A 57,083-nucleotide genomic window follows, 5' to 3' on the forward strand; every position below is an offset into this window, starting at 1 on the left:
CCAGGTAGGCGCCGCGCACGTTCAGGCTCTGCCCCTGCCCACCGCGCAGCAGCAGCAATGAGACGAGGTTGGCGGCGGCGCCGACGACCGCGACGAGCAGCATCACCCCGGTGGAGACCTCGGGCGGGTCGTTCCACCGCTGCAGCGCCTCCACGATGACCCAGATCGCCAGCACGGCCAGCAGGACCGCGTTGGCCAAAGCCGCCAGGATCTCGGCGCGCATCAATCCGAAGGTGCGGGCCGCGGTGGCCGGGCGGGCGGCCAGCGACGCCGCGACGAGAGCGATCGCCACACCGCTGGCGTCGGTGAACATGTGCCCGGCATCGGCCAGCAGCGCCAGGGACCCCGAGGCGAGCCCGCCGACGACCTGGATCCCGACGACCGACAAGGTGATGACGAGCACGGCGAGCATCCGACGTCGATGCTGACCGGTGGCCGTGGCGGCCGCGCCATGGTTGTGTCCGGCGCTCATGGCACGTCTCCTCTCGTGGACGACGTGGTCGCCGGATCAGTTCCCGCTCGGGGATACCGACCCATGCCGGGGACGAAGCGGCCCACGGTGCCGGCGTACCCGAGGTAGCTCGCGCCGTGCACCGCACGCAGGTAAGGCTCCTCGACGCACCGCACCTGCAGCTGGACCGCCAGCACGAGGGCCACCAGCGCCGCGACGGTCAGGACCGTCGGAATCACCAGCGCGATCCCGGCCAGGGCGACGACCATTGCGCTGAACACCGGGTTGCGCACCCGCGAGAACCACCCGTCGGTGACCAACGCGGTCCGCTCGGCAGGGTCGACACCTATCCGCCAGGACGACCCCAGCGCGCCCTGCGCTGCCAGCACCAGGACGAAGCCCACCAGTGCCAGCAAGGCGCCCACGACGACGCGCGCCACAGCGGTCGACTCGCGAGCGGGCAGTACTCCTGCCGCAGCCAGAGCAGGACCGAGTGCTCCGGCAACGAGCGCCACCACGAAAAGCACGCCACCCCACCAGCCCGCCGAACCGACCGGCCCGCTGATGCCCCGGAAGCCGGCGCTGCCGGTTCGTCGACGGTGCACGTAGCTGCGCCAGCCAAAGGTCGCGGCGCACCCGATGGCGTAGAGCACCAGGGCGACCAGGCCTGCGTCCTCAGTCGTCATCGTCGTCCTCCACGAGCTCGCCCTCCCAGGCCTCCCTACCCTCATGCACGGCGAAGGCGGCGATGACGAAGCCGGCGACGGGGTCCAGCCATGCCGCGCCTGTCAGCGCGTACAGCCCGACCCCGGCCAGCGTCGAGATCGACAGCAGCACGCAGATCCGCGTCTCGGCGGCGTCGGCCAGGATCAGGTTGTCGCCGAGTGCGCGGCCCACCCGGGTCTTGGCGGCAGCCAGCACCGGCATCACGACGATGGACGCCGCCAGCAACACCAGCGCGACCACGGAGGTGTCCGGCTCCTCCCCACCGACCAGGGCCCGGATGCCTTCGACGGTGACGTAGGCGGCGAGCAGGAAGAACGTGATGGCGACGGCCCGCAGCACGCGCCGCTCTTTCGCTTCGTCGGCGTGCCCGTGACGCAGCCGAGCGGCGAGGCGCAACCCGACCAGGACTGCGGCGATCGACTCGATGCCGGAGTCGATGCCGAAGCCGATGACGGACACCAGCCCGGCCAAGACCCCCACGGTGATCGCGACAGCGCCCTCGAGGACGTTGTAGGCGACGGTGAACTGCGCCAGTCGCAGTCCTCGCCGGGTGAGGGCTTCGGTCTGGACGGCAGTCAACGACGACGCAGATCCGCTCACCGCTGCCGCCCCTCGACGGATGCCGCGCCGTACGTAGGGCACAGCGTGACCGCGTCCCCAGTCACCGACAACAGCTGCTCAGCAGCACCGAGCAGCGCCAGAACCTGCTCAGGATGGTTCAACGAAAACAGCGAGGCCCGCCCCTGCGGCCGAGAGCTGACTAGGCCGCAATCGCGCAGGCAGGCCAAGTGCTTAGAGACCGTGCTCTGAGCCAGACCCAAGTGGGCCGTCAGGTCCACCACACGGTGCTCCCCCAGCGCCAGATGCCGGACGATCACCAGCCGGGAAGGATCCGAGAACCCGTGGAACAAGCAGGCCGCAGCCGTCAGCGCCGCCGCTTCGACCTCGCCACTCACGTCGGTCGTACTCGCCTGAGCCCCCGCCAGCATCGCCATGCGCCGATGTTAACGGCTAATGCGCATCCGACACCAGCCTCTGGCTGTAAGACCACCAGAACGTCTAGCATCGACGCAACCAACGGCTTCCTCTTTAGGTCAGGCCAGCCCCCTCGGAACAGACACGACGCTGCCCCCAGAATCGCGAGTTGAAGCGGGCAGTTCGCCCGAACTACCCGACGCGCTGGATGATCTCGAAGCCTTCGGCGGCCGTGCGATCCAGGGTCGCGGTGCGGTCGTCGGCCCGGACGTCGAGCAGCGGCCCGGGAGGTGAGCTTCCCGCAGTGAACCCAGTGGCCGCTGACCTCGCCTTGAAGGAGTAGGTACCGTGGCCCGCAGCGCGCGTCGTTGTGGCGCTCGCGATGGCCTCGTCGGCACAGCCCCGATCGTGGCCCTGAGCCGCTTGAACGAAAGTCCTTATCTGGAACTGTCGGCGGCGAGCTTATATCCATCGTTGGTGTCAGGCAATGAAAGGGCGCGGGTGAACTCGTGGCGGCAGAAGATGCAATCGCGGCTAGGGGAAGCGGGGGTGGCACGGTCGCCTAAGCGGAGCGCACCGACGATCGATCGTCGTCTCCCAGCCCGGGCCGGTTGATTACCAGATGGGCAAGTTGGGCTGGAGGCGGTCCTGCGCTCGGTCCGCCGTCGCGCAGCCAGGTCGCCAGCGTACCCGTCGCGCCGTCACCGGCGAGACGCTCGAACCAGACCGGCGTGGTGCCCGCCCGGCGGCTGCCAGGTGCCGGCCTGACCACCACGACGTCGCCGCGGTTGCACTCGTCGAGGCACTCCACCAACGTCAGCCGGGCAAGGTCTTCCCTGGCGAGACGGCGTAGCCGCTCCATGTCTCGTGTCGGGTTCAGTGGAGGCTCGGAACTGACGCTTCGACGGTCGTCGTAGCGGTGTTGTGACGGTAGTAGGTGTCCTCGAGTTCGGCGGGTGGGATCAGTCCGATCTCGCCGTGCAGGCGTCGGTGGTTGAACCAGTCGATGTACTCCGCGACGGCGATCTCGAGGTCGTCGATGCTCTTCCACGGTCCCTTGTTGCGGACCAGCTCGGCCTTGAACAGCGAGTTGAACGCCTCGGCCAGGGCGTTGTCGTAGGAGTCGCCGGTCGACCCGACCGACGCGACCGCGCCGGCCTCGGCCAGGCGCTGGGTGTAGCGCACCGCGACGTACTGGACGCCCTTGTCGCTGTGGTGCGTCAGGCCGGTGACGTCGCGTCCTTCGCGCTGGCGGGTCCAGATGCCCATGTCCAGGGCGTCCAGCGCCAGATCGGTGCGCAGGCTCTTCGACAGCTGCCACCCGACCACCCGCCGGGAGTAGACGTCGGTCACGAAGGCGGCGTACACCCACCCGGTGAACGTGCGGCAGTACGTGATGTCGGCGACCCACAGCTGATTCGGGGCGGTCGCGGTGAAGTTGCGGTCGACCAGGTCCGGACGGCTGTCCGGGCCCGCACCCGGGATCGTGGTGCGAGGACCCTTCGCGCGGCTGATCCCGCGCAGCCCGGCCGCGCGCATCAACCGGTGCACGGTGCAGCGCGCGACGCGGTGCCCTTGCCGGCGCAGTTCGGCGTGGACCTTGGTGATGCCGTAGACCCCGTAGTTCGCCGCGTGGACCTCCTCGATCACCCGCGTGGTCGCGGCGTCGCTCACCGACCTGACCGACGGTGGCCGCGACCGGTGGGCGTAGTACGTGCTCGGGGCGACCTGCAGGTCCGTGCAGATCGGCTCGACCCCGAACTGGTCCTTGTGGGCGTCGATGTACTCGATGATCACCGCTGTGGGCGGTCGAGCTCCGCCGCGAAGAAAGCCGACGCAGACCTCAGGATCGCGTTGGACCGGCGCAGCTCACGGTTCTCCCGCTCCAGCTCGGCCAACCGCTGGGCGTCCGACGTCGTCGTCCCGGGCCGGTCACCGGCGTCCACCTCCGCCTGAGTCACCCAGTTCCGCAGCGTCTCGGGGTTGATCCCGAGCTGCTCACCGACCCTGGCCAACGCGCCCTTGCGGGTCGCCGGGTCACGCCGCAGATCGACCGCCATCCGGATCGCCCGCTCCCGAAGCTCGTCCGGGTACTTCCTCGGTGCTGCCATGACTCTCATCCTCTCGGGGAATGAGAGCCTCCATCAGACCCGACACGAGACACCATCTGCCCGCCCGGCAGAGGATCGCTGTCACCAAAGGTCTCGCCGACGCACAAGGAGCACGCGGTCAGCCCGGGGACACGGCTCACAGGCGTGGCGGTTGGATCGGCGGGCACGGTCCGACAGTACGTGTCACCCGCTCGCTGGCTCCAACTCGTGCGCGGGTGCATGGGCGACGGGAACGGCCGGTGCTTCAGAGGGGCGACCTAGGCACACCTGCTCCTGGACGAGTGCCTACAGAGGGAGTCGTCGTCTCTGGTGGGCCGTGCATCTACGTTTAGGTCTGGTCAAGGTTCGATGAAGGGCCGGAGCCGGGCTCTGCCTAGCGGTAGTTCGGGAGTCAGGGCGGACAAGATGATGCCTGTGACCGCACCGACCTCCTCCCCCGCCCGCCGCGCTGTCGTCGTTGACGATGAGGAGGCGCTGGCGCGTCTCGTCGCTGGGTATCTCGAGCGCGAGGGGTACTTGACGACCGTGTGCCACGACGGCGCTCGGGCTGTCGATGTGCTCCGCGAGGTCGACCCTGACCTGGTCGTGCTCGATCTGGGTCTGCCAGGACTGGATGGGGTGGAGGTGTGCCGGCAGCTGCGCGCGTTCTCGGACTGCTACGTCGTGATGCTCACCGCCCGCACGGAGGAGGTCGATACCTTGGTCGGCTTGTCCGTCGGCGCGGACGACTACATGACCAAGCCGTTTAGTCCGCGTGAGCTCATGGCTCGAGTTGCTGCCCTGATGCGACGTCCGCGCCGCGCGGCGAGCGCCGTCCTAGCGGCCAGCGACGTCCTGGAGATTGGGGACCTGCGCATCGACGTCGAGGCCCGGGAGGTGCACCGCGCCGGGCAGGTGGTGCCGCTGACTCGCACCGAGTTCGACGTGTTGGCGGCCATGGCGGCCAAGCCGGGGCGGGTGTTCGACCGCCGCGCCCTCATCGACACCGTGTGGGGCGCCGGGTGGGTCGGAGATGAGCACCTCGTCGACGTCCACGTGCTGCACGTGCGCCAGAAGCTGGGCGACACAGCTGATGCCCAGCGTTACGTCCGTACGGTGCGCGGAGTCGGGTACCGCATCGGAACCGGCACATGACCGCCGCAACGCGCCGCCCGGCGCTGGCGAGGCACGGACTCGCCGCTCGCCTTCTCGCAGCCCTGGTGATCGTGCTGGCAACCGCCGCGATCACCGCGGGGTTGGTGGCGTCCGCCCTGGGGCCAGGGCTGTTTCACGACCACATGCTCCGCGCGGGTTTGCAGGACCATGACGCTGCTGTTCTCCACGCCGAGCAGGCGTTCCGTGACGCCAGCACCGTTTCCTTCGCCCTGGCTCTCGGCGCCGCAGCCCTCGCCGCCGCCGCGGTCAGCGTGGTGCTGACCCGCCGCATCGGCCGGTCTCTGGCGGCGGTGTCCACGGCCGCAGCACGCGTGGGAGCCGGTGCGTACGAGTCCCGCGTCCCGGACCCGGGTCTGGGAGCAGAGTTCGACAACCTCGCCCGCTCCTTCAACGCCATGGCCGACCGGCTGCACGAGGCCGACCGTCTTCGGGCACGGTTGCTGGCCGACGTTGCGCACGAGGTGCGGACCCCGGTGGCAACGATCGCGGGCTACTTGGAGGCCGTCGAGGATGGCCTCCAGCCGCTGGACGCGACCACCATCGCCGTCCTTCGCGAGCAAGCGGCGCGACTAACCCGACTAGCGCAGGACCTGTCCGCCGTCACGCGTGCAGAAGCCGGGGACCTGACTCTGGATTTGGAGCCTGTACCTGCCGACGCCCTGCTCGGCGCCGTCGCTGCTGCGGCCGGTGAACGCGCTGCAGCCGCGGGCGTCGACCTCGAGCTCAAGATCGCGGACGGGCTACGGCCGCTTGTGGTGGACCGCACGCGGATCGCCCAGGTGCTGGACAACCTGGTAGCGAACGCGATCCGACACACCGGCGCCGGCGGCACGATCGTGCTGTCTGCCGACCGCGGTCCGGGTGAGCAGGTCGTGCTGGCAGTAGCGGACACCGGCGAGGGCATCGCGTCCGAGCACCTGCCGCACATCTTCGAACGGTTCTACCGTGCCGACACCGCACGCGATCGCGGCCGAGGTGGGTCGGGGATCGGCCTGGCGATCAGCAAGGCTCTGACAGAAGCGCACGGCGGCACCATCACCGCGGCCAGCGCCGGCCCCGGCAAGGGCGCGACTTTCACCCTGACCCTGCCGGGCGCCTGATCCGCACGACCGCTCGGCGCACCCGCGAGGCCAGGTCACCGCTGACGCGACTCGGCGGGCCGGTGTGCCGGTGGACGCCGGGCGTCAGCGACACCGTCGCGAGCCTCATCGCCCTCGCCGCTCGCCAGGGCCGCGCCACGTCCCACACCGACGGGCGGCAGGGGCGGCGCGACGTCGGCGCTGGCCGCGCCCTCTCAGGCCGGCGGCCCTGCGTGGTGGTCCTGCTGCCGTGGCAGTCGCAGCCGCTTGAGCAGCAGCGCGTTGACGGTGACGATGACGGTCGAGCCGGACATCGACAAGGCGGCGATCTCCGGCCGCAGCATGAGGCCCCAGGCAGAGAAGAACACGCCAGCAGCGATCGGCAGGGCGATGGCGTTGTACCCGATGGCCCAGGCCAGGTTCTGGTGCTCCTTGCGCATGGTCCCTCGACCGATGCGCATGGCGATCGGGACGTCGAGCGGGTCCGACCGCATCAGCACGACGTCTGCGGTCTCGATGGCGACGTCGGTTCCGGCGCCGATCGCGATGCCGACATCCGCCTGCGCGAGAGCCGGGGCGTCATTGACGCCGTCACCGACCATCGCGACCTTCCTGCCCATCTGCTGCAGCCGGGCCACGTGCGTCGCCTTGTCCTGCGGCAGGACCTCCGCGATGACCCCATCGATCCCGAGCTGGCCCGCGATGCGGCGGGCTGTGGCCTCATTGTCGCCCGTCAGCATGACGACCCGGACGCCGGCCTCGTGCAGTGATGTCACGGCGGCGCCGGCGCTCTCCCGGACGGCATCCGCCAGGGCGATGACGCCGACGGCGCGGCGGTCGACGGCGACCAGGACCACGGTGCGGCCAGAGGCCGACAGCGCCTCCCGTCGCTCGTCCAGCTCCCCCAGGCGGATCTGCTCGCTGTCCATCAAGCGGCGGTTGCCGACCAGCACGCGATGGTGCCCCACCGAGGCCGATGCACCGTGCCCGGGCTTGTTCACGAAGTCGGTCGCAGCGAGCGTGGGCAGCCCCTTCTGCCGGGCGTAGCGGTCGACGGCCCGTGCCAGCGGGTGCTCGGACTCGCGCTCGACAGCCGCAGCCAGAGCCAACATCTCCTGTTCCTCCATGCCGGCGGCGACCACGTCGGTGACCTCCGGCTCCCCCTTGGTCAAGGTTCCCGTCTTGTCCAGGACCACCGTGTCGATGCGCGCGGTGGCCTCGAGCGCCGTCGCGTTCTTGAACAGGACACCTCGACGAGCACCCAGGCCCGTGCCCACCATGATGGCCGTCGGCGTCGCCAGGCCGAGGGCGTCGGGGCAGGTCACCACGACCACAGTGATGGCGAACAGCATGGCTTGTGCCAGCCCTGCCCCGGCCAGCGTCCAGGCCGCGAATGTCACGGCGCCGCCGGCGAGGGCGACGAAGACGAGCCAGGACGCAGCGCGGTCCGCCAGGCGCTGGCCGGGCGCCTTGGAGTTCTGGGCCTGCTGCACCAGCTGCACGATCTGGGCCAGCGCTGTGTCGGCGCCGACCCGAGTGGCCCGGGCGCGCAAGGCGCCGGTGGTGTTGATGGACGCGCCGATGAGGTTCGCGCCGGGCCCCTTGGCCACGGGTAGCGACTCGCCCGTGACCATCGACTCGTCGACCTCTGACTCACCTTGCTCGACCACCGCGTCGGTGGGCACCTTCGCACCGGGACGGATGAGGAGCAGGTCGCCCACCTGGACCTGGGAGGTCGGGACCTCGACCGGGTGCCCGTCACGGATCACCAGCGCCTGGGATGGCGCCAGTTCGAGCAATGTGCGCACCGCGTCGTTGGCGCCACCGCGCGCCCGCATCTCCAGCCAGTGGCCCAGGAGCACGAAGGTGGTCAGCACGCTGGCGGCCTCATAGAAGACCTCGCCGCCGCCGGTCAGGGTCACCACCACGCTGTAGAGCCAGCCGGCGCCGACGGCCACCGCGACGAGCACCATCATGTCCAGCGTGCGTGCGCGGAGAGCTCGAGCGGCACCGTCGAAGAAGATCCACGCCGAGTAGAAGACGACCGGGATCGACAGCAGCAGCGAGAACACATCGTCGCGCAGCCCGAACGGGGCCGGAGCGTCGAAGCCGAGCACCTCGCGGCCGATGGGTGACCACAGCAGGATCGCGACGGACAGCAGCGCCGCCACGACGAGGCGGTTGCGCATGTCGCGGGCCATGTCCGCCATGGACCCGCCCCCGTGGTGACCGCCGTGTCCCATCGCGTCGTGAGCAGCGGGCGCCGCGTCATGCTCGGCGACGTGGTGGGACGTCCGGGGCGGCATCGCTGTGGGAACGGCGCCTGCCATGACGGTCTCCTCCGACGGGCCGTGACGTTGAGAGGGTGCTGCGTGAAGTGCGTTGCTCACCGCCGCGTGTGCAGGATCGCCGTGCCGGTCCACGCCGGCGGGCGCGACCTGTGCGACCGCGGTCCTCGGTTCGGCGAGGGGGTGGCACAGGTGCTCAGGCACGGACTGCCCGGAGCAGTGGAAGCCGCACTCTCTCACCCAGTCGCGTAGCTGGGCCAGGGTCGTCTGGTCTGGGTCGTACATGACGGTCGCGGTCTGCGACGCGGCGCTGGGCTCGACGGAGACGACCCCGGGACGTCGAAGCAGCGCCCGCTCCACGATGCGCTCCGAGGTGGCCCAGTGCAGTCCTGCCACATTGAGCACTGCTGAACTGAGTTGCTTCACGATCCGCTCCCTCGTAGAAGACGCCGCCACGTCGCCGTCCCTCGATACCCCCGGGGGGTATCAAGCCGCACAACTCCAGCGTGGTCGCGAGGCTTCCCAGGCGCCATGAAGGTTCGATGAAGGCGTCGGCCGGGGACTCGGTGCTCGCGCTGGTCATAGGGCTGCGCAGGACGGACGCGGCAACAAGCCGCGCGGCGGCGGGTCGCGCCGGTACCCCTTGGGGGTATAGGGATGACGGCGAAGAAGGACGCATCGGCGTCCCTTGATGCCAGAGGAGCAGCGATGAGCACCGCGACGTATGCCGTCACCGGGATGACCTGCGGCCACTGCGTAGCTTCCGTGACCGAGGAGGTGGGCAAGATCGGTGGTGTCAGCGCGGTGGACGTGGATCTGATCAAGGGCGGGATCTCTCAGGTCACCGTCGTCAGCGAGGCACCCGTACCGGAGTCAGTGGTGAGGACCGCTGTGGGTGAGGCCGGCTACGAGGTGGTGGACGCCACGGCGTGATCAGTGCGAGCGGGTCGGCGCGTGGCAGGGCTTCGCCGTGCCGGTGGTGTTCGGTCTGGTACCGCTGGCACGGATGTCCCTGCCGAAGGGGCGATGAGGACGCCCTGATGCGGGCGCCGAACGCCTCGGCGGTAGGGAACCTCAAGCGGTACAGGACTGCTGTCGATAGGCATAGGGCGTCGAGCCCGCTCGAGGGTGGTACCAGGAGCAAGTTGTCCTCGGACCGCGCGTCCCGCGTCCCGCGTCTCGCGGTCGTGGCGGCTGGTTCGCCGCGCGGATCTGGGGAGGACGAAGAGAAATGGACAGCATCTCGCGCATCGGGCAGCGGATGGCGGAGATCCAGACCCTGATCGGCGGTCCGCTCGGCTATGCCTCGGCCTCCGTCGGTGGGGCGGCCTCATCGTCGCCGTCCGGCGCCGCCGGCAGCGCGGGTGCGGCCTCCACGGGGACAGGTTTCGCTGACGCCCTGGACCAGGCCGTCCGGTCGTCGTCGTCCACCTCGGCCTTGCGCAACGCCCAAGGGGTCCCGGCGGATCTGGCGAAGTTCGGGAACGGCAACGTCCCGACCAGCGCGCTGCAGGAGGTCGGGGACACCGGGCACCGGTTGTGGGCGCCGGCAGGGGAGGCCCTCGAGGAGCTCCTGGCGACTGCCGCTCGAGATGGTGTCAGCATCGGCATCACCGATTCCTACCGCTCCTACGCAGCGCAGGTCGACCTGGTCAAGCGCAAGGGCTTGTACTCCCAGGGCGGCTTGGCGGCCGCACCGGGAACGAGCCCGCACGGTTGGGCGGTGGCGGTCGACCTGGACCTCGACGCACGTGCGCACACCTGGATGCGTGCGAACGCCGACCGTTTCGGCTTCGTGGCGGACACCCCCCGCGAGCCGTGGCACTGGGTCTTCAAGGCCTGACCGCAGGCCCTCGCTCCTTTCGCGACCGGCGCCCGGCCGGCGACCGCGCACAGTGGCGTCGGACATCGACTTACGCGCCGCCCCCGGTCCCGGTCGAGCTGCTGGCAGCGCGGATGTGTCCTGGGAGCCGCTCCTGGCGACGCGCGCGAGGCGGATGCGGCTCCCGTCCTCCGCTGAGCGCTTCGACGCGCCCACCACGCCAGGACGATGAAGGTTGGATCAAGAAGGGTGCGTCAACTCCTCGATCCGCTCGCGGCCGCCGATGCTGAGGTACCGCACCGGCACGACGGCTTCCGCCGTGCCCGTTGAGAGCAGGTGGACTCGTGAGCGCCAAGCCCCGGCCCGGGCATGACGGCCCTGCTCGGCAGCGCGCACGCCGCCTTGAGGTGCCCCGCGGCCCTCAGCAGGTGAAGGCGTGGTTGGAGTCCGATCCCGACCTGGAGGAGATGCAGGAACGCTTCCCCGCGGAGTGGGCGACCGTCCGCGCCAAGCTTCGGGAGTTGGCGTCCCGGGAGGACGACGAGGCCATCGCCGCCTACGTCCAGAGCGTCGCCCGGGCCGCTGCAGGCACCCGTGGCCCGGGACGAAGCGACGCTTCTGCGCAGGTCTCGTCGGAGGTGCGGCGACGGATGCTGGCAGCCGCCCTGCGGCAGATGTCCCTGTCGAGGGCCACGGGGGTGAGCCAGGGCACGGTCCGGTTCAACCTCGTGAACGGGTGGGTGGCCCAGCGGTTGCTGTTCCGGCGTGGACTGGAACGCAAGCCGGTGTCGGTGCCGTGGTTCCGGCTCGTGTGGCCGCTGCTGCCTCAGCGGCGGTACCTGATGCCGCTGGTGACCCCTCAGGGGATCTACTGCTTCTACAGCAGCGCACTGATCCGTCGCCTGGTCCGGTTGATCGATGGGCGCACATGTGTCGAGATCGCCGCGGGCGACGGGACCTTGTCCCGGTTCTTGCGGGCTGCTGGAGTGCCGGTGCATGCCACGGACGATCACAGCTGGTCACGCACCATCGACTTCCCCGAGGACGTCGAACGCCTCGATGCGCAGGCGGCCCTCGCCCGCTACCGCCCCGCCGTGGTCCTGTGCTCCTGGCCGCCGGCGGACAACGGCTTCGAACGCTATGTCTTCGGGACCGAGAGCGTGCAGACGTACATCGTCATCGGGACCCGCCATCGGTTCGGGTCCGGAGACTTCGCGGGCTACCTGGCGCAGCATGCGTTCGAGATGCGTGAGGAACCGACGCTGAGCCGTCTGGTGCTCCCGCCCGAGCTCGACCCGGCCGTCTACGTCTTCGAGCGCCGGCCAGGATGACCACGGCGACCGACCTCGAAGACGCCCCGCGGGCAGCGGCCCCACGGCTGACCCTCGTCGCCCTGCTGCAGCGCCGCGGGGGCACGCGACGAGGACCACGGCACCATGCGCTGCGAGCTGGTGCACGCGCCGTGCTGTTCCGGGCAACGCTGGCGGGCGCGGCAGGCCTGGCGATCGGCGCCGCCTTCCCAGGACGGTCGTGGTGGCCGCTGGCCAGCATCGGCGTGGCTCTGCTGCTGGCTGCGGTGCACGGCTGCCGACCGACGTGGGCAGCATCGACCGCACTCCTGGCGGGGTCGGTGTTCTTCCTGCCGCATCTGTGGTGGGCGGTCGTGGCCTCGGGCTCGGTCCTGGGCTGGATCGTGCTCGCCCTCGCGCAGGCGTCCTCGTGGGCGGTGTTCGCCGTGTCCTGGGTCGTGGTGGCGCGCCTTCGCCCCGTGCGGACGCACCCGGGCGCACAGCCCTGGGTTGCAGCGGTGCTGTGGGTGGCTTTCGAACAGCTGCGCGCACAGTGGCCGCTGGGCGGCTTTCCCTGGGCTCTCCTGGCCTACTCGCAGAGCGAGAGCCCTCTGCTACGGCTCGCCCCGTGGGGCGGCTCGGCACTGGTGAGCGCAATGGTCGTCGTGCTGGGGGGCTACCTCTACCTGTGCGGCTGGTCGTTGCGCCGCCGTGCTTTACCTGCCGCCACCCGCAGCCTGGTCGCGGTCCTCGCCCTGTCCGCTGCTGCCGCGCTGACGCCGCACCCCACGCTCGTCGACGCCGGCACCATGCTGGTCGGCGTCGTGCAGGGCAACGTCCCGGGCCCTGAGCTGAGCGGGGAGCGACGTGCCCGGCAGGTGCTCGAGAACCACGTGCAAGGAACACGAGCCCTCGCCGAGGAGAGCTCGGCGGCCGAGCTGGACCTCGTCCTCTGGCCCGAGAGCTCCACCGACATCGACCCTCGCCGCGATGCTGCGGCGGCACGGCGCGTGCAAGCAGCGGCTCTGGCCGTCCAGGCGCCGATCGCAGTGGGCACCCAGCGTTACGTCGCAGACGGCCGTTACAACGAGTACGTGCTGTGGTCCGCCCAGGAAGGGGCTTCGCCACAGGTCTATGCCAAGCAGCGCCCCGTGCCGTTCGGGGAGTACATCCCGGCCCGCGCGTGGATCCGGCGGCTGACAGCCGCAGTGGACCAGGTCACCGTGGACATGCTGCCCGGCGAAGGCACCGCCACGCTCGAGGTGCCCGTGCCCCGCCTCGCACGAGCGGTGCCGCTGGCCGTGGGCATCTGCTTCGAGGTCGCCTTCGACGAGCCGCTGCGAGATGCGGTGCGCGACGGCGGAGAGTTGATCGTCATCCCGACCAACAACGCCTCATTCGGGTACACCCAGGAAGCCTCGCAGCAGCTGGCCATGGGACGCTTCCAAGCTGCTCAGCACGGACGTGCCCTCGTGCAGGTCTCCACCGTGGGGCACAGCGCGGTGATCTCCCCTGAGGGCGACCTGCTGTGGAGCAGCGGGCTGTTCACCAGCGATCGCACCGTCATGCAGGTCCCCCTGCGCACGGGGCTCACCCTGGCGGACCGCCTTGGGGCGCTACCCGGTCGCACCGCCGTCGGTGCAGCTGTCGCTCTGCTGGCGGTCGGTGTGCTGACAGGCGGTCCCCCGCGCCGACAGCGCCGCACGCTGCGAGGGTGCACCTGGTCCACCCGTGCGCGCGCCGAAGGTGCCGGCGCCGTGCACAGTGCCCCAACGGAAGGGCTTGCCCGCTGATCATGCGCGATCCTGCTGCTCCTCTCATCCTCGCCGTTCGGTCTCGACGTCTGCGGCCAGCGCTGATAGCGGTCGTGCTTGCCGCAGGTGTGCTCGTTCCCGTCCTGCCTGTGCAGGCCGTGGGCGAGGACCCCGACGGTCTGCGCGAGCAGGACCAGGCGGCCGAGCAGCGGCAGGCCCAGGTGCGCGAATCGATCGAGGACCTGAGTGCCGACCTGGCTCAGGTCGTGCTCGAGCTGGAGAACACGCGCGCGCAGGTACCTGCCGCTGAAGCTGCCCTGCAGCGGTCTCGCCAGGCCGAGGACCTGGCGGTGCGGGAAGCCGACATGGTCGGGCGACAGCTGCAGGATGCCCGCGACGAGCAGGCCGTCATCAGCGAGAAGGTGCGCGTCGGACAGGAAGCGGCCGAACAGGCGCGCACCTCCTTGGCCGAGCTGGCTCGACGGGCCTACCGCGGGGAGGCCACGGCCAGCGAGCTCGCGGCCGTGATGCAACCCGCGCGGCTGAGCGGCCAGGCGCGTGACACGGCCCTGCTGTCCGCGGCGCAACGCGCCCAGTCCCGGGTCTTCGCCCGCCTGCAGGAGCAGGCGAGCGCGGGGCGATCCGCCCAGTTCCGGCTCGAGAGCGTGCAGGAGCGGGTCGCCCAGCTCAAGGCAGAGGCTGACCAACGCGCCCAAGAGGCAGCTGCAGCCCGTCAGGAGGCAGTGCTGCAACGCGACCGGCTGGACGAGCTGCTTGCCTCGCAGAGTGAGCAGGAGGCTGTGATGGCCTCGAAGGTGACGCAGGCAGAGTCGGAGGAAGCGCGGATCCAGGCCGAGCGGGATGCGATCGCACGCGAGCTCGAAGCGATCGCGGAGCAGCAGCGCAACGCCGCTGCTGCCGCAGCAGCAGCAGCTGCAGCAGCAGAGGCCGCCGCGGCGGCGGCCGGACCCCCACAGGCAGCGCCGGCACCCATGCCGGCACCCGCGCCAGCAGCTCCGCCGGCCGCTCCGCCCGCAGCTCCGCTCGCGGGGGCCGGTGCTGGCGCGATGTTCGGCAATCCGACGGCCACGACGCCCATGTACGTCACCAGTGAGTACGGCAACCGGCTGCACCCGATCCTGAAGATCATGCGGCTGCATGCTGGTATCGATCTGCGCGCGTACTGCGGCACCCCGATCTACGCGGCTCGGGACGGTCTGGTGCGCTGGGCGCAATGGCGCAACGGCTTTGGGAACCAGGTGATGCTCGACCACGGCTTGGTGGAGGGAAGGCTGCTAGCCACCAGCTACAACCATCTGACCAGCTGGGTCGTAGGTGGTGGGCAGCAGGTGCGCAAGGGTCAGCTCGTCGGCTACTCCGGCAACACGGGGCTATCGGGCGCCTGCCACCTGCACTTCGAGGTCTACCGCGACGGCACGACCGTCAACCCCCGACCGCTGCTGGGAATGTGACAGCCCGAGCCGGTGAGGCCCGCGAGCACGATGAGAGAAGGGCGGTGTTCCCGAGCCGGCCAGGGCTCGAGAACACCGCCCGAGGGCGACAGCCTGAGAGGCTCAGGCCATGGCATCCAGCATCTGCTGCATCTCGTCGATCTCGGCGGTCTGCGCCTCGACGATGTCCTGAGCGAGCTGGATGGCCTCGGGGTCGCTACCGTCCTCGATCTCCTGCTGCGCCATGTCGATCGCGCCCGTGTGGTGCGCGATCATGAGCTCCAGGAAGCGACGGTCGAACTCAGCGCCGGACAGCGACTCCAGCTCCGTCATCGCCTCGTCCATGCTCATGCCGTCCATCTCCATGCCGCTGTGGTCCATGCCCTCCATCGACATGTCGGCGGAGGTCTCCTCGCCCCAGGCCTCCAGCCAGCCGGTCATGAGGTCGATCTCGGGGCCCTGGGCGTCGGCGATCCGCTGCCCCAGCTCCTGGATCTCGCTGGTGCTGCCCTTCTCCACGGCCAGGTTCGCCATGTCCAGCGCGCCGTTGTGGTGCTCGATCATCATCTGCGCGAAGCCGGTGTCGGCCTCGTTGTGCACGTCGGCCACCGCCGACTGGCTGCTGGCGGGAGCTGAGGCGGCCGTCGTGCTCCCGCTGCCCTGCTCTGAGCTGGAACAGGCTGCCAGCGTCAGGGCCAGGGCGGCAGCGGTGGTGCCGGCCATCGCCCGGCGCATTCGGGTCTGCATGTCGTCTCCTTCGTGCGATCAGTTGCGCGGCGGGTCCTGTGGCGCCGCTTGCCGTGCCGGGCGGTGCGGTGGGCGGTGGTCCTCGTGTCCGGGCCATGCGCGCCCGTGGGCACGCACCGAGCCGTCGACACCGCGCCCAGCGCACCCCACGCCTGTCGTGCCGCGCCCGACAGGACACTCCGCTCGCGGTGAGCGCCAGTGTGGCGCCCGTCCATACCAACACGGCAGCTGGGAAGGAACGTGGCTCAGAAGTCCCGCTCGCCATGAAATTTCCATGAAGACGCGCCCAGGAGGACCGTCAGGGGCAGGTGGTCCTGCTCAGCACCGGAAGGCTGGTGTGCCCCGCGCCCCCTCAGGCGCACGGGTGGGAGCGGAAGGGGCGGCGTGAGCGCGTCACAGAGCAAGAGACTCCAACGAGCGGCGCTGCGGGCTGCCCGCCTGGCCGAGGCGCAGGCGCAGCAGCGCCGCGAACAGCAGCGCCGCGGCCGGGTCCTGGTGCAGATCCTGGCGTTGGGCATCGTCGGGCTGCTCGTGCCCACCGCCGTCGTCCTGGTGATCGCGTTCCGCCAGAAGGCCGCTGTGGAGGCGGCCGCCGGATCGCCGATCGCAGGCGAGCAGGTGATGAAGATCGCGGACACCGCGCACACCTCTGCGTCGGTGGACTACGACCTCGAGAGCGCCGCGACACCCCCAGCCGGCACCCTCCCCCCCACTGGGGGCGACCACGACCCGGCCTGGCAGTCCTGCGGGATCTACGACACACCGGTCCGCACGGAGAACGCCGTGCACTCCTTGGAGCACGGCGCGGTATGGATCGCCTACAACCCCTCGCTACCGGAAGGACAGGTCGAGGACCTGGCGGACGTCGCCGACGCGCACCCCTACGCACTGCTCTCACCGATCCCAGACCTGGCGGCGCCGGTGGTGCTCTCCGCATGGGGAGTACAGCTCCAGCTGCCCTCGAGTGCGGATCCTCGCGTGGAGCCCTTTCTGACCCGCTACCTGCAGGGTCCGCAGAGCCCCGAGCTGGGCGCCGCGTGCAGCGGGGGGGTCAGCCAGTGAAGGGGAGCGTGTCGGGGACTGCTTGCCCTCCTTCCTCCGTTCCTGTCAGAAGAGGTCCCTGATGCGTCCGTCGCGACGGCGGGACCACACACCCCGCGACGACCAGTCACCGACGGTGGAGGCGCCAGGCTCACCGCGCTCATCCCCGACGTCAAACGCTGCTGAAGCCGCGCCGGCACCGGCCTCCCCCGGACGACTGCTCGCCATCGATGCCGCGCGAGGTCTGGCCCTCGTCGGGATGGTCGTCGTCAACGTCGGGCCCTTGTCCGTGGAGGGCCTCTGGCAACGGCTGTACCTGCTGCCCTACGGCCGGGCTTCCGTGCTCTTCGTCGTCATCGCTGGGATCGGCATGGCCTTCTTCGTCCGCGCGCGCCGCACCCCCAATGGCCGATGGCGAGCGTTGATCTGGCGCGCAGCCGTCCTGCTGATCGGAGGGTTGCTGCTGCAACGCACCACGGAGGACGTCGGGGTGATCCTGCCCGTGTACGGGGTCCTGTTCATCTCCGTGCTGGTGCTGCAGTTCCTGCCCCCGCCGGTCTTGCTGGGCGCCGCTGCCGTGCTCGCCGTCGTCGGCCCGGTCCTGTTCATCAGTCACGGCCTCGACGACGTCGGGCAGCATCTGGGCCCCCCGGCCCGGCTGGGTGACCCGTGGCCGGAGATCGCGCACGCGCTGCTGCTGTCCGGCCGCTACCCGCTGGTGACCTGGGCTGTGCCGTTCCTGGTCGGCATGTGGGCCGGGCACCTCGACCACACCCGGGTTACGACGGTCCGTCGCCTGATCGCGTGGGGCGGTGCGCTGGCGGTGCTCGCCCAAGGAGCCAGCCAGCTGAGCCGCGCTCTGCTCGGCGAACGAGCCGACCAGGGGTACTGGCGGCTGCTGACCGGTACGGCCCACGGTCAGATGCCCCTGTGGCTCATCGGCAGCGTCGGCGGTGCGCTGTTCACCGTCGCAGTGCTGCTGCGCTGGTGGCCTCTGGTAGGACGCTGGGCGCGCCCGCTGGTCATGGCAGGGCAAATGGCCCTGACCCTCTACGTGCTGCACGTGCTGGTCCTGGCGATGCTGCGTCCGCCTGAAGACATCACCATCGCCACCGGTGCGCTCCTGAGCGCTGCACTCGTCACCGGCTGCCTCGTCGTGGCAGTCCTGTGGCGCGCGACAGCGAGCATCGGGCCGTTGGAGTGGGTGCTGCGGGCGTCCTTCCTCACCGGCGCCGCGAGGACGAGGGTCCCGGCTGCTCCTGTCCCCCTTCCCGAAGCACAGATCAAGGACCAGCACCCGTGAACAGCACCTCGCCCTCCCCTGTTCGGTCGGCGACCCCGCGTCGGTGGGCCAGCAAGGCCGTAGCCGTCGCCGTCGGCCTGACCGTGGTCCTCACTGGATGCACGGACGACCCGGCGCCGACGGCCAGCTCACCCCGAGCACCTTCGGCGGGCACCGCCAGCTCTCCCCCAGCGCCGTCGCCGTCGCCGTCGCCGTCGACGTCCTTGGGCGCCTTCGGGGTCAACTCCGGCCATCCCTCGGCCACACGTGCCGGCATGCAGATCCTGGAAGCCGGTGGCAACGCCGTCGATGCAGCGATCGCAACCGCCTTCGCAGATTCGGTCATGCAGCCGGCGTCATCGGGGATCGGCGGTGGCGGGGCCGCACTGGTCGTCGCCGACGGGCAAGCGCGGAGCTACGACTACCGCGAGGTGGTCAACGCTGCAGGCGTGGTGCCGCCGAGCGGGACCGGCATCCCTGGGTTCGTCGCCGGTCTGGACGAGCTGCACCGTGAGTACGCCACGCTGCCGTGGGCCGCTCTCCTGCAGCCCGCGATCGATCTGGCACGCACGGGCGCGCCGGTCTCGAGGTACCTGGCGCGCACGATCAACAGCTCCTTGGGTCAGCGCGTCACCGGTGCTCTCCCGCAGTTCCGCAACGCCGACGGGGCACCGCTGCAGGAGGGCGACCTTCTCGTACAGCAAGAGCTGGCCACGACGATGGCCGCTCTAGCAGAGCAAGGTCCTCGGAGCTTCTACACCGGAGAACTGGCGCAGACCGTGGTGGGGGTCGAGGGCGTCGATGCGTCCAGCCTGGCCGCCTACACCGTGCAGGCCTCTGAGCCGCCACGCGGGCGAGTCGGCGACTACACGATGATATCGGCATCCCCTGCCCTTCCAGGGGCGGCCATCATCCAGATGGTGCAGATCGCGGAGGCCGCCGGCATCGGGAGGGTTCCCGCGGGATCTGCCGAATTCGTCGACCTGCAGTCGCGCGCGTGGCAGGTCGCGGAGCGCTCCGTGCAGAGCCAGTTCGGCGACCCCGCCTTCGTGCAGGTCCCCACCGAGGCCCTCACCGATCCTGCTGCCAATGCTGCTCTAGCCCGGGATCTGCCGCCCGCGGTGTTCCAGGAGACCGGGCAGTCCTACGACGGGGCGCCGAACACGACTCACATCTCGGTCGTGGATGCCAACGGCATGGCTGTCTCCATGACGAACACGATCACCAACTACTGGGGCTCTGGTCAGTACGTGGCCGGGTTCTTCATGAACGACCAACTCGAGCGTTTCCAGGACATCGGTGCCCAGGGAGCGAACAACCCACCGCTGCCGGGACGACGGTCGGTCACCTGGAGCAGCCCGTCCATGCTGCTCGATGACCGTGGCCGTCCGGCGCTCGTGATCGGCACCCCTGGGGGTCGCCAGATCCCCAACACCACCGCACAGGTGATCATGTTGTGGGCGTTGCAGCGCGTGAGCCTGGACGAAGCGGTGCGCACCGACCGATTCATCCTCGCGGACGGCGTCCTGCGGCTGGAATCAGAACGGCTCCGTACCGAGATGACGGCCCTCGGCTATCCCGTACGAGTGCATCCCGCCGATGCGCGTGCGGACTGGGGCTCGATCCAAGCCCTCCAGGTGAACTGGGACGAGCGCACGGTCTCTGGAGTCGCGGACGACCGCCGGTCGGCGGGAGTGGAGACCGCAGCCGAGGCGCCGCGGCAACCGGCCGGGTAGGCGCGAGCCCGCCCCGCCGACGGACCCGGTTGTGCGACCACTTCGGAGAGGCCCATTCACGGTCCGGCGCGGGAGGGCGCTACTGGGTGACGTAGGTGGTGAAGTACACGTCCACCACTTCGCCCTCGTACGCCTCCTTCAGCTGCGTGGCCAACTCGGCCTTGAGCGCCTCGCGTCCCTCGGCCGAGCCCGCCTCCGCCAGGCTCCGCATCGAGAACAGGCCGATGGCCCTGTCCAACGCCTTCGCGGGCTCGAGGTCCTCGGCCACCTCGGCGGACAGCTGGAGCCCCAGGCCCAACCGCAAGTAGTGACCGTCCGCGAGATTGATGCTGATCGGATCCACGGCCTGAACGATCCCCAGCTCGACTTCTGGCTCGACCTGCTCGGTCGCCTGGGTGGCGGGCGTTTGAGAAGAGCCAGGGCCCAGCACGAACCAGTACGCCGCCCCCGCGCCCAGGACCAGCACCGCCACCAGTACCAGCACCAGCGGCCGGCGCCCCTTGCCCTTCGCCTTGCTGACGGGCGTGGCCGCCTCGGCCGGCTCAGGACTCGATCGCTGACCGATCTTGGCCTTGCTCGGATTTTCCACGATGCGCTGGTCCGACATCAACTGACCTCTCTCATAAACGACGCGAACATTGATGGTGGTCTCTCGGTCCTCGGCGTCACAGCGCCCCCACAGAAGGCATTGATCCGCCACGTCACTTACCAGGTCCCGCCACCGTCGATGCAACAGCGCGCCAGAACCCACCGAAGACGAAACGGGAGGCGACACGCGCGCCTCCGTCGACTACGAGGTGAAGGTCAGCCCCGAGTCCGCCGACAGCAGCACCCGCCCGTCCGCGACGACGACGACCTGCACCTGACCGTCCGGCATGAGCCAAGAGGCCAGGGCTTCTGGTGCCGGGGCTGCCTCGCCGGCTTCAGCCCAGCTGGTGCCGGCATCGCGGCTGAGGTAGATCACCCCGTCCGGCCCAACTCCCACGACAAGCTGAGCAGTGGTGAAGTGCACCAGCTGGAGCAACGGGGCGTCGGGGTCCTGCTGCCAACTGAGCCCGGAATCCGTCGCGCGCGCAAGCCCTTGCGAGCTGGTGGCGAGCAGAACCTGGCCGTCGTTCGCGCCTGCCATGGCGAAGATCGGCACAGGCGGCTTCGTCGACGTCCACGTCGTTCCGCCGTCCGGGCTGCTGAGCAGGTCCGCTCCGTCGTAGCCATGAATGCCCGTGCTGGTGACCGCCAGCGCGTGGAAGTCACTGGCTCCAGTGCGAGCCAGAGGTGTCCACGTCCGTCCACCATCCGTGGACTCCAGCAGGCCCACCGGGTCCGGTAGGTCCTGGCCGGGCCCTGGATGACCGGAGGCGTAGAAGTGGTCCGGCCCGGCGACGACGAAGCCCATGAGGTCCATCGCCGGTCCCACCCTCGACGGCCCATCCTCGGTGTAGCGCAGCAGACCTTCGTGAGTGGCGACGTACAGGGTTGAGTCAGCAGGGTTGAAGCCCGCACCGTGAACGTGAGCGCCGAGCTCACCCGACCGGGCCGTCTCTGAAGGCGCAGCGCCGGTCGCCGGTCGTACACCAGGCCCCGAGCAGCCGACGAGCACGATCAGAGCGCCGGCGATCCCCAAGCCGAGGACGGACCGGCGCCAGGACGAGATCGCGGCAATCACATCGTGATTCTCGGCCGCTCAGCGCCCCGCCTGAGCCCGGAGGTGGCGCAACGGCAGGTCTTCATCAGACCTTCATGACACCCGAAGTTCGTCGGACGTGCATACGCAGGACGAGCGCGCTGAGGGCTGGCAGGGTGATCGTCTGTCGAGCGATGGACCACCGACACGGGGTCGGACGGGATCGAACTCAGGCGCAGCGTGGCTGTGCGGGACCCGGGTCGGTCCCGCACAGCCACGCTCTAGCCCACTCGAATGAAGGTGGGATTTGCCTGCCAGATCTCCCGAATCTGGATGGTCTTGCCCGGCACGGGAGCGTCCACCTGCAGGTTCCCGCCAGCGAAGATTGCGATGTGCCCCGGTGTCCAGATCAGGTCGCCGGGCTGTGCCTGCTCACGCGGGACCACCGTTCCCGCGCCGCGCTGAGCCGACGAGGTCCGCGGCAGCGAGACACCGATCTGCGCGTAGACGTAGGAGGTGAAGCCGGAGCAGTCGAAGCCCGCCGGAGTGGTCCCACCCCACACGTAGGGGACGCCGACCAACCCTGCGGCGATCTCGACGACGGCGCTGCCGTTGGCGCTGGCGGGGGCCGGCGCCCCTACCGCCTCGGTGACGGTCGGCTCTTCTGGCGCCGGTACATCCTCGGCCGCGGCCTCAGGAGCCGGCTCCTCCGCGGACGAAGGCTCCAGGGTCTCCTGCAGCTCGGGCTCGGGCTCGGGCTCCTCGACCACTGGCTCGGGCGGCGGCGGCGGCGGAGTCACAGCCGTGACCGCGGGAGCGTCGAAGGTCCACGTCGCCTCCGCTGGCGCGGTCACGAGCGGGGCGGCCGCCATGACCTGGCGCGCGGAGACGACGAGCGCCGTGGTGTCCACGGCGCCGTACATCTCGGTACCGGCCCCGGAGGGAGCGGCAGCGGCAGGCGCGGCCAGGATCGAGACCGTCAGACCGCAGGAAGCCGCGACTGCACCGGCGCGCTGCCCCACTCGCGGCAACCGGTCCAGCACCACCACGGTCATGGGCGACAGGGGGGTGGTCGGTGGACCTTCGAGACGGTGACGGGCAGCGCAGGGCTGTGCCATGAGGAACTCTCCCGGCGCCTGTGAGGTGAGCTGTCGGGTTCGGGCGAGAGCTGCCCGGCCGGCGTCCACGCCGGCTTCACCCCAAGGACACCGAATGGTGCCCGCGAACGGTGGTTCCCCCACTCCTGCCAGATCGGTTCGTGGTGACTGGGGCGATGGCAGGACTCGGCGTCCGCCCGCAGCCACCCGGCGGTCACCGGGCGAGCCGAGAGTAGAGGAACGCCTGCCCTCGTCAGGTACGCGCGGCCGCACCGCTGCGGCGCTTGGAGGGATGCGGCCCCTGTTTCCGCTGCTAGTGGCCATCCTGGAGACCGTCCTGCGCGCACACCTTCATCAAAACTTCATGAAGCGATGGACGGCACGCGAAGGAGCGGCACCGGTCGTGTCGTCGGACGTGCCGAGGGTGATGCTCGCTCACGCGCCTTCGCGACACAGTCGGCGTGCGCCCAGCTGCTGCACATCATGCGCGTTGGCCACGTGCGGATCAGAGCTGTCGCTCGTCAGGGAACATGCCGTCTGGTGGGGCGGTGTACGGCAGTGGGTCGCCGCGGTTGTTGGTGTGCTGGTCGCCGTTAGAGCCGGCGAAGGGTCCGTCGGGGCTGAGCAGGATGGCCATGTGGTAGTCGGCGTGGTCGCGGTACCAGTGGCTCATGCCGACCCCGGGGTCTTGGCGTAGGGCCTCCCAGGAGCGCCACATGACGGTCAGCCGGTTGACGGCTTCGTCGTAGTTCCACCAGTCGGCGGCCCAGCGCAGGCGGTGGCCGACGGGTCGGCGGTAGACGTACCGCAGCCACTCGCGCACAAACTCGTCGACCGACCCGTACACCGGCAGCGCCGAATCGGCGCGCTTGGTTCGGACCGCCCGCAGCGCCGAGTGGTCGACGACCCCCTCGGCCAGGGTGACGTCGTCGAGGTCCAGGTCCTCGTCGAGCGCGTCGTCGTAGGGCTCGTACGCGGGCTGGCTCACCGCACGGCATCCGCACGCTCGAGCGCGTGGGACTCGGCCGTGGCGGCCTGCGCCGCGGCCAGGGTCGTCTCCGGCTGCGGGTCGTGCCGGGCGATCGAGGCCTTCACGGCTTCCGCGTGACGGCCGGTGGACCACGGTTGGGTGGCGATCAGCGTGGGGCGCGAGCCCGAGGCGAACACCACGGCGCGTCCGCGGGGCAGGGCGGCGAGGTCGGCCACGTCCATGATCCGTTCGCGGTGCAGCTGCTGGGAGACGGTGCGTCTGCCGGCCCCGGTAGGAACCGAGGCGGTGGCGCGGTCATAGTCGCCGATGGTGCGCGACAGGTCCTCGAGGAACCCGGTGTCAGAGGACCCGCCGCCGTAGGTGCGCACGTTGGACGCGGACCACAGCTTCTTCATGCGTGCTCGCCCCAGACCTCCAAGCCCTGGGACCAGGACTGCAGGATCGTCATCAGCACGATCCCGCGGGACCGGTAATGGGAGTACAGGTTCGGCAGCTCACGCCACCGGCACACGTTGGCGGCCTCGTCCAGCACCCCGAGCAGCGGGTTCCGCAGCCGCCCTCCGGGCGAGCGGGTGGCCAGCTCCTCGGCGGCCTCCGCCACGGCGACGGTCAGCGCTCCGACCAGCCCGGTTGACACAAGAGTAGCGCCGTCGCGATTTCTGAAACTGGCCCTGACTCCCCAGCTGGTGCTTCCTCACCACCCGACGAGGACCCTCGCGTGCAGCGTCAGCAGTGACGCGACAACTCGCGTTGCCTCGTGGTGCCAGAAGAGTCAGCCCCTCTTGTCAACGCTGGTTGTCGATGACGCGGAGCGTCGAGCTGACGGCCGCTCGATGCTCGTCGCGGCGAACGGCACGCGCACGGAGGGCATCGCACGGTGCGCGGCTGACGACCCCTGCTGCCTAGCGCAAACCACCATGCGTGCGCCTACGCAATCCTTCTCGTCGGGCCTGCGGATTTCGCGGTGAAGTTGCCGTAGTCGGTAACGACACCCTGCGCGCGCGGCCACCACAGGGCGCGAGGCCGACCGCCTCATGCGCGGTCGATGCGCCGGCACGGCACCGCGCGACCGTCCTCATGTTGCGTGAGGGACGCCCACAAGAGTTCCAGGTAGGGAGGAGGCGCCCTTGGGACGACGAGATCTTGTCCGGCGCGAGCGGGCGCGCCGTGCAGCTGCGAGCCGACGGGCCGTCGACGACACAGCCACCGGCTCCGCGCTGCTGACGCTGGTCGAGGACGCCCTCGCCGCACGGCGGATGCCGGTGGTGCAGCCGCCCGTCGCGCAGAAGGCCCCGACCGTCGTGGTGAGCAATGCAGAGGCTCGGCTCTTCACGGCTCTGGACCGCTGCCGGCACGCTCGGCTCGCCGCGCAGGAACGGGAAGCGGAGCTGGCGGCGGCGGTGGCCGCCGTGCACGGGGAGGGTAGGAGCTGGGCTGAGCTCGGTCGCGTGTTGGGCGTGAGCCGGCAGGCCGCTCGGCAGCGTTACGGCAGGGCGACCACAGGCGACGACTGAGGCCGGGCTGTCCACCGCGACGGCAGGATCCAACCTTCAGCCGACGGGTGTAGCGATGTGATGCCGGAGACGGAGGGAGGGTGACGATGGCCGTCGAGTACAGCGCCGTGACACCCGAGGAGGTCGCCGAGACGCTCGGCATCTCCTCGTGGTGGGTGCGGGAGCAGGCACGGCGCGGGCGCATCCCGCACCTCCGGTTCGGCCGCGGCCGGATCCGGCTTCTCCCCGAGCACGTCGACGCCCTCATCCGTCTGGCGACCGTCGAGGGCCGTCCCGCGGAGCCGCAGGCGGCCCCGAGCGCGTCGGCCGACCTCCGGGCGCTGGGCGCGACGGTCCGGTCCTTGCGCGCTCATGAGCAACGGCCGCACGTCGCCGGCGATCCCCCGCTCTGCTGAACGGGTGCGCCGCTCGCTCGCGCGTGGCGGCCCGGCCGCAACACCTCCGCGATCTCCTCGAGGTCGCGGACGGGCCTGCGCCGCTGGGCGCGCAGCCGGTCGGCGAGCAGCTTGCCCTGGACGACGCCGACGCCGTCGACCGTCCGGCCGCCCTGCTCGACGTCTCCCCACCACACCACGACCGGGTCCACCCACACGCGCCGTCCGCAGCGCTCGCTGATCTGAGCCGACAGCGCAGCGGCCTCGGCCCTCGCGCGGCGGACGATCGTCGAGACGTTGAGGGTCAACGCGTCGTCGTACGCGTGCCGGCCGACGAGGCCACCCTCCGCCGTCAGCTCGAGGCGGTAGCTCGACCACTTCGAGTTGAGGCAGTAGACCCCGCCGGGCCCGAGGACGACGTGGTCGAAGTTGACCGAGCCGTTCGCGAGGTCGTGCAGGACGGTCCACCCCTCGCGCTCGAGCCCGCGGAGCACCTTGGCGGTCGCCTCCTCGCCGTAGGCGCCTTGCTCCCAGCTGGCGATGCCGACGGGCGGCGACGCGCGCAGGCAGATGATGCTCGCGAGCATCGCACCCGCGCACACGCCGACGGTGAACGCCTGGTCCCCGGGGACGAGGAGCATGACGAGACCGAGAGCGGTCGTCAGTGCGACGGCCACGGCGATCATCAGGACCCAGAGCCGGCTATGACGACGGAGCCACGCGCGACGCAAGGACGCGTACTTGCGTCGAGCCCTCGAGCCGGCTCGGCGTCGCTGGGCGCGGGCCTCCGACCAGCGCCGGTACGCGTGTTGCACTCCCCCGTCATCGGGTCGTCATCGCGCCACGTGAGGCACGAGACGCCGTCATCGCCCGCGTGAGGGCGAAACGGCGCGTCACTGAGCCGAGGATGACGAGCGCAGCGCTTCCGATCCGAGCGCGATGCCGCTCATCGCCCGTCCTGCCGCGGCGGCAGCGGCCAGCTGCTGGTCGGGCAAGAGGTGCGCGTACGTCTCCGTGGTCGTCTTGATCGACTCGTGGCCGAGGCGACGCTGGAGCACGAAGAGGTCCGTGCCGGCGGCGATCATCCACGAGGCGTGGGTGTGTCGGAGGTCGTGCACGCGCGGGCGCTTCGTGAGGCGCGCCGCATCAGGGTCCTCGGTGCCGTCGGCGCGGCGGGGGGCGGCCGCTGCGTCGAGCGCCGGCGTCCACGTCGTCGTCCAGAAGCGCGAGGACGAGAGCTGGTTGCCGACGGTGTTGGTGAAGAGCAGCTCGTCGGGCGCCTTGGTCGCCACCAGCGGGAGCAGGACGTCGACGAGCTCGTCCGGGAGGGAGACGGTGCGCCGCGCCCGCTTCGTCTTCGGTGGGCCGACGTACCAGCGCCGGTTCTCGTCCCGCTTCCAGGCCTTCGTCACGCGGACCGTCGCGGGCCGCGCCGAGAGGTCGAGGTCGCCGGCGGTCAGCGCCGTCGCCTCTCCCCACCGGAGGCCGGTCGCGATCAGCAGCAGCACCAGAGGCTGGTAGTGCGACGGGACGTGGGAGAGCAGGAGGGCGAACTCCGCCTGCGTCAGGACCGTCATCTCGTCGTGGGTGGCCTGCGACTTGGGCAGCTCGACGCGCGCGCAGGGGTTGTCCGACCGGTAGCCGAGCCGGACGGCCGTCGACATCGCCGCCGAGAAGAGGCCGTGGACGTTCGCGATCGTCTTCGGCGCGTACCCGCGCGCGGACATGGAGCGCACCCAGGAGGCGATGTGCCGGTAGCCGATGGACGAGACCGGGTGCGGGCCGAGTACCGGGGAGATGTGGGCCGCGAGCTGGCGGCGGTAGTGGGACCGGGTGTCGGCACCCACGGACGTCAGCAGGTCGATGTGCTCGGTGACGACGTCGTCGACGGTGGGGCCGCGGTGACGCACGGCGTCGGCGATCCGGGCGGCCTCGACGGCGTGGCCGCCGGCCGCCTCGATGAGCTGCTGGGCGACGACGGCGTCGTTGCGGTCGTCGTACGTGAGGGAGGTCTGGCGTCCGGTGTCCGGGTCGCGCCACAGCACCGCGTAGGACCGCGTGCCGTCGCTGCGACGCCGCTCCCGCACCGAGGCCATGCACAAGAAGGTAGCCACCCGCGTCAACGAGTGGCTACCGTCTTGTCAACACGACCTGCGTTGTCGCAGGTCACAGGGGTGGAGGTGGCGGGAATCGAACCCGCGTCCGATGACGAGGAACCAGGGCTTCTCCGGGCGCAGTCTGCTGCGATTTTCTCGGCCCTCACGATCACGCAGACGAGTCGTGAACAGGCCCAGTCGGCTGAGAGTCCCCGCAGCCACACCGACGATGGCTGCGAGCAGTGGCTCCCTAGATGACGCCAGTGACCGAGACGGGAGCTAGCTCGGGCTGACGGACTTCAAGGCCTCGCTCAGGCGGCGAGGGTGAAGTCGGTGCGCTTGGAATCGGCACCTATGGGTTTGCGCGGGACATTAACGAGTTGACCGTGCGTTCTCGGCCCGCTTCTCCTGGATCGACGATCACCGTCGAAACCGATCACCCCCTGTGCAGTTGTCAAGCTCCGGCCGTGGTGCTCAGGTGGCCGGCGTCCTCAGACTACCCCTCCAACCCGGACGCCGTCCGCCCCATTCCCGGGCGCCGGGGCCGGTCAGGCCGCCGGACCCTCGGCCAGCGTGATCGTCGCCGCCTGCGAGGCGCCGGTGGTGGCCTGGGTCCAGACGACCTCGACCTCGTCGCCCGGCGCGAAGCCGGCCAGCGCGTCCGTCAGCTCCTGCGCCGAGGACACGGCGACCCCGCCGACGGAGGTGATGGTGTCCCCTGCCGCCAGCCCGGCGGCCGCTGCGGGGGCACCCTCGACGACGCCCGCGACCGTCGCGCCGCCCCCGGCCGGCCCGGTGGCGGTGCCGTCGGTCGCCACCTGCACGCCGAGGAAGGCGGGCAACCCGATCGTCACGGAGCCGGACGCGTCGCCCTCCTCGATCTGGCGGACGATCGCGAGGGCGTCGACGACGTCGATCGCGTACGCCACCGTCGTCGGGGCACCGCTGGAGGCCGCGGTGGTGATCCCGACGACCTCTCCCTCGGCGTCGAGCACGGGGCCGCCCGAGTCGCCGGACACGACCGCCGCCTCGAACTCGACGAGCCCGTCCAGGGTCTCCCCCGCGGTGACGCCGTCGCCCGAGGTGGTGATCGTCCGCTCCGTCGCCGTCACGGTGCCCTCCGCGGCGACGAGGTCGCCCGTCCCCTCCGCGTTGCCGACGGCGGTCACCGTGTCACCCGGGGCCACGCCGCCGTCGTCGTCGAGCGCCACGGTGGCGAGCCCGCTCGCCCCCTCCAGCTGCAGGACCGCCACGTCGTGCGCCGCGTCCGTGCCGACGACCGTCGCGGTGTACGTCTCGCCCGTGGACTCGACCGTCACCTCGACGGAGGTCGAGCCCTCGACCACGTGGTTGTTCGTCAGGACGAGGCCGTCCGAGGAGAGCACCATGCCCGTGCCGGCCGACCGCCCGCCGGAGTACCCCAGCGTGCTGACGATCGTCACCACCCCGGTCGTCTGGGCCGCGGTCGGTGCCGTCGTCGTCTGCGTCGTCGTGCCGAGGCCGTCCGACGGCACGCCGCGGCCCCGAGAGGCGCCCGGCAGGCCCGGCACGACCACGGAGCCGTCCGTGCTCCCGCCCGTGCTGCCGTCCGTGCTCCCGCCGGCGCTCCCGTCCGTGGCGTCTCCGCCGATCGACGGCACGAGGCCGTCCGTCGCGCCGTCCGCGGTCGTGCCGTCGTCCGTGGCCGTCGCGACGGCGGTGCCCTGCACCGTCGCCGTCGAGCCGGTCACGACGTCCAGGGCGACGGCGGTCCCGGCGCCGCCGACCGTCAGGCCGACGACGAGCGCCGCCGCCAGCCCGCCGGCCTGCCGGCGCCGGGAGCGGCCTGCCACGGCCTCGGCGGTGGGCACGGCCGGGCCCAGCGGGGCCGGCATCGGCACGGGCGGGACGGGCGTCTCCACCGGCGGGACGGGCGTCGCACCGTCGCCCGGCGGGAGGGGCGGCGGCGTCGTGGGCACGGTCGGGGTCGTCGTGGGGAGGGGCTGGGGGGTGTCGTCGTGCTGCACGGTCGTTCTCCTCGTCGTGGTCCGTCCGGGGTGCTGGGCCAAGACCACACCCGGCCCCGGGACGCGGGCTGGGCCGGGCCTGGGCGCTCCCTGTGCAGCCGTCCGGGCGACGGGCGTGACCCGGACGACCGCCGCCGGCGGCCCGGCGCGGTCGACCGCGGGCCCCCGCGCGCGCGGCGCCGTGCCGGTGCGTACGGTGGAGCCCGGCGCCCAGAACCGACGCCAGGTCTCGATCGCGGCCCTGCCCGCGGCGTGGCCTCCCCGACGACGGTCGGACCGGCCCTGGACGGGCCTCGACCAGGACAGCGACACCAACAGTGGGAGCCACGGTGAACCTCGCCCAGCTGCCGGACTCCTTCGTGGAGGTCGAGCGGTGGACGATCGAGGCCACGGAGGACCTGGCGCGTCTGCGCGCCGCGCTGCACCGTGCCCTGACCGGTGCCGACCTGCCGCCCCGTCGCGGGATCGGGGAGGTCCCCGAGAAGGCCGTCCTGGTGGCGAGCGAGCTCGCGACGAACGCGCTGCGCCACGGCCGTCCGCCGACCCTCGTCCGGCTCCTCAGCGACGGCCGGCGGTTCGCGGTCGACGTCGTCGACCAGGCGCCCCACGCGGAGCCGCGCATCGCGGGGGACCGGGCCCCCGGCGAGGGCGGCTTCGGCCTCATCCTCGCCCAGCGGGTGTCCCAGGGTGTGGGCTGGTACCGCGAGGGCGACCGCGCCAAGCACGTGTGGGCCCTGTTCGAGGCGTCCCCCGCCGCCGGGACCGAGATGACCGGCCTGTCGCACGCGGCGCAGCGGGCGTCGAACCCCGAGGCCTGAGCGCCCGGCGCGCACCACCTGCGCGTCGGCACCCCGCAGGCCAGGATGGGCCCATGGACCTGCCCGTCATGCCCCCGGTCTCGCCGATGCTGGCGAAGTCGGTGAAGGACATCCCCCCGACGGGCCACGTCGAGCCCAAGTGGGACGGCTTCCGGACCATCGTCTTCCGCGACGGCGACGAGGTGGAGCTCGGCAGCCGCAACGAGAAGCCCATGACGCGCTACTTCCCCGAGGTCGTGGAGGCGGTGCGGGAGCACCTGCCGCCGCGGTGCGTCGTCGACGGGGAGATCGTGGTGGTGACGGGGGACCGGCTCGACTTCGAGGCGCTCCAGCAGCGCATCCACCCCGCGGCGAGCCGCGTCCGCCTCCTCGCCGGCAGCACCCCGGCGTCCTTCGTCGCGTTCGACCTGCTGGCGCTGGGCGACGAGGACCTCACCGGCAGGCCCTTCTCCGAGCGGCGCCGCCGGCTCGAGGAGGCCCTCGCCGGGGTGCGCCCGCCCGTGCACCTGACCCCGGCCACCGCCGACCCCGCCGAGGCGCGGCGGTGGTTCGAGCAGTTCGAGGGCGCCGGGCTCGACGGGGTCGTCGCCAAGCCCCTGGACGGGACCTACCAGCCCGACAAGCGCACGATGTTCAAGATCAAGCACGAACGGACCGCCGACTGCGTCGTCGCCGGGCTGCGCCCCCACAAGACCGGCGCGGACCTCGTCGGGTCCCTCCTGCTGGGCATCTGGACCGCCGACGGCCGGCTGCAGCACGTCGGGGTGGCCGCGTCGTTCCCCATGGCCCGCCGCCGCACGCTCATGGAGGAGCTCGAGCCGTACCGGGACGTCGCGCTCGGGGAGCACCCCTGGGGCGACTGGGCGGACCAGAGCGCCCACGGGGAGAAGCGGATGCCGGGCGCGGTCAGCCGGTGGAACGCCACGAAGGACCTGTCCTTCGTGCCGCTGCGGCCCGAGCTCGTCGTCGAGGTCGCGTACGACCACATGGAGGGCGACCGGTTCCGGCACACGGCGCAGTTCCGCCGGTGGCGCCCCGACCGCGACCCGCGCTCGTGCACCTACGACCAGCTCGACGAGCCCGTCCGGTACGACCTGGCGGACATCCTCGCCCTGCGCTGACGGCGTCCGCGCCGCCGGTGCACGACCCGGCGTGGTGCGGCTCCTCGTCGCCCCACCCGGGCGGCGGGGTCAGCGGTCGCGCTTCTCGCGGATCGCCCGCTGGGCCTCGAGGTTGTCCTGCCGCTCGCGCAGGGCCTGCCGCTTGTCCCAGTCCTTCTTGCCGCGGGCGACCGCGATCTCGACCTTCGCACGCCCGTCGAGGAAGTACAGCGACAGGGGCACGATCGTCTGGCCCTTCTCGCGCGTGTCCTGCGCGAGGGACTCGATCTCGTGCCGGTGCAGGAGCAGCTTGCGCTTGCGCCGCGGCGCGTGGTTGGTCCACGTGCCCTGCGAGTACTCGGGGATGTGGACCCCGTGCAGCCAGGCCTCGCCGCCGTCGACCTCGCACCACCCGTCGACGAGGGACGCCCGCCCGGCGCGCAGCGCCTTGACCTCCGTGCCGGTGAGCATGACCCCGGCCTCGAAGACGTCCTCGATCGTGTAGTCGTGCCGGGCCTTGCGGTTCGCGGCGACGAGCTTGCGTCCCTGCTCCTTCGCCACCGCGTGCCTCCTGCCCCTCGTCGTGCGTCGTCGTGCGTCCTCGTCGAGCGCCGTGCCCTGCGTGACGGCCCCCTCCGGCCCGACCGGGCCGACGGACGACCCTACCGTCCGGCCGCCCGCACGTCCGTGCGATATCGCCCAGGGCGCAGCGGGCGCACCGGTTCAGAGGCCGAGCAGGGGCCGCGGGTTGGTGACGTTGCCGTTGACGTACACCTCGAAGTGCAGGTGGCAGGCGGCGGACGTGCCCGTGTTGCCCGAGTAGCCGATGAGCTGACCCTTGCTCACGCGCTCCCCCGCCCCCACGACGAACCGCGTCATGTGGTTGTAGCTGGACATGAGGGAGTTCCCGTCGACGAACCCGTGGTCGAGCATCACCTGGTTGCCGAACCCCGACCGCGCCCGCGCCCACTGCACGGTCCCGTCGCGGCCGGCGTAGAGGGGCGTGCTGCAGTACGTGCGCAGGTCGATGCCGGCGTGCAGGCGCGTGTAGCCGAGGATCGGGTGCAGGCGCATGCCGAAGTTCGACGTGACGTACATCGGGACGATGCTCGTCGGGTTCCCGAACAGCGCACCGCTGACCGAGCCCGAGGGCGGGGGCGCCGAGGCGGGCTGGCGGGCGCGCTGCTCCGCGATGATCGCCGACAGCTCGGACTGCAGGGCCGCCTCCTGCGCCGCCTGCTCGGCGAGCTGGCGCTCGAGGTCGCCGCGCTGGGCCTCCAGGGCCGCCTGCTTCGCCTGCTGCTCGGCCAGCAGCCGGTCGAGCTCGGCCTTCGCGGCCGCCGCCGCGGCGCGGGCCCGGTCCGCCTCGACGACCTTCGCGTCGGCCTCCGCCTTGAGCTCGACGATCCGCTCGCGCACCGCGGCGAGCCGGGCCTGCGCGGACCGGTTGGCGGACTGCGCCGCCGTCAGCTGCTCGAGCACCTGGCTCTGCGTGCGCAGCGCGGTCGCCGCCAGCCCGTACCGCTCGGCGAAGTCCTCCACGCTCGTCGCGCCGAGCACCACCTCGAGGCTCGTGCTCGTCGTGCCCGTGCGGTAGGCCTGCCGAGCGAGCTCGCCGATGGCCCGCCGCAGCTCGGCCGTGCGGGCGTCGCCCTCGGTGATCCGGGCGCCGATGCCGACCTCCTCGTCCTCCGCGGCGCGCAGCCGGTCGGCGATGAGGCCGGCCTCGCGCTGCGCCGCGTCGAGGGCGGCCTGGGCCGCGGCGAGCGCCTGCTCCGCGGCGGGGATCTGCCCCTGCACGGCGGCGAGCTCGGCCGTCGCCTGCTCCAGGGCGCCGCTCAGCCCCTCGAGCGAGGCCTCCGTCGCCTCGCGCGCGGCGGCGTTCTCCTCCGCGCGCCTCTCCGCGGCGGCACGGCGGTCGTCGAGCTCGTCGGCCAGCGCGGGCGGCACGACGAGGGCCCCGGTGACGGCGAGCGCGGCGACGAGGGCGGCCGCCGCCCGGCCGCGCACGCCGGGGCGCCGGCCCGTCGCCGTGGGGCCGGACGGGCGGCCGGGGCGGCGGGGGGCGGTGCGGCGCATGTCAGACCTTCGTGTAGCGGCTCAGGGTGACGATCGAGGAGATCGCCGCCAGCAGGATGGCGACGCCGACGAGCAGCGGCGCGATGGACCACACCTCGTCGGCCCCGACGAACGGGATCCACGTGACGGTCCCGCCGAGCCACTCCTGCACGACGTTCTCCACGCCGAACCAGAGCCCCGCCACCGCCAGACCGGCGCCCACGGTGGCGGCGATGGCGCCCTCCAGCATGAACGGCAGCTGGATGAAGAAGGTGGAGGCCCCGACCAGACGCATGATCCCCGTCTCGCGGCGCCGGCTCAAGGCCGACAGCCGGATGGTCGTGGTGATGAGCAGGACCGCCGCGAGCAGCATCACCGCGGCCAGGCCCCCGGCCAGCAGGGTGGCGCGGTTGAGCACGAGGAACACCTGGTCGAAGAGGCGCCGCTGGTTCTCCACCGTCTCGACGCCCTGCCGGCCCGCCACGACGTCCGCCACCACGTCGTAGCGCGAGGGGTCCGTGAGCTTGATGCGCAGCGAGGCGTTCATGTCGTCGACGGTCACCACCGACGCCCAGAACTGGTCGTCGAACTGGTCCTGGAAGGACGCGTAGGCCTCCTCCTGGGACTCGTAGAAGACCTCGTCGACGTACGGGCCCGCCTCGGGCCCCTCCAGCGCGGACCGGACCTCCGCGAGCTGGTCCTCCGTCACCTCGCCCGACGCGCACGTGGGCTCCGACGACGTGGCCGGGCAGAGGAAGACCGACACCTCCACGCGGTCGTACCACTGGTCCTTCATCTTCGAGATCTGCATCTGCAGCAGGCCGGCGGCGCCGACGAAGGTCAGGGACACGAAGGTCACGAGGACGACCGAGATCGTCATCGACAGGTTCCGGCGCAGGCCGATGCCGATCTCGCTGAGGATGAACTGCAGTCGCACGGTGCCCCTCGCCTCGCTCTCGTCGGCCGCTCAGCGGTCCGAGCCGTACACGCCGCGGGACTGGTCGCGGACCAGCTCCCCGCCGGACAGCTCGACGACACGCTTGCGCATCTGGTCGACGATCTCGTCGTCGTGGGTGGCCATGACCACCGTGGTGCCGGTGCGGTTGATCCGGTCGAGCAGCCGCATGATGCCCAGGGAGGTCGTGGGGTCGAGGTTCCCCGTCGGCTCGTCGCACAGCAGGATCGGCGGCCGGTTGACGAAGGCCCGCGCGATGGCGACGCGCTGCTGCTCGCCGCCGGACAGCTCCCCCGGCTTGCGCTTCTCCTTGCCGGCCAGCCCGACGACCTCGAGCACGTCCGGCACGGTGGTGAGGATGTGGTGGCGCGGCTTGCCGATGACCTGCAGCGCGAACGCGACGTTCTCGAACACCGTCTTGTTCGGCAGCAGGCGGAAGTCCTGGAACACGGTCCCGATCTGCCGGCGCAGCCCGGGCACCTTCCACGACGAGAGGGTCCCGAGCTCCTTGCCGGCGACGAACACCTTGCCCGCGCTCGCCCGCTCCTCGCGCAGCACGAGCCGCAGGAACGTCGACTTGCCGGAGCCCGACGCGCCCACGAGGAACACGAACTCGCCGCGCTCGACGTCGAGGGTCACGCGGTCCAGGGCCGGGCGGGCGCCGCGGTCGTAGACCTTCGTGACGTTCTCGAATCGGATCACGGTCCTGCCAGTCCTGTCGGGGGCGGTCGCTGCTGCTGGTCGTGCCCGACCCTGGGCACGCCGGGTCCTCGCCGGTGCCGCACGGGTGGTCGATCGAGGCTAGGCAGACGCCTCCGGGACACGGGCGCCGACACGCCGCGCCGGCGCCGAGCCTGGACGTGCCCTGTGCGCCCGGCCGACCTCTCCCGCCCCGGGGCGTCAGGCCGCGGGGACCTGGCCGCGGCGCCAGCGGATGCCGGACTCGATGAAGCCGTCGATGTCGCCGTCGAAGACCGCGGCCGGGTTGCCGACCTCGTGCTCCGTGCGCAGGTCCTTGACCATCTGGTACGGCTGGAGGACGTAGGAGCGCATCTGGTCGCCCCAGCTCGCCTTCACGTCGCCCGCCAGCTCCTTCTTCTTCGCGTTCTCCTCGCTCTGGCGCTGCAGCAGCAGGCGGGACTGCAGGACGCGCATGGCGGCGGCGCGGTTCTGGATCTGCGACTTCTCGTCCTGCATCGACACGACGATGCCGGTGGGCAGGTGGGTGATGCGGACGGCGGAGTCCGTGGTGTTGACGGACTGCCCGCCCGGGCCCGACGAGCGGAACACGTCGATGCGGATGTCGGTCTCGGGGACCTCGACGTGGTCCGTCTGCTCGATGAGCGGGATGACCTCGACGGCGGCGAAGGACGTCTGGCGGCGGCCCTGGTTGTCGAAGGGCGAGATGCGCACGAGGCGGTGGGTGCCCGCCTCGACGGACAGCGTGCCGTAGGCGTAGGGCGCCTTGACCTCGAAGGTCGCCGACTTCAGCCCGGCCTCCTCCGCGTAGGACGTGTCCATGACCTTCGTCGGGTAGCCGTGGCGCTCGGCCCAGCGCAGGTACATCCGCAGGAGCATCTCGGCGAAGTCGGCGGCGTCGACCCCGCCGGCGCCGGCGCGGATCGTCACGACCGCGTCGCGCTGGTCGTACTCCCCCGCCAGCAGCGTGCGCACCTCGAGCTCGCCCATGTCCTTGCGGATGGCTGCGAGCTCGGTCTCGGCCTCGGCCAGGGAGTCCGCGTCGTCCTCCTCGGCGGCGAGCTCGAGCAGCGTCTCCAGGTCGTCGATCCGGTGGCCCAGGCGCGAGGTGCGCTCGAGCTCGGACTGCGCCGCCGACAGCGCGCTGGTGACGCCCTGCGCCTTCTCGGGGTCGTCCCACAGGTCGGGAGCGGAGGCCTCGGCGGACAGGCGCTCGATCTTGTCCCGGAGGGCCGCGGGGTCGCTCACCGCGCGGATGGTCTCGAGGGTGGCGCGCAGGGCGCGGATCTCGGCGGGGAAGTCGGTGGCTGCCACGGCGGTCCAGGTTACCGGGTGGCCGTCGCCGTCCCGTCCGCCCGCGCGGGCAGCGTCACCTCGCTGCGGGCCGCGCCCGTGCCGAGCAGGTCCCGCACGTCGCCGAGCACCTCGTCGAGCCCGATCCCCGCGACGAACGACGGGTCGTGCTCGCAGCGCACCGACGTCCAGCCCACCTGCGTCACGTCGCTGCCGCAGACCGGGCAGTGCGTGGTGAAGGACATGTGCAACCGGTGCCGGGCGCGGGAGAACGGCGCCGCGTTGACGGCGTTGCCGAACCAGAAGAGGCCGACCGTCGGGGTCCCGATGGCCTGGGCGAGGTGGCGGGGACCGCTGTCGTTCGCGAGCACGGCGTCCGCGGACGCCAGGACGCCGGCGAGCCCGGACAGCGTCAGGCGGTCGGCGAGCGATCCCACGAGGCCCCGCGCCGGGCCGTCGAGCGTCTCGTCGGCGACGGCGAGGATCGTCTCCGCCGCGGGGACGTCCGTGGCGTCCCCGACGACGAGCACCTGCACCCCCTCGGCCGCGAGCGCGCACGCCACCGCGCCGAAGCGCTCCGCCGGCCAGCGGCGGCGGGGGTCGGTGGCCCCGGGGTGGATCACGAGCAGGCGGTCGGCCCCGGGGCGGCGGTGGGCCGCCGCGGCGCCGCGCTCGTCGTCCCGGACCGCGAAGCGCGGCTCCAGCGCGACGACCGGGGCGCCCGCGAGCGCCGCGACCTCCAGCCCGCGGTGCACCTCGTGCTGGTAGTACAGGTACGGCACCGTGCGCTCGAGGGGGGGCGCGTCCGGGGTCGCGAGGCCCACGGTGTGCCGGGCCCCCAGGCGCAGCAGGAACGGGTTGGAGTTGCGGCCCCCGCCGTGCACCTGGACCGCGAGGTCGAAGCGCCGGGCCCGCATGGCGTCGACGAACGCCTCGGACGCCGCCGGGTCGGGCGTCTGCCCCGCCGCCTCGCGCAGGCCCGGGGCGACGGGCAGCACCTCCACGCGGTGCACGGGCCCGGGCCGGTCGGCGAAGAGGGCGACGTGCATCGGCGTGCCGAGGAGCGTCACCTCCGCCTCCGGGTAGGCAGCGGCGAGGGCCTCCATCGCCGGCACCGCGAAGAGCACGTCGCCCAGGCCGCCGCCGCGCAGCACCGCGATCCGCCGCACCGCGTCGAAGCGCTCGCCGAGCGTCCCGACGACGGGGACGGCCACGGGCGCGGCGGCGGGGTGGGGGGCGGCGGCGGGTGCGGGGGTCGCGGCGGTGGGCACGCGCCGTTCGTACCAGCGGCCTCCGGGGGCGGCAATCGGGTCCGCCGCGAGGTGGGACGCTCGTCACATCCGGGGGTCGCGGCTCGACGCGCGGCGGCGGTCCTCCCGTGCTTGTCTGGCGACGGCCGCCCCTCGGCGCACGCGCGCCCGCGCGTGGCGGTCCAGGAGGTCCGCACCCCGTCGGACCCGCCCCGTCCCCGCGTCGGACGGACCCGGACCGACGCGCTCGCCGACGACACCGGAGGTCTGCCCGTGCCCGGCTCGCCGATCACACCCGAGCTCGTGCAGGAGGTCCTCGGCGTCGCGCCGCACGTGACCGTCGTCGGCGACCTCGCCCTCGACGGCTGGTGGACCGGCCGCGCCCAGCGCATCAGCCGCGAGGCGCCCGCGCCCGTCGTGGAGGTGACCCGCCGCACGCACGCCCCCGGCCAGGCCGCCAACACCGCCGCGAACCTCGCGGCCCTCGGCGCCCGGGTGCGCCTCGTCGGCGTGGTGGGCGACGACCCCGACGGCCGCGAGCTCCTGGCGCTGCTCAGGGCGGCGGGCGTCGACGTCACCGGCGTCGTCGTCGACGGCCCGATCACGCCGGCCAAGAAGCGGGTGGTCGCGGGCGACCAGGTGCTCGTCCGGATCGACGAGGTGCGCGAGGAGCCGTGGCCGGCGGCGGCGCTCGAGGCCGTGGCCGCACGCGTCGGGCCCGCGCTCGCCGGCGCCGACGCGCTGCTCGTGTGCGACTACGGCGCCGGGATGCTCACCGGGCCCGTGCGGGCGGCGCTGGAGGTGGCACGGCCGGGGGTGCGGACGGTCGCCGTCGACGCCCACGACCTCGCGCCGTGGGCCGACCTGCGCCCCGACGTGGTGACGCCGAACGCCGCCGAGGCGGAGCTCCTGCTCGGCGTGCCGCTGGGGGACGCGGGCACGGGCGATCAGGTGGAGCGGCCCGCGGGCGGCCCGGCGGACCCCGGCGGGGACCGCGTCGACGAGGTCGTCCGTGCCGGCGCGGCGCTCCTGGCGGCCAGCGGCGCGGCGGCGGCCGTCGTGACGCTCGACGTCGCCGGCACCGTCACGCTCGAGCCCGGCCACCCGCCGCACCGCACCTACGCGGAACCGGCGTCGGAGGCGCAGGCGTCGGGCGCCGGCGACACGTTCGTCGCGGCGCTCACGCTCGCCCGCGCCGCGGGGCTGCCGCTGGCCGTCGCGGCCGACCTGGCGCAGGCCGCCGCGGACGTCGTCGTGCACCGTCCCGGGACGTCCGTGTGCACGGCGGAGCAGCTCCTCGACCGCTGGCAGCGGCGGCGCGGGGCGCTGCCGGCGCACGAGCTCGTGGCCCGGCTCGCCGACGAGCGGGCGCAGGGGCGCCGCATCGTCTTCACCAACGGCTGCTTCGACGTGCTGCACCGCGGGCACACGACCTCGCTGGAGCAGGCGGCCCGGCTGGGCGACGTGCTCGTGGTGGCGGTGAACGGCGACGACTCCGTCGCCCGGCTCAAGGGCCCCGGACGGCCCATCAACCCCGCCGAGGACCGCGCCGCCGTGCTGGCGGCCCTGGCGTGCGTGGACTACGTCACCGTGTTCGACACGGACACGCCCATCCCGCTGCTCGAGGAGATCCGCCCCGACGTCTATGCCAAGGGCGGGGACTACACGCCGGAGATGCTCGCCGAGGCCGGCGTGGTGCGGGCGTACGGCGGCGAGCTGCGGATGCTCGACTACGTGGCGGACCGCTCGACGACCCTCATGGTCGAGCGCATCCGCGAGGTCGGCGGCACCGTGCCCACCGCCCGCCCCGCCGGGGTAGCGGGTGGCCCCGCCGCCCCCGGTGCGCCGGGGTCCGGCGGCGGGAGCATCGTCGCGGACGTCCCCGCGGGCCGGGCGGCGGCAGGCGCCACGGCCGGTGAACCGCGCGCGACGGCACCGGCGACGCGGGGCGACCGCGGGGGTGACGCGGCCGGACCGACCCCGAGGTCGCGGTGACCGCCGCCGGCCGCGGGACCCGGCCCGCCGCCACCCGCTCCCGGCGCTGGTCGGGCGACTGGGCCCGGCCGGGGGCGCCCGTCGCGCCGCTCGTCGACGTCCTCGTGCCCACCGTCGGACGGCCGCCGGCGCTCGCCGTCACGCTGGCCGGGCTGGCCGCGCAGGACGACCCACCCTTCCGCGTCGTGGTCTCCGACCAGTCCGACGACGGCGCCGGGCCCGCCGACCCGGCGGTCCAGGCCATGGTGCGGGTGCTGCGCGCGCAGGGCCGGCCCGTCGAGCTCCTGCGCCACCTGCCGCGCCGGGGTCTGGCCGAGCACCGGGCGTTCCTCCTGGCGCAGGCCACCGCCCCCGCCGTGCTCCTGCTCGACGACGACGTGTGGCTCGAGCCCGGCAGCCTGGCCCGGCTGCACGACGCGCTGCGCACCCTGCGGTGCGGCTTCGTCGGGTCCGCCGTGCAGGGACTGTCGTTCCTCGACGACGACCGCCCCCACGAGCGGGTGGCGTTCGAGCGGTGGGAGGGCGAGGTCCGGCCCGAGCGCGTCCGGCGCGGGACACCGGCCTTCGAGCGGTGGCGCCTGCACAACGCCGCCAACCTCGCGCACCTGGCCGCGGGGCTCGAGGTCCCCGAGGACGGGTGGCTCCCCTACCGGGTCGCGTGGGTCGGGGCGTGCGTCCTCTACGACCGCGACGCGCTGCTCGCCTGCGGGGGGTTCGACTTCTGGGACCGCCTGCCCGAGCACCACTCCGGGGAGGACGTCGCGGTGCAGTGGCGCGTGCTCGAGCGCTTCGGGGGCGCGGGGATCGTGCCGAGCGGGGCCGTCCACCTCGAGGCGCCGACGACCCTGCCGCGGCGGGACGTCGACGCGTTCGACGTGCTGTTCGTCGAGGGCGGGGCGACGACGGACGAGGGGCGCGACGAGGGGCGCGACGAGCGGCGCGACGAGCGGCGCGACGAGGGGCCCGACGAGCCGCCGGAGATGCCGACGGGCGCGCGGCCGGTCGACGAGCGGCCCGGGACGGTCCGGGGCGACGGCACGGGCCGGCGGCGGACGTCGTCGGGACGTCCGTCGTCCGCCGTGGCGACGTCGGCCCGCGGGTCTAGTAAACCTGTGGCGACCGCGCACCGCCACGCCCTAGCCTCCGAGCAGCAGTCGTCGACCGGCCGAGGGAGGTGAGACCCGTGCTCGTGCAGCCCCTCCCGGGTGCTCCCCGGCACGCGGCCCCGCCCGCGACCTGACCCTCGGGAGCGCCCGCCCCTCGGCGGAAGGCCGTTCCCGTGCACTCCTCAGCTCCCTCGTCCACCTCCACGTCCACCCCCACGTCAGCCCCCTCCTCCCGGTCCGACGCCGGCCCCGGGCGCGGTCGTCCCCGCAGCGGGTACCGCGGTCCGGAGTCGCACCCGACGGACGACCCGGTCGAGCAGGATGGCGTCGACGCCACGCACCGCCGCCCCTCCGGCGGCCGACGCGCCCTCGTCCTCGGGGGCGGCGGGTCGACGGGCAACGCCTGGCTCCTCGGCGTCGTCGCGGGCCTGTCGGACGCCGGTCTCGACGTCACGGACGCCGACCTCACCGTCGGGACGTCCGCCGGGGCCACCGCTGCCGCCCAGCTCGGGGGCGCGACCCCCGCGACGCTCCTGGCCACCGCGCTCGCGCCCGTCCCCGGACGGCCGCCCACCCCGGACGGTCCCGACCGTTCCCACGGTCCCGACCGTCCCGACGGAACCGACGGCTCGGGCGGTCCGCACCGTGGGCACCGCCCGGAGGACGGTCCTGCCCCTGGCCGCGGGCCCGGCCCTGCCTCCGACGCCGGGCGCGTCCGGGCGGCCGAGGACCACCTGCGCCGGATGCGCGACCTCATCGCGTCGGCCACGGGCGTCCCGGACCTGCGCCGCCGGGTGGCCGCGGCGGCGCTCGAGGCCGATGCCGCGTCGGACGGCCTGTTCTCGCAGCGGTGGCGCGCGGCCGTCGCCGCACGGCTGCCCGACCCGCGCTGGCCCGTGCGCACCGTGCTGCTCACGGCGCTGGACGCCCGGACGGCGGAGCCCGTCCTGCTGGACCGCCGCAGCGGCGTCGACCTCGTCGACGCGGTCGCGGCCAGCTGCGCGAGCGGCCTGCCCCACCACGTCGCGGGCGTGCCGTACCTCGACGGCGGCTACCGGCGCGGCGAGAACGCCGACCTCGCCGCCGGGTACGAGCGGGTGGTGGTGCTGGCCCCGTTCGGGGGCCGGTCCCTCACCCCGCCGGCGTGGCGCCAGGACCTCGCCGCACAGGTCGAGGAGCTGCGGGCGGGCGGGAGCCGCGTCGCGACGGTGGTCCCCGACGCGTCGTCGGAGCACCTCTTCGGCGCGAGCGCCATGGACCTGTCGCTGCGCCCGGAGGCGGCCCGTGCGGGGTACGCCGTCGGCACGCGCCTCGTCGGGCCCCTCGCGGAGCTCTGGCGCTGACGGTGGCGGCGGCGGTGGCGGTGGCCGGACCGCACGGGTGCCGGGGCGGAGGGGCGGCGGGCACCGGGAGGCGCTCGCCGCCCCGGGCTCAGCCGTCCTCGCGGTCGGGGCTCTCCAGGCGGAAGAAGGCGCTGGTCGAGCCGTCCTTCTTCTCCTCCTGGTAGATGAAGTTCAGGCGGCGGGCGTCGAAGGTGGCGAACCACTCGTCCCAGCTCACGTGCACCAGGGCGTCGCTGTCACCGCCGAAGTCCAGGCGCAGCACGCCGAGGTGGTCGTCGTGCTCCGTGCCCTCGACCGTGGCTGGCACGCCGTCGCGCTCCTCGGCCCACCGCCGGATGACGTCGTGGTTCGTCGTCACGAGGCTGCGCCCCTGCCGCTCGGGCTCGTCGTCCGTGGAGGCGATCTCCTGCGAGTACTTCAGCGACTGCGAGGTGTCCGGGCCGGTGCGGACGTGGCCGCCGTCGGGGCCGGCGCCGCCGCTGTGGTCGCGGCTCTCGTCGACGTCGTCCGTCGCGGGCGCGCCGGCCGGGTCGCCCGCGCGGTCACCCCCGGCGTCGGCGACGGCCTCGACGAGCTCGTCCTTGCGCATCCCCGACCGTCCGGTGACGTCACGCTCCTTCGCCAGGTCGCGCAGCTCGTCGACGGTCTTGTCCTGCAGGTCCTCCGTGGCCACGCCGGTCCCCTCTCGTCGTCGCGTTCGCGTCGTCGCCTCCATCGGACGACGAGGCGCGGGAGGGCGCAACCGGGCCCTCCGTCGACGCGCGGGCCCTCTCAGGGCGGGCACGAGCTGCGGCGCCCCGCGGCGGTCAGGAGGTGCGGGCCACAGAGCGGGCCTGGACGGGGACGCCGTCGGTCCACGGGGCGAGCACGCCCCCGACGAACGGCACGGCGACGACCGCCGCCAGCCGCACCTCCACGGCACCGCCCCCGAGCGTGCGGGCGGCGAGGACGGCCACCGGCCCCGCGCCGCCGGCGCCCTCCGGCCCGGCGACGAGGGCGGCGTCGAGCGCGGCGTCGACCTCGGCGCGCACGCCGGCGTCGGACAGGGGGAGCCCGTCGTCCGGCAGCCCGCCGGCGTAGTAGGCGTCCGCGGCGAGCGCGTCCGCGGCGTCGAGCGCGACGAGGTCCGCGAGCGCGAGCAGGCGCTTGCGCTCCAGGTGCACGGAGGAGGCGGCGACCACGACGAGGACGAGCGCCGCCGCGACGAGCGTGAAGCCGAGCGCGAGGAGCGTGATGCGCCCCTCGTCGGGTCCGCCGCCGGCCCGCAGCCGTCGGGCGAGCGCCGCCCTCACGGCGCGCCCCGGAAGCGGTCGACCGCCGCGGTGCGCGTCGCGCTGACCGGGACCTCCACCGGCACGACGTCGCGGACGACGGCCGGGACGAACGGCAGCGGCACGGCGACCCGGACGGTGGCGGTCACCGTGCTGCCCGCGGCGAGGCAGTCCGCCCCGGAGCAGCCCAGGGTGAGGGCCCGGGCCGGGTCGGCCGGCACGCCCTGGTCCGCGAGCGCCAGGCCCACGGCGGCGACGGCCCGTCCGGCACCGGCCGCGGGGTCCTCCGCGACGGCGTAGGCGCGCGCGGCGTCCCGGGCGGCACCCTCGACGGCGAACCCCGCCGCCTGCAGCTGCGCCAGGACGAGCACGAGGTAGACGAGCGGCACGAGCAGCAGGAGCGCCACCCCGAGGAACTCGACGACGGCGCTGCCGGCCTCGCCGGTGCCCCCCGCCCCGACCCCCGACGCGCGGGCCGCCGCCCACCGCGCACGCAGCGCCGCCCGCACCGGCGCACGCCCTGCTCCGAGGCCATGGCGCGGCAGGGCGCTCACGGCCCCTCCGCCAGCGCGTGCGCGGCGACCTCGACGGTCGCGGACGGGCCGAGCAGCCCGACCACCGGCAGCGGCGCGCGCACCGTGACCTCGACGACGTCGAGCCCGCCCACGGTCGTCCGGGCGACGGAGACGTCGTCGGCGTACGCCGGCGTCAGCGCCGCCCGCACCAGCGCCCGCGTGCGCTCGGCACCCTCGGCGGCGGTGCGCCCGGCGGCGGCGTAGCGCGCACCCTCGGCGGCGGCGTCGACGAGCGTCGTCCGCACGTGGAGCGCCAGCGCGAGCTGGAGCACGGCGACGACGAGCACCGTCACCAGCGCCCCGACCAGGACGAACTCGACCGCCGCCGACCCCTGGTCGCCGGCAGCCGGGCCCGTCAGGGCCCGGTGACGCCCGCGATCGCCGAGGAGAAGACGCCCTGCAGCGCGGGCGCCGCGACGAGCCACAGCGCCGTCACCAGGCCGGCCGTCATCAGCGTGACGAGCACCCAGCCCGGCACGTCGCCCCGGTCCTCCCGCAGCGCCGCCCCCAGCCGCAGCAGGGAGCGCAGGGACGCGTCGGCCGCCTCCCGGGCCATCTCCCCGGACACCGCGCGTCGCGACCGGCGGGGCAGCGTGGCCACCGAGGGCCCGTGCAGCAGGACCGCGCCCGAGGCGGTGGTGCGGTCGGCGGCCCGGCGCGCGGCGGCGTCGGGCAGGGGCAGCGCCGGCAGGTGCCGGACGGTGGAGCGGGACATCGGGGACCTCCGGGAGGGGGTGGGACGGGACAGCGGTGGGACGGGTGAGGACGGCACGGCCGGGGACCGGGCCGACGGGGGCGTCGCGGCCGACGGCGCGCCGGGGGCCGGGGGCACGGGCGGGGGCGCTCACAGGCCCACCCGCAGCACCACGGCGCTGGGGAACACCGCGAAGAGGACGGTGATGGGCAGCAGCAGGAAGACGACGGGCACCATCATCTGGACCTCCTTGCGCCCGCCCGTCTCGAGCAGCGCACGCCGGGCCTCCTCGCGGACGTCCTGCGCCTGCGCCCGCAGCACGTCCGCCAGCGGGGTGCCGCGCTCGACGGCGACGGACACGGCCTCGGCGAAGCGCGTGAGGGCGGCGACCCCGGTGCGGTCGGCCAGCGCGTCGAGAGCGACGCCCAGCGGCGCACCGGCGCGGGTGTCGGCGAGCGTGCGGCCCAGCTCCTCGGCGAGCACCCCGCGGGTGCTGCGCACGACGCGCTCGAGGGCGCCGACGGCCCCCTCCCCGGCGCCGACGGCGAGGGCCATGAGCTCCGCGACGGGTGGCAGCTCCAGCAGGAGCCGCTGCTCCCGGCGCCGCACGGCGCGACCGAGGGCCACGTCGGGGGCGAGGCCCCCGCCAGCGCCGCCACGACCACGAGCCCGAGGCCCGCGACCGGCGGGGCCCCACGCGTCGCGGCCGCGAGGAGGGCGAGCGCGAGACCCGCCGCGGCGCCGACCGCCCCGCCCACGACCTGCCCCGCGCGGAACCCCTCGGCCGTGCCCGGCCGCCCCGCCCGGACGAGCCGTCGCTCCAGCTCGGCCGTGGGCTGCCCGAGCCGGCCGACGAGGCGCGCGGCCTCGGCCACCGGCGGCGCGAGCAGGCGGCCCAGGACGGTGCCTGAGAACGGGCCCAGGAGCGGGCCCAGGAGCGGGCCCAGCACCGTCCCCGCCGGGCCCGGGAGGCCGTGGTGCGCGGGGACCGTGCCGCGGGTGCGCAGGTAGGGCGCCACCCGCTCCTCGAGCGTGACCCGGCGCGGCACGAGGACGGGCACCAGCAGCGCCGTGCCCAGACCCACGCCCAGCCCGGCGAGGGCCCCGAGCGCCCCGACGGCGCTCACCGCAGCACCCGCGGGTCGTCGGGCAGCCGCGCGAGGCGGGCCATGAGGGCGTAGGCGACCGCGGAGACCCCGGCGCCGACCGCGAGGACCACGGCACCGGCCGGCGTCGCGAACGCCTCGGCCGCCTGCGGCCGCGAGGACAGGAGCACGAGGACGAGCCAGGGGGCGGCGACGGCCAGGCGGGCGGCGTGCACGGTCCAGGACTGCCGGGCCTCGAGCTCGCCCCGCGTGCGCAGGTCCTCGCGCAGGAAGCTCGAGAGGGTGCGCAGCAGGCGGCCGAGGTCCGTGCCGCCGACCTCGCGCGTGAGGCGCAGCGCCTCGACGAGCCGGTCGGCGACCGGGTCGGCCAGCCGCGCCTTGAGGGCGTCGAGGCAGTCCCCGAAGCGCCCGGTGGCCCGGTGGTCCTCCGCGAAGGCGACGAAGGGCGCGCGCAGCTCGAGCGGGCCGCGCTCGCCCACCTGCGCCAGGGCCTCGGGCAGGGAGAGCCCGGCCCGGACGGCGGAGGCGAGGTGGTCGACGACCTCCGGCCACAGGTGCCGCAGGCGCGCGCGTCGGCGGCGCGCACGCCCCTGGACGACGAGCAGCGGGCCCGCCGCGGCGAAGGCGGCGGCGCACGCCGCCGCGGCCGGGATCCGCACGAGGGCCAGGACCAGGAGGCCCGCCACCGCGCCCGCGCCGAGGCCGAGCAGGGCGAGCCGGTGCAACGGCACGCCGGGCAGCCCGGCCTGGACGAGGCTGTCGCGCAGCCGCGCGCCGGGCCCGTCGGCGCGGGCCGGTCGCGGGGGCGTGCTCCAGCACGCCCACCACAGGCAGGCCAGCCCGGCCCCCAGGAGCAGACCCGTCACCACGCCCACCCCGTCACCCCCGCCCGCGCAGCAGCGCCGCGAGGTCGACGCCGGCCAGGGCGTAGCGCTCGGCGTGGGGCGGGTAGCCGTCGGCCCGCACGAGCTCGCCGCCGCGCGTGGTGAAGACGTCCGCCGTCTCGACGACGCCGTCCTCCACCCGCCCCGGCACGGCGACGACCTCGCGCACCCGGCGCCGGCCGCGCCCGTCCTTGGCGAGGTGCACGACGAGGTCGACGGCCGTGGCGACGGTGGGCACGACGAACCGGTGGGACACGTTCTCCCCCGCCAGCAGCGGCAGGGTGCACAGCTTGGTCAGCGCCTCGCGCGCCGACCCGGCGTGCAGCGTGCACATGGCGGGCAGCCCGGCGTTGAGGGCGATGAGCAGGTCCAGCGCCTCGGCCTCGCGCACCTCGCCGACGACGAGCCGGTCGGGCCGCATCCGCAGCGCCTCCTTCACCAGCCGGCGCAGCGGCACCTCGCCGACGCCCTCGAGGTTCGGCGGGCGCGTCTGCATCGCCACCCAGTCGCGCGCCTGCAGCCGCAGCTCGAAGACCTCCTCGCACGAGACGATCCGCTCGCGCTCGGGCACCGCTCCGGCCAGCGCGTTGAGCAGCGTGGTCTTGCCGGCCTGGGTCGCGCCGGCGACGAGGACGTTGAGGCCCGCGCGCACGGACGCCCCGAGGAACGCCGCGACGCGGGGCGGCATGAGGCCGAGCGCGACGAGGTCCTCCAGCCCGCGGGCGCGCACGACGTGCTTGCGCACGTTGACGCTCCAGTGCCGGCGCGTGACGTCGGGGATGACCGCGTGCAGGCGCTCGCCGCCGGGCAGGGTCGCGTCGACGAAGGGGCTGGACAGGTCGAGCCGCCGGCCGGACGAGGCGAGCATCCGCTCGACCAGGTCGCGCACCTGGCCGTCGGTGAGGACCGTCGTGGTGAGCTCGGACTCCCCGTCGCGGGCGACGAACACCTGGGAGGGGCTGTTGATCCAGATCTCCTCGACCGTCGGGTCGTCGAGGTAGCGCTGCAGGGGGCCGAACCCCGCGACGGCGTCGAGCACGTGGCGGCGGGCGGCGTCCGCGTCGGCGAGCGCGGGGACGGCGCCGAGCACCGCGCGCTCGTCGTAGGCGGCCAGCGCGCTGTCGACGAGCGCGGCCACCCCGCGGCGGTCCGCGGCCGGGTCGAGGCCGCGCCGGCGCACGAGCTCGCGCACCTCGCCCTCGAGCACGGCGATCCCCTCGCGCTGCACGCGACCCCTCCCCTGCGTCCGCTCGACCCGGTGCGTCCGCTCCGTCCGGTGGGTCCGGTGCGTCCGTTCTGCCCGGAACGGTAGGGCGGCGCGAGGCCGCGGGACCGTCGTCCACAGGCCGCTCACCCGTTCGGCCCGCCGACGGCACCCGGGCGGCGGGCACCAGCACCCGGACGGCCCCGCCCGCCCCGGGTGCCGCCACGGCCCCGCCCCGGTGGCACTGCCCGGCGGCGGCGGTGCGGGCCAGTACCCTGGCGCCCGTGGCTCTCGACAACCCCGCGGCGCGGCTGCACGCGCTCCTCACGCGGCTCCAGGCCGCCGGGAGCAGCACCGTCTCCATCACCGGCGCGTGGGCGGCGGCGCTCGGCGTCGAGGCGTCCGCGGTCCCGGGACGGGTCGCGGCGGCGGCCCGGCTGCTCGACGACCTGGACCGGATGATCGCGCGGTCCGACGGCAGCAACATGCGCGCGATGTACCTGCAGTACGCGCCGCGCTGGCGCGAGGCGGTGCTCAGCCGCGAGCGCGGCTGGGGCAGCCCCTCCGACGCCCTCATCGACGCCGGCTCCCTGGCGACGCTGGGGGTCGTGGCCGACTTCCTCGCCGTCGAGGAGAGCGAGGGCATCGTGCCGCCCGCCGCGGAGATCGACGAGCTGCGCCGGTCCCTCGCGGAGGCCATGGACGCGGTCCGCGACGCCCACGACCTGCCGCCCGGCGTGCGCGGCCTCTTCCTCCACCGGCTGCACGACATGCTGTGGGCGCTGGACAACCTCGACCTCACCGGGCCCGACGCGGTGAAGGCGGTGCCCGAGCGCCTGGCCGGCCTCGTCGCGCTGCACCCCGCCATCCGCCGCTCCCCCGCCGTGAAGACCGTCATGGACACGGTCGGCGCGGCGTGGCAGGCCTTCACCCCGGTCGGGGACGCCGCCCGCGCCTGACGGGACTCGTCGGGGCTCGTCGGGGCTCGTCGGGGCTCGTCCCGGGCTCGTCCCGGGCCCGTCGGGCGCGCCCCGGGCGCTAGCGTGGGGACGTGAACACGCCCCTCCCCTCCGGTGCCCAGCACGCGATCGCCCACGGCACCCACGCCGCCGTCGTCACCGAGGTCGGCGCCTCCCTGCGCCTGTACACGGTCGACGGCCGGGACGTCGTCCTCCCCTTCGCCGAGGACGAGCTGCCCCCCGCCTTCTCCGGCGCCGTCCTCGCCCCCTGGCCCAACCGCCTGCGCGACGGCGTCTACACCTGGGACGGGGACGAGCTGCAGCTCGGGCTGAGCGAGCCGCCGCGCGGCGTGGCGCTGCACGGCCTCGTCGCGAAGGTGCGCTTCGACCTCGTCGAGGCCGACGGTTCCTCCGTGACGCTCGCGCACGACCTCGTCCCCACCGACGGCTACCCCTGGCCCCTGCGCGTCGAGGTCACCTACGCCCTCGACGACGACGGCCTGCGCGTCACCACGCGCGCGACCAACCCCGGCACCGCCACCGCGCCCTACGGCCTGGGCTTCCACCCGTGGCTCTCCCCCGGCGACGGCGCGGTCGACGACTGCACGCTCCAGATCGGTGCGGCGCAGCACGTCACCGTCGACGAGCGCCTGCTGCCCACCGGCACCGAGCCCGTGGCGGGCGGGTTCGACCTGCGCGCCCCCGTGCCCCTGCGCGGCGTCTCGCTCGACGACGCCTGGGTCGCGCCCGTGCGCGAGGCCGACGGCCGCACCTGGGCCCGGTTCACGCGCGGCGACGGCCGGACCGCCGCCCTCTGGGCCGACGCGACCTTCGAGGCCTGGCAGGTCTGCACCGGCGACGGCATCCCCCGCGTGGAGCGCCGCGGCGTCGCCGTCGAGCCCATGACCTGCATCGCCGACGCCTTCCGCACGCGCGACCTCCTCGTCGAGCTCGCGCCCGGCGCCACGCACGAGGCCGTCTGGGGCCTGCAGCTCCTCTGACCGACGACGCAGGACGCACGAGGGCCCGGCGCGCACCCCGCGCGCCGGGCCCTTCGTCGTCCCCCGTCCCGGACGCCCGGACGTCAGGCCGGCGGGGTCCCCGGCACGGCGCAGAGGCCGTCCTCGCACACGCCCGCGGCCGCGTCCCCGAGCAGCACGAACGGCGCCGGACCCGGAGTCCCGACGAGGGGCCCGCCCACGGCCGCTCCCCCGGTCGCGACGGCGGTCCCGGCCTCGCTCCCGGCCCCGCTCGTCACCTCGGTCGCGACCGCGGTCCGGCCGGTGGTCCCGGGCCCCGCGGGGGACGTCACGGCGCGACCGCCGGTGTGCGGTCCTCCACCGCCCGGGCGAGCGCGCCGGCGAACACCGCCGGGTCCTGGGCCCCGGAGACGCCGTACCGGCCGTCGACGACCGCGAAGGGCACCCCGGTGATCCCGAAGGCCTGCGCCTGGGCGAGGTCGGCCTGCACCGCGTCGGCGAACCGCCGCTGCGTCAGCGCGGCGCGCACGGCGTCGGCGTCCAGGCCCACCTCCGCGGCGAGCGCCACGAGGTCCTCGACGGTCCCGATGCCGCGACCCTCCGAGAAGTACGCGCGGAAGAGGCGCTCGACCATGGCGTCGCCGTGCCCCTCCGCCGCGGCCAGGTGCAGCAGCTCGTGGGCCCGCAGGGTGCTCGTGTGGCGGGCGTGCGGCAGGTCGTAGGCCAGCCCCTCGGCAGCCGCGAGGTCGGTGATCTGGGCGTTCATCGCCTCGGCCTGCGCCCGCGGGACCCCCTTCACCGCCGCCAGGTGCTCCGCCGGCGAGGTCTCGACGCCGTCGCGCGCCTCGGGCGACAGGAGGAAGGAGTGGTACCGGACGACGACCTCGACGCCCGGGTGGTCCGCGGCGAAGCGCCGGCGGCCCTCCTCGAGCCGTCGCTTCCCGATGGGGCACCAGGGGCAGACGACGTCGGACCAGACGTCCACGTGCAGGATCTCGCTCACGGCCCTGCGAACGCCCCGGCCGGCCGCGCTGTTCCGGCGGGCCCGAGAGGGCCGCCGGCCCGGGGGTCAGGACCCGGCGTCAGCTGCCGTAGTACTCGCCGTCGGCCATGACACCGGGCAGGTACTCCCAGTGCCAGCGCTCGTACGGGCCGGAGCCGCCGGGCTGCGCCCAGTCGGGGTTCTCCCACCCGTACGTCCCGGCGTTGGCGTTCATCCAGGTCCAGCGCGCTCCCGTGGTCTCCCCCGAGCAGAGGTCGATCGCCAGGCCCCAGCCGTGGTTGCTCTTGCCGGGGGCGGCCGCCAGCCCGCCGCGGGTCGCCTTCACGGCAACCTGCTGGGCGTAGGTGCGGTAGCCCGAGGACAGGCACAGGTCCTCGCCGAAGCGGGCACGGAAGGCCTGGTTGAGCTCGGCGGCGGCCACGGCCGCGTCGGCGCGGATCTCGGTCGTGCCGTCCCACAGGGTGCACAGGTCGGACAGCGGGAGCCGGCCGTTCGCGGCGCCCGTGTTCACGACGATGCCGGTGCAGTCGGGCAGGGGGCCGCGGACCTCGGCGCGGCTGGCGGAGGCCAGGGCCCGCTCGACGGTGGTCGAGGCCAGCGAGGCCGGCAGGCCCGTGCCGCTCGCGGTGGGGGCGAGCGCGGTGACCGTGGAGGGCAGGTGCGGCCCGACGGCCGCGACGGCGGGGCTCGCGGCCTCCTCGCCGGTCAGCCCCTGGACGACCGGGACCGCGACCGCGGCGACGACGAGGGCCGCCAGGGCGCCGACGCGGGTGGCCGTGCGGCGCGCCGGGCGGGCCGGGGCGGCGGCCGTGCGACGGGCCCGGCGCGAGGGGGTGGCCTCGGCCACGGAGCGGCGCGTGCGGGTGTCGACCCGGCGCAGCGTGAGCGTGTCGCCGTCGTGCCCCGTGCTCGTCACGACGGTGCGCACCGGCCGGCCCGCGGCCGGGGTGCCCGGGAGCACCGGCGGGGTGAGGACGGGCGTGGCGGGCGCCGGCGTCCGGGGTGCGGCGGCGCCGCTCGCGACGAGGGCGTCCGCGGCACCGTCGAGGAGCGCGGAGCGCGAGGCGGCCGCGGCGCGCTCGCGCATCGCCTGCTCGCGCAGCTGGCGGCGCGTGAGGACCGGGACGGTCACGGCCTCGGCCGGCACGGCGGCGGGGACCGGGGCCGCGGCCGGCCGCGGGGGCGTGGTGCGGCCGACGACGGGGACCGGCGCCGACAGCGGCGAGCCGTGCGGGGTGGGCAGGACGCCGGGGGCGGCGTCGTCCGGGTCGGTCGACGCGGTGCGGCGGGCCAGCGCACGCTCCGCCTCACGGCGGGCGCGGCGGGTCGCCACGGCGGCGCCTCTCGACTGCACGGGCTCCTGCACGACACCTCCGGCACGCGACCGGCCCCGGGGGGCGGCCGCCTCGACTGCGTGACCTGGCGCGACCGCGGGTCCCGGGCCCCGTGACACGGCGCCCGTCAGCGCGCGCGGCAGCGGAGCCGCGCGTGCGGTGGTGTGAGGGGCGCTCGCGAGCACGGGTGAACCGTCACCAGCGGGCGATCACGAAACCATAACGGCCGGATGCCGCCCGTCCAACCCCCTGCCCCGACCTGTGGACCGGCCGGGCCGCCGCGACCAGGGGCGACCACGCCTGCGGGCCCGACCTGTGTGACCAAGGTCTCGGGCCGCCGCCGTGCCGACCGCGCCACGACGTGCGAGGCCTCCGGCCGTCCCCGCGGCGCCCCGGACGGGACGGCGGGGGCGGTCCGGGTCAGCGCAGCCGGCCCCGCTGCATCGCGTCCCGCACCTCGCCGACGAGCTCCTCGAGGATGTCCTCCAGGAACACGACGCCCACCGTGCGCACCGGGCCGACCGCGTCGCCGACCGCGTCGCCCGCGTCGCCGTCCGCGGACCCGGTGGCCCCGGGCACGGCCGGCTCGACGACGCGCGCGAGGTGCGTGCCGGAGCGCTGCATCGCCGCGAGCGCGGCCTCCACCTCGTCGTCGGGGGCGACGACGGCCAGCGTCCGCCACCGCCACGTCGGGACGGGCGCGTCCCGCGTGGCCCCGTCGGCGTAGAGCACGTCCTTCACGTGCAGGTAGCCCGACGGCGTCCCGTCGGGCCCGAGCACGGGGAAGCGGGAGAAGCCCGTCCGTGCCACGAGGTGCTCGAGGTCGTCCGGCGTCCCGGTCGGGGGCAGGCACACGAGCTGCGCCACGGGCACCATGACGTCCCGCGCCGTCCGCTCGGAGAACTCCAGCGCCCCCGCGAGCAGTCCCTGGGAGTCCTCGAGGAGGCCCTCGGCCTGCGAGCGCTCGACGATGCTCTGCACCTCCTGCGCCGTGTACGCCGAGGAGACCTCGTCCTTCGGCTCGACGCCGACGGCCCGCAGGGCGTGGTTCGCGAGCCAGTTGAGCGCGCCGATGACGGGGCGCACGACCCGCCCGATCCACACGAGCGGCGGGCCGAAGACCAGGACCGCCCGGTCCGGGCCGGCGACCGCGAGGTTCTTCGGCACCATCTCGCCGAGGACCACGTGCAGGTACACGACGAGGAGCAGCGCGACGACGAACGCGATGGGGTGCGCGAGCGCGGTGCTGACGCCGACCGCGTGCAGCGGGTCCTCGATGAGGTGCGCGATGGCCGGCTCGGCCACCACGCCGAGGCTCGTCGAGCAGACGGTGATGCCGAGCTGGGCGCACGCGAGCATGAGCGAGACGTGCTCCATGGCCCACACGACGGTGGCGGCGCGCCGGTCGCCGGCGTCGGCCAGGGGCTCGATGGCGCTGCGCCGGGCGGAGATGATGGAGAACTCGGCGGCGACGAAGAAGGCGTTGCCCGCGAGCAGCAGCACCGCCAGCAGCAGGGCGGGCCCGGCGCTCACCGCGCCCCCTCCCGCTCGCCGTCGCCGGCCCCGGGGCCCCCGTGGTCGGCACCCCGGAGGTCCGGCGCGACCCGCACCCGCTCGACCCGCCGGCCGTCCATCCGCTCGACGCGCACGAGCACGTCGTCGGCGCGCACCTCGTCGCCCACCGCCGGGATCCGGCCCAGGGTGTGCATGACGAGGCCGCCGAGGGTCTCGTAGGGGCCGTCCTCGGGGACGCTCAGGTGCGTCATCTCCTCGAGCTCGTCGGGGCGCGTGGTCCCCGGCAGCAGCCAGGAGCCGTCCGGGCCGCGCAGCACGGAGACCTGGCGCGGGTCGTGCTCGTCGGCCACCTCGCCGACGAGCTCCTCGACGACGTCCTCGAGCGTCACGACGCCGGAGGTGCCGCCGTACTCGTCGACGACGACCGCCATCTGGAGGCCGTGGTCGCGCAGCTCGACGAGGAGGGGCCCCAGGCGGACCGTCTCCGGCACCCGCGGCGCCTCGACCATGAGCGCGCCCGCCGGCACCTCGCCCCGCCGGTCGTGCGGCACGGCGATGGCGCGGCGCAGGTGCACCAGGCCCACCACGTCGTCGGAGGAGTCCCCGATGACGGGGAAGCGCGAGTGCCCGCTGCGGGCCGCCAGCCGCATGACGTCCACGGCCGTCTCGTCGCGCCGCACGGTCCGCATGCGCATCCGGTCCGTCATGACGTCCACGGCGGTGAGCTCCTCGAAGTCGATGGAGTTCGTCAGCAGCGTGGCGGTCGACTGCTCGAGCGTGCCGTGCTCGGCGGAGCGCCGGACGAGGGCCGCCAGCTCCTGCGGCGAGCGCCCGCCGGAGAGCTCCTCGCGGGGCTCGACGCCGAAGCGCCGCAGGATCCGCTCCGCCGTGCCGTTCAGCGCGGCGATGACCGGCCGGAGCGCCGTGGTGAACCCGCTCTGCGCCGGCACGACGGCCTGGGCGGTGCCGAGCGGCCGCGAGATGGCGAAGTTCTTGGGCACGAGCTCGCCGAAGAGCATGGAGAACCCGTTGACGAGCACCACGGTGAGCACGCCGGCCACGACGCCGCCCACGGCGGGGCCCAGCGGCGAGCCCTCCAGGGGCAGGCGCAGCAGGCGGGCGACGGCGGGCTGCGTCGTGTAGCCGAGCAGGATCGTCGTCATCGTGATGCCGACCTGGGCGCCGGACAGCTCCGTCGACAGGCGGCGCAGCGCCCGCACGACACGGCCCGTGCGGCGGTCCCCGGGGGCGGCCTGCCGCTCGACGAGGTCCGCGTCGAGGGTCACGAGCGAGAACTCCGCGGCCACGAACACCGCGGTGCCCGCCGTGAGCAGGACGCCGAGGAGGACCAGGCCCCAGTCGCCTAGCACGGGGCCGGCCGGCGGGGGTCGGCGCCCGCGGCGCGGGGGCGTGGGTCGGCAGGGTGCTGCCGGGGGGCGGGGGGCCGGCGGAGGGGGCGGGCGAGGGGGGTCGCGCGCGCACGCCGGCTGGGACTTGAGCCGCTCATGGTGGACGCGATCATAGGGCCGGGTGCCCGGACCGGCACGGCCACGGCGGGCGCGCGGCATGGCACCCTGGGCCCCATGGCCACCGTGACGCCGGCGGGCTCCGGCACCTCGCCCCGCGTGCTCGTCGTCGAGGACGAGCCCGCCATCGCCCAGGCGATCGCCCGGCGCCTGGCGGCGGAGGGCTGGACGGTCGAGACCGTCGGGGACGGGCTCGCGGCGGTGCCCGCCGCCTCCCGGATGCGGCCCGACGCCGTCGTGCTCGACGTCATGCTCCCGGGCATCGACGGGCTCGAGGTGTGCCGCCGCATCCAGGCGGAGCAGCCCGTGCCCGTGCTCATGCTCACCGCGCGCGACGACGAGACGGACATGCTCGTCGGGCTCGGCGTCGGCGCGGACGACTACATGACGAAGCCCTTCTCCATGCGCGAGCTCGTCGCCCGGCTCAAGGCGCTCGTCCGGCGCTCGGAGCGGGCGCGGGCCGCGGCGGCCGTGGCGGTGCAGGCCGCGCCCGAGGCCCCCCTCGTCGTCGGCGACGTCACGGTGGACCGCGCGCAGCGGCGCGTGGTGCGCCACGGGGAGGAGGTGCACCTCACGCCCACGGAGTTCGACCTGCTCGTGGCGCTGGCCTCGACCCCGCGCACCGTCCTCACCCGCGAGCGCCTCCTGGAGCAGGTGTGGGACTGGGTCGACGCGAGCGGCACCCGCACCGTCGACTCCCACGTGAAGGCGCTGCGCCGCAAGCTCGGTCCCGACCTCGTGCGCACGGTCCACGGCGTGGGGTACGCGTTCGAGCCCGCAGAGCCCGCGGAACCCGCGGAGCCCGACGGGTCGGCCGCGGGGTGAGCGTCCCGCGGCACGGGCGCACGCCGGGCCGGCTGCCGCGCCCCGTGCCCGGCCGCGTCGCGCCGGGCCCGGGGGCCGCCGGCGCCGCGGCGCGGGTGCAGCGGCTGGACGTGCGGCCGCTGGACCGGCTGAGCTCGCTGAAGATCAAGCTCGGGGTGCTCGTCGCCGCGACGGTGTCCCTCGCCGCCTTCCTCACCTGGGCGGGTCTGCACTTCGCGCTCGGCCCCACGCGGACCCTGCCGGTGGCGGTCCTCGTCTCCCTCGTCGTGACGCAGCTCCTCGCGCGCGGCATGACCTCCCCGCTGCGGGAGATGACCGCAGCGGCGCGCGCCATGGCGTCCGGGGACTACTCCCAGCGGGTGCGGGCCACGAGCCGCGACGAGGTGGGCCAGCTCGCCGACGCCTTCAACACGATGGCCGCCGACCTCGAGCAGGCGGACCTGCAGCGCCGCGAGCTCGTCGCCAACGTCTCGCACGAGCTGCGCACGCCCGTGGCGGCCCTGCGAGCCCAGCTCGAGAACGTCGTCGACGGCGTGGAGGAGCCCGACCGGGCCACCCTGGCCACGGCCCTGGCCCAGACGGAGCGCCTCACGCACCTGGTCTCCACGCTGCTGGACCTCTCGCGGCTCGAGGCCGGGGCCGTCGCGCTCGACCTCGACGACGTGCCGCTGCGCCGGATGCTCGACGAGGCCGCCGGCGAGGCGGCGCTCGTCGCCCCCTGGAAGCACCTGAGCTTCCCCGTGCGGGTCGAGCCCGAGGACCTCGTGGTGCGGGCCGACGAGGCGCGGCTGCACCAGGTCGTCGCCAACCTCCTGCAGAACGCCGTGCGCCACTCCCCGACGGGCCGGCCCGTCGCGCTGCACGCCACCCGCGCCGGCGGCGAGGTCTGGCTGGAGGTGGTCGACCAGGGGCCCGGGATCGCGCCGGACCAGCGCCAGAAGGTGTTCGAGCGGTTCGTCCGCGGCAACGTCCCCGCGGTGA

General features: G+C 73.8%; 54 protein-coding genes, 1 other RNA gene, 1 pseudogene, 1 riboswitch and 1 other annotated feature (1 of these 58 running past the window's edge). Of the genes and pseudogenes, 21 read left to right on the forward strand and 35 right to left on the reverse strand.

Going from position 1 to position 57,083, the window contains the following annotated elements; translation table 11 throughout:
- The 5 genes from EJA20_RS07130 to EJA20_RS07150 form a co-directional block, all read right to left on the reverse strand.
- Window positions 1–472 (reverse strand): cation diffusion facilitator family transporter (locus EJA20_RS07130; protein ID WP_164983871.1); only part of this gene is annotated, 472 nt, incomplete at its 3' end.
- On the reverse strand, window positions 469–1,137 hold the full coding sequence (locus EJA20_RS07135; RefSeq protein ID WP_129337475.1) for a methyltransferase family protein: 669 nt from the start codon (window positions 1,135–1,137) through the stop codon (window positions 469–471). The genes EJA20_RS07135 and EJA20_RS07130, both read right to left, overlap by 4 nt.
- A complete protein-coding gene (locus EJA20_RS07140; RefSeq protein ID WP_129337476.1) occupies window positions 1,127–1,777 on the reverse strand; it encodes a cation diffusion facilitator family transporter in 651 nt (216 codons plus the stop codon). The genes EJA20_RS07135 and EJA20_RS07140 overlap by 11 nt, the downstream gene beginning before the upstream one ends.
- Window positions 1,774–2,166 (reverse strand): ArsR/SmtB family transcription factor, encoded by a 393-nt coding sequence (locus EJA20_RS07145; RefSeq protein ID WP_129337525.1) that lies wholly within the window; start codon window positions 2,164–2,166, stop codon window positions 1,774–1,776. Before EJA20_RS07145 ends, EJA20_RS07140 begins: the two co-directional genes overlap by 4 nt.
- A gap of 862 nt (window positions 2,167–3,028) precedes the next feature.
- Window positions 3,029–4,263, reverse strand: a protein-coding gene (locus EJA20_RS07150) for an IS3 family transposase (RefSeq protein ID WP_240675158.1) whose coding sequence is annotated in 2 segments (ribosomal slippage) — window positions 3,029–3,984 and window positions 3,984–4,263 — 1,236 coding nt in all. Because the reading frame shifts where the segments join, the coding sequence is not laid out codon by codon here.
- Window positions 3,872–3,985: a sequence feature (AL1L pseudoknot), on the reverse strand. It overlaps the preceding gene by 114 nt.
- 408 nt (window positions 4,264–4,671) lie before the next feature.
- Between EJA20_RS07150 and EJA20_RS07155 the strand changes: the two genes are divergently transcribed.
- On the forward strand, window positions 4,672–5,397 hold the full coding sequence (locus tag EJA20_RS07155) for a response regulator (RefSeq protein WP_420836413.1): 726 nt from the start codon (window positions 4,672–4,674) through the stop codon (window positions 5,395–5,397).
- Window positions 5,398–5,462: 65 nt separating this feature from the next.
- Window positions 5,463–6,518, forward strand: coding sequence for a sensor histidine kinase (locus tag EJA20_RS07160; RefSeq protein WP_338068806.1), 1,056 nt, complete (start codon window positions 5,463–5,465; stop codon window positions 6,516–6,518).
- Window positions 6,519–6,712: 194 nt separating this feature from the next.
- Here EJA20_RS07160 and EJA20_RS07165 read toward each other — a convergent pair whose 3' ends face one another.
- Window positions 6,713–9,211, reverse strand: coding sequence for a heavy metal translocating P-type ATPase (locus tag EJA20_RS07165; RefSeq protein ID WP_205687405.1), 2,499 nt, complete (start codon window positions 9,209–9,211; stop codon window positions 6,713–6,715).
- A 282-nt stretch (window positions 9,212–9,493) separates the two neighbouring features.
- Here EJA20_RS07165 and EJA20_RS07170 point away from each other — a divergent pair, with 282 nt between their 5' ends.
- From EJA20_RS07170 to EJA20_RS07190, 5 genes are all read left to right on the forward strand, one after another.
- On the forward strand, window positions 9,494–9,718 hold the full coding sequence (locus EJA20_RS07170) for a heavy-metal-associated domain-containing protein (RefSeq protein WP_090033053.1): 225 nt from the start codon (window positions 9,494–9,496) through the stop codon (window positions 9,716–9,718).
- A 298-nt stretch (window positions 9,719–10,016) separates the two neighbouring features.
- Window positions 10,017–10,628, forward strand: a complete 612-nt coding sequence (locus tag EJA20_RS07175) for a M15 family metallopeptidase (RefSeq protein ID WP_129337479.1) — start codon at window positions 10,017–10,019, stop codon at window positions 10,626–10,628.
- A gap of 323 nt (window positions 10,629–10,951) precedes the next feature.
- Entirely contained in the window at window positions 10,952–11,938 is a 987-nt protein-coding gene (locus EJA20_RS07180) for a hypothetical protein (RefSeq protein WP_129337480.1), read from the forward strand.
- The gene (gene lnt, locus EJA20_RS07185) at window positions 11,935–13,689 is read left to right on the forward strand and encodes an apolipoprotein N-acyltransferase (RefSeq protein WP_129337481.1); all 1,755 of its coding nucleotides are present in this window, start codon (window positions 11,935–11,937) and stop codon (window positions 13,687–13,689) included. Before EJA20_RS07180 ends, lnt begins: the two co-directional genes overlap by 4 nt.
- A gap of 110 nt (window positions 13,690–13,799) precedes the next feature.
- Entirely contained in the window at window positions 13,800–15,122 is a 1,323-nt protein-coding gene (locus tag EJA20_RS07190) for a M23 family metallopeptidase (protein ID WP_129337482.1), read from the forward strand.
- A 102-nt stretch (window positions 15,123–15,224) separates the two neighbouring features.
- Here EJA20_RS07190 and EJA20_RS07195 read toward each other — a convergent pair whose 3' ends face one another.
- Window positions 15,225–15,848: a DUF305 domain-containing protein gene (locus EJA20_RS07195; protein ID WP_129337483.1), complete on the reverse strand. Its 624-nt coding sequence runs from the start codon at window positions 15,846–15,848 to the stop codon at window positions 15,225–15,227.
- Window positions 15,849–16,232: 384 nt separating this feature from the next.
- Between EJA20_RS07195 and EJA20_RS07200 the strand changes: the two genes are divergently transcribed.
- The 3 genes from EJA20_RS07200 (at window position 16,233) to EJA20_RS07210 (ending at window position 19,907) form a co-directional block, all read left to right on the forward strand.
- A complete protein-coding gene (locus tag EJA20_RS07200) occupies window positions 16,233–16,910 on the forward strand; it encodes a DUF3105 domain-containing protein (protein WP_129337484.1) in 678 nt (225 codons plus the stop codon).
- A 61-nt stretch (window positions 16,911–16,971) separates the two neighbouring features.
- The gene (locus EJA20_RS07205) at window positions 16,972–18,192 is read left to right on the forward strand and encodes a DUF418 domain-containing protein (protein ID WP_129337485.1); all 1,221 of its coding nucleotides are present in this window, start codon (window positions 16,972–16,974) and stop codon (window positions 18,190–18,192) included.
- 254 nt (window positions 18,193–18,446) lie between these two features.
- Entirely contained in the window at window positions 18,447–19,907 is a 1,461-nt protein-coding gene (locus EJA20_RS07210; protein WP_129337486.1) for a gamma-glutamyltransferase, read from the forward strand.
- Between the two features lie 79 nt (window positions 19,908–19,986).
- Here EJA20_RS07210 and EJA20_RS07215 read toward each other — a convergent pair whose 3' ends face one another.
- The 5 genes and pseudogenes from EJA20_RS07215 to EJA20_RS19915 all read right to left on the reverse strand — a co-directional run bounded on the left by EJA20_RS07215 (window position 19,987) and on the right by EJA20_RS19915 (window position 24,256).
- Complete coding sequence (locus EJA20_RS07215) at window positions 19,987–20,514, reverse strand: flagellar basal body-associated FliL family protein (RefSeq protein ID WP_129337487.1); 528 nt, start codon at window positions 20,512–20,514, stop codon at window positions 19,987–19,989.
- A 183-nt stretch (window positions 20,515–20,697) separates the two neighbouring features.
- Entirely contained in the window at window positions 20,698–21,573 is an 876-nt protein-coding gene (locus EJA20_RS07220; RefSeq protein WP_240675163.1) for a F510_1955 family glycosylhydrolase, read from the reverse strand.
- Window positions 21,574–21,812: 239 nt separating this feature from the next.
- Window positions 21,813–22,586: a C40 family peptidase gene (locus tag EJA20_RS07225; RefSeq protein ID WP_240675165.1), complete on the reverse strand. Its 774-nt coding sequence runs from the start codon at window positions 22,584–22,586 to the stop codon at window positions 21,813–21,815.
- A gap of 64 nt (window positions 22,587–22,650) precedes the next feature.
- A riboswitch (cyclic di-AMP (ydaO/yuaA leader) is annotated at window positions 22,651–22,814 on the reverse strand.
- A 319-nt stretch (window positions 22,815–23,133) separates the two neighbouring features.
- On the reverse strand, window positions 23,134–23,616 hold the full coding sequence (locus EJA20_RS07230; protein ID WP_129337489.1) for a DUF4913 domain-containing protein: 483 nt from the start codon (window positions 23,614–23,616) through the stop codon (window positions 23,134–23,136).
- Window positions 23,613–24,256 (reverse strand): annotated as a pseudogene (locus EJA20_RS19915) (type IV secretory system conjugative DNA transfer family protein). Before EJA20_RS19915 ends, EJA20_RS07230 begins: the two are co-directional and overlap by 4 nt.
- 490 nt (window positions 24,257–24,746) lie before the next feature.
- On the opposite strand from EJA20_RS19915, the gene EJA20_RS07240 reads away from it, so the two are divergent.
- Window positions 24,747–25,133 (forward strand): hypothetical protein, encoded by a 387-nt coding sequence (locus EJA20_RS07240; RefSeq protein ID WP_129337490.1) that lies wholly within the window; start codon window positions 24,747–24,749, stop codon window positions 25,131–25,133.
- A gap of 86 nt (window positions 25,134–25,219) precedes the next feature.
- Entirely contained in the window at window positions 25,220–25,528 is a 309-nt protein-coding gene (locus EJA20_RS07245) for a helix-turn-helix domain-containing protein (RefSeq protein ID WP_129337528.1), read from the forward strand.
- On the opposite strand, the gene EJA20_RS07250 is transcribed toward EJA20_RS07245, so the two are convergent.
- From EJA20_RS07250 to EJA20_RS07265, 4 genes are all read right to left on the reverse strand, one after another.
- Window positions 25,483–26,184, reverse strand: a complete 702-nt coding sequence (locus EJA20_RS07250; protein ID WP_164983873.1) for a nuclease-related domain-containing protein — start codon at window positions 26,182–26,184, stop codon at window positions 25,483–25,485. The genes EJA20_RS07245 and EJA20_RS07250 overlap by 46 nt on opposite strands.
- A 216-nt stretch (window positions 26,185–26,400) precedes the next feature.
- Window positions 26,401–27,603: a tyrosine-type recombinase/integrase gene (locus EJA20_RS07255; RefSeq protein ID WP_129337492.1), complete on the reverse strand. Its 1,203-nt coding sequence runs from the start codon at window positions 27,601–27,603 to the stop codon at window positions 26,401–26,403.
- A 76-nt stretch (window positions 27,604–27,679) separates the two neighbouring features.
- Window positions 27,680–28,047, reverse strand: a transfer-messenger RNA (tmRNA) gene (gene ssrA / locus EJA20_RS07260).
- Window positions 28,048–28,151: 104 nt separating this feature from the next.
- Window positions 28,152–29,609, reverse strand: coding sequence for a S1C family serine protease (locus tag EJA20_RS07265; protein ID WP_129337493.1), 1,458 nt, complete (start codon window positions 29,607–29,609; stop codon window positions 28,152–28,154).
- Window positions 29,610–29,938: 329 nt separating this feature from the next.
- On the opposite strand from EJA20_RS07265, the gene EJA20_RS07270 reads away from it, so the two are divergent.
- The gene (locus tag EJA20_RS07270; protein ID WP_205687407.1) at window positions 29,939–30,427 is read left to right on the forward strand and encodes an ATP-binding protein; all 489 of its coding nucleotides are present in this window, start codon (window positions 29,939–29,941) and stop codon (window positions 30,425–30,427) included.
- Between the two features lie 53 nt (window positions 30,428–30,480).
- Window positions 30,481–31,548: an ATP-dependent DNA ligase gene (locus EJA20_RS07275; protein ID WP_129337494.1), complete on the forward strand. Its 1,068-nt coding sequence runs from the start codon at window positions 30,481–30,483 to the stop codon at window positions 31,546–31,548.
- Window positions 31,549–31,617: 69 nt separating this feature from the next.
- Here EJA20_RS07275 and smpB read toward each other — a convergent pair whose 3' ends face one another.
- From smpB to EJA20_RS07305, 6 genes are all read right to left on the reverse strand, one after another.
- A complete protein-coding gene (gene smpB, locus EJA20_RS07280; RefSeq protein ID WP_129337495.1) occupies window positions 31,618–32,088 on the reverse strand; it encodes an SsrA-binding protein SmpB in 471 nt (156 codons plus the stop codon).
- Window positions 32,089–32,250: 162 nt separating this feature from the next.
- The gene (locus EJA20_RS07285) at window positions 32,251–33,606 is read right to left on the reverse strand and encodes a peptidoglycan DD-metalloendopeptidase family protein (protein ID WP_129337496.1); all 1,356 of its coding nucleotides are present in this window, start codon (window positions 33,604–33,606) and stop codon (window positions 32,251–32,253) included.
- Window position 33,607: 1 nt separating this feature from the next.
- Window positions 33,608–34,522 (reverse strand): permease-like cell division protein FtsX, encoded by a 915-nt coding sequence (gene ftsX, locus EJA20_RS07290; protein WP_129337497.1) that lies wholly within the window; start codon window positions 34,520–34,522, stop codon window positions 33,608–33,610.
- A gap of 30 nt (window positions 34,523–34,552) precedes the next feature.
- On the reverse strand, window positions 34,553–35,242 hold the full coding sequence (ftsE, locus tag EJA20_RS07295; RefSeq protein ID WP_129337498.1) for a cell division ATP-binding protein FtsE: 690 nt from the start codon (window positions 35,240–35,242) through the stop codon (window positions 34,553–34,555).
- Between the two features lie 198 nt (window positions 35,243–35,440).
- Window positions 35,441–36,553, reverse strand: a complete 1,113-nt coding sequence (prfB, locus tag EJA20_RS07300; protein WP_129337499.1) for a peptide chain release factor 2 — start codon at window positions 36,551–36,553, stop codon at window positions 35,441–35,443.
- Window positions 36,554–36,564: 11 nt separating this feature from the next.
- On the reverse strand, window positions 36,565–37,803 hold the full coding sequence (locus tag EJA20_RS07305; RefSeq protein WP_338068807.1) for a glycosyltransferase family 9 protein: 1,239 nt from the start codon (window positions 37,801–37,803) through the stop codon (window positions 36,565–36,567).
- 252 nt (window positions 37,804–38,055) lie between these two features.
- Between EJA20_RS07305 and rfaE2 the strand changes: the two genes are divergently transcribed.
- The 3 genes from rfaE2 to EJA20_RS07320 all read left to right on the forward strand — a co-directional run bounded on the left by rfaE2 (window position 38,056) and on the right by EJA20_RS07320 (window position 42,226).
- Complete coding sequence (rfaE2, locus tag EJA20_RS07310; protein WP_240675168.1) at window positions 38,056–39,777, forward strand: D-glycero-beta-D-manno-heptose 1-phosphate adenylyltransferase; 1,722 nt, start codon at window positions 38,056–38,058, stop codon at window positions 39,775–39,777.
- On the forward strand, window positions 39,774–40,955 hold the full coding sequence (locus EJA20_RS07315) for a glycosyltransferase family 2 protein (protein WP_129337500.1): 1,182 nt from the start codon (window positions 39,774–39,776) through the stop codon (window positions 40,953–40,955). The genes rfaE2 and EJA20_RS07315 overlap by 4 nt, the downstream gene beginning before the upstream one ends.
- A gap of 101 nt (window positions 40,956–41,056) precedes the next feature.
- Complete coding sequence (locus tag EJA20_RS07320; protein ID WP_240675170.1) at window positions 41,057–42,226, forward strand: patatin-like phospholipase family protein; 1,170 nt, start codon at window positions 41,057–41,059, stop codon at window positions 42,224–42,226.
- An 88-nt stretch (window positions 42,227–42,314) separates the two neighbouring features.
- On the opposite strand, the gene EJA20_RS07325 is transcribed toward EJA20_RS07320, so the two are convergent.
- The 8 genes from EJA20_RS07325 to EJA20_RS07360 form a co-directional block, all read right to left on the reverse strand.
- The gene (locus EJA20_RS07325) at window positions 42,315–42,899 is read right to left on the reverse strand and encodes a Rho termination factor N-terminal domain-containing protein (RefSeq protein ID WP_240675171.1); all 585 of its coding nucleotides are present in this window, start codon (window positions 42,897–42,899) and stop codon (window positions 42,315–42,317) included.
- 133 nt (window positions 42,900–43,032) lie between these two features.
- Window positions 43,033–43,518, reverse strand: coding sequence for a pilus assembly protein TadG-related protein (locus EJA20_RS07330; protein ID WP_129337502.1), 486 nt, complete (start codon window positions 43,516–43,518; stop codon window positions 43,033–43,035).
- Window positions 43,515–44,051: a pilus assembly protein gene (locus tag EJA20_RS07335; protein ID WP_338068808.1), complete on the reverse strand. Its 537-nt coding sequence runs from the start codon at window positions 44,049–44,051 to the stop codon at window positions 43,515–43,517. The genes EJA20_RS07330 and EJA20_RS07335 overlap by 4 nt, the downstream gene beginning before the upstream one ends.
- Window positions 44,048–44,431 carry a TadE/TadG family type IV pilus assembly protein gene (locus tag EJA20_RS07340; RefSeq protein ID WP_129337533.1) on the reverse strand — a complete coding sequence of 128 codons (384 nt, stop codon included), beginning with the start codon at window positions 44,429–44,431 and terminating at the stop codon, window positions 44,048–44,050. Before EJA20_RS07340 ends, EJA20_RS07335 begins: the two co-directional genes overlap by 4 nt.
- Entirely contained in the window at window positions 44,428–44,628 is a 201-nt protein-coding gene (locus EJA20_RS19430) for a hypothetical protein (protein ID WP_240675173.1), read from the reverse strand. The genes EJA20_RS07340 and EJA20_RS19430 overlap by 4 nt, the downstream gene beginning before the upstream one ends.
- 288 nt (window positions 44,629–44,916) lie before the next feature.
- Window positions 44,917–45,393: a type II secretion system F family protein gene (locus tag EJA20_RS19840; protein ID WP_338068809.1), complete on the reverse strand. Its 477-nt coding sequence runs from the start codon at window positions 45,391–45,393 to the stop codon at window positions 44,917–44,919.
- A gap of 496 nt (window positions 45,394–45,889) precedes the next feature.
- A complete protein-coding gene (locus EJA20_RS07355; RefSeq protein WP_129337504.1) occupies window positions 45,890–46,747 on the reverse strand; it encodes a type II secretion system F family protein in 858 nt (285 codons plus the stop codon).
- Between the two features lie 4 nt (window positions 46,748–46,751).
- Complete coding sequence (locus EJA20_RS07360; RefSeq protein ID WP_129337505.1) at window positions 46,752–47,984, reverse strand: TadA family conjugal transfer-associated ATPase; 1,233 nt, start codon at window positions 47,982–47,984, stop codon at window positions 46,752–46,754.
- A gap of 260 nt (window positions 47,985–48,244) precedes the next feature.
- On the opposite strand from EJA20_RS07360, the gene EJA20_RS07365 reads away from it, so the two are divergent.
- Both EJA20_RS07365 and EJA20_RS07370 read left to right on the forward strand, forming a co-directional pair.
- Window positions 48,245–48,919, forward strand: coding sequence for a hypothetical protein (locus tag EJA20_RS07365; protein ID WP_129337506.1), 675 nt, complete (start codon window positions 48,245–48,247; stop codon window positions 48,917–48,919).
- A gap of 92 nt (window positions 48,920–49,011) precedes the next feature.
- Window positions 49,012–49,920: an aldose 1-epimerase family protein gene (locus EJA20_RS07370; protein WP_129337507.1), complete on the forward strand. Its 909-nt coding sequence runs from the start codon at window positions 49,012–49,014 to the stop codon at window positions 49,918–49,920.
- Between the two features lie 83 nt (window positions 49,921–50,003).
- On the opposite strand, the gene EJA20_RS18625 is transcribed toward EJA20_RS07370, so the two are convergent.
- The 5 genes from EJA20_RS18625 to EJA20_RS07390 form a co-directional block, all read right to left on the reverse strand.
- Window positions 50,004–50,231: a hypothetical protein gene (locus tag EJA20_RS18625; protein WP_164983874.1), complete on the reverse strand. Its 228-nt coding sequence runs from the start codon at window positions 50,229–50,231 to the stop codon at window positions 50,004–50,006.
- On the reverse strand, window positions 50,228–50,902 hold the full coding sequence (locus EJA20_RS07375; protein WP_129337508.1) for a DsbA family oxidoreductase: 675 nt from the start codon (window positions 50,900–50,902) through the stop codon (window positions 50,228–50,230). The genes EJA20_RS18625 and EJA20_RS07375 overlap by 4 nt, the downstream gene beginning before the upstream one ends.
- Before the next feature lie 79 nt (window positions 50,903–50,981).
- The gene (locus EJA20_RS07380; RefSeq protein WP_129337509.1) at window positions 50,982–52,235 is read right to left on the reverse strand and encodes a M15 family metallopeptidase; all 1,254 of its coding nucleotides are present in this window, start codon (window positions 52,233–52,235) and stop codon (window positions 50,982–50,984) included.
- Between the two features lie 421 nt (window positions 52,236–52,656).
- Window positions 52,657–53,769 carry a hemolysin family protein gene (locus EJA20_RS07385; RefSeq protein ID WP_129337510.1) on the reverse strand — a complete coding sequence of 371 codons (1,113 nt, stop codon included), beginning with the start codon at window positions 53,767–53,769 and terminating at the stop codon, window positions 52,657–52,659.
- Window positions 53,766–55,121 carry a hemolysin family protein gene (locus EJA20_RS07390; protein ID WP_205687408.1) on the reverse strand — a complete coding sequence of 452 codons (1,356 nt, stop codon included), beginning with the start codon at window positions 55,119–55,121 and terminating at the stop codon, window positions 53,766–53,768. The genes EJA20_RS07385 and EJA20_RS07390 overlap by 4 nt, the downstream gene beginning before the upstream one ends.
- Window positions 55,122–55,334: 213 nt before the next feature.
- Here EJA20_RS07390 and EJA20_RS07395 point away from each other — a divergent pair, with 213 nt between their 5' ends.
- A complete protein-coding gene (locus tag EJA20_RS07395; protein WP_129337512.1) occupies window positions 55,335–56,102 on the forward strand; it encodes a response regulator transcription factor in 768 nt (255 codons plus the stop codon).
- Window positions 56,099–57,083, forward strand: partial view of a sensor histidine kinase gene (locus EJA20_RS07400; RefSeq protein ID WP_420836411.1) — the 5' portion only. Its footprint extends 149 nt past the window's final position; the window shows 985 of its 1,134 coding nt (coding positions 1–985); the start codon lies at window positions 56,099–56,101; the stop codon falls past the right edge of the window. The genes EJA20_RS07395 and EJA20_RS07400 overlap by 4 nt, the downstream gene beginning before the upstream one ends.

Origin of the sequence: Cellulomonas endophytica (assembly GCF_004123805.1) — a bacterium.
Lineage (GTDB): Bacteria > Actinomycetota > Actinomycetes > Actinomycetales > Cellulomonadaceae > Cellulomonas > Cellulomonas endophytica.

Excerpts from the sequence above, each read along its gene's own strand:
- EJA20_RS07135 (WP_129337475.1), bottom strand. The coding sequence starts at position 1,137 with ATGACGACTGAGGACGCAGGCCTGGTCGCCCTGGTGCTCTACGCCATC.
- EJA20_RS07145 (WP_129337525.1), bottom strand. The coding sequence starts at position 2,166 with ATGCTGGCGGGGGCTCAGGCGAGTACGACCGACGTGAGTGGCGAGGTC.
- EJA20_RS07155 (WP_420836413.1), top strand. The coding sequence starts at position 4,672 with ATGCCTGTGACCGCACCGACCTCCTCCCCCGCCCGCCGCGCTGTCGTC.
- EJA20_RS07170 (WP_090033053.1), top strand. The coding sequence starts at position 9,494 with ATGAGCACCGCGACGTATGCCGTCACCGGGATGACCTGCGGCCACTGC.
- EJA20_RS07175 (WP_129337479.1), top strand. The coding sequence starts at position 10,017 with ATGGACAGCATCTCGCGCATCGGGCAGCGGATGGCGGAGATCCAGACC.
- lnt (WP_129337481.1), top strand. The coding sequence starts at position 11,935 with ATGACCACGGCGACCGACCTCGAAGACGCCCCGCGGGCAGCGGCCCCA.
- EJA20_RS07195 (WP_129337483.1), bottom strand. The coding sequence starts at position 15,848 with ATGCAGACCCGAATGCGCCGGGCGATGGCCGGCACCACCGCTGCCGCC.
- EJA20_RS07205 (WP_129337485.1), top strand. The coding sequence starts at position 16,972 with ATGCGTCCGTCGCGACGGCGGGACCACACACCCCGCGACGACCAGTCA.
- EJA20_RS07210 (WP_129337486.1), top strand. The coding sequence starts at position 18,447 with ATGCAGATCCTGGAAGCCGGTGGCAACGCCGTCGATGCAGCGATCGCA.
- EJA20_RS07215 (WP_129337487.1), bottom strand. The coding sequence starts at position 20,514 with ATGTCGGACCAGCGCATCGTGGAAAATCCGAGCAAGGCCAAGATCGGT.
- EJA20_RS07225 (WP_240675165.1), bottom strand. The coding sequence starts at position 22,586 with ATGACCGTGGTGGTGCTGGACCGGTTGCCGCGAGTGGGGCAGCGCGCC.
- EJA20_RS07245 (WP_129337528.1), top strand. The coding sequence starts at position 25,220 with ATGGCCGTCGAGTACAGCGCCGTGACACCCGAGGAGGTCGCCGAGACG.
- EJA20_RS07255 (WP_129337492.1), bottom strand. The coding sequence starts at position 27,603 with ATGGCCTCGGTGCGGGAGCGGCGTCGCAGCGACGGCACGCGGTCCTAC.
- EJA20_RS07275 (WP_129337494.1), top strand. The coding sequence starts at position 30,481 with ATGGACCTGCCCGTCATGCCCCCGGTCTCGCCGATGCTGGCGAAGTCG.
- EJA20_RS07285 (WP_129337496.1), bottom strand. The coding sequence starts at position 33,606 with ATGCGCCGCACCGCCCCCCGCCGCCCCGGCCGCCCGTCCGGCCCCACG.
- EJA20_RS19430 (WP_240675173.1), bottom strand. The coding sequence starts at position 44,628 with ATGGCCCGGGAGGCGGCCGACGCGTCCCTGCGCTCCCTGCTGCGGCTG.
- EJA20_RS07395 (WP_129337512.1), top strand. The coding sequence starts at position 55,335 with ATGGCCACCGTGACGCCGGCGGGCTCCGGCACCTCGCCCCGCGTGCTC.